Consider the following 57671-nt stretch of genomic DNA (forward strand, 5'->3'; position numbering starts at 1 on the left):
GCGCCTGCTCGACGGCCGGCAGGATGGCGGGCACCTTGGTGTGGCCGAGGTGGAGCAGGGCGGCGCCCACCAGACAGGCGAGGACCAGGACCTGTAGGAGCGAGTTCTCGGCGAACGCCCCGACGGCGCTCTCGGGCAGCGCGTGCAGGAGGAACTCGCCGGTCGACGGCAGTGACCCACCGCCGGTCTTCGCCTCGACCGCGCCCGCGTCGAGCTGGGCCGGATCGACGTTCATGCCGGCGCCGGGCCGCACCAGGTTTCCCGCGACCAGACCGAAGAGCAGGGCGAACGTCGTCGCCACCTCGAACCAGATGAGAGCCTTGAGGCCGATGCGGCCGAAGGCCCTCAGATTGCCGGCCTTGGCTATGCCGGTGACCACCACACAGAACACGAGCGGCGCGATGACCGCTTTGATGAGCCTCACGAAGCCGTCGCCCAACGGCTGAACGGCGGTACCCAATCCGGGCCACAGCCGTCCTACGACCACTCCGAGCACCAGGGCGCAGGCGACCTGTATGAACAGAGAGGTACGCAGTAGACGTGCGACGCGTCGCGCAAGGGACGGTTCGGACAGCGACACAGGCACTCCTTCGAGCCGGACTTTCGCTATACGGAAAAGATCTTCCGTAGCGTGCCCGCCACTATGGTCCACGTCACGACTCCACAGAAGAGTCCGGACTCGTACCGCCGAAATATTGGACGTTCGTCCAAGTACTCACCCGCCGACGGTCGGCGCCGGCGCTGACGCGCCAGCAGCCCGGGCAGGGCCCGTCCGGACCCGGACGAACTCTGCCCGGCCATCCGGTGACGAGCGTGTGTGGATGTTGTAGTCGCCGGTCATCCGATGGCGGCCTATCAACCCTTCGGTACGGATTCGATCCGCCGCCGCTTCCGGAGCAGGCTTGCGGCGATATCTGCGGTGCAGTAACTACGTGAACCATGAACCTGTTCACCCGCGGCGCCTCCTTCCGGCGCTCGGCACCCCCCACCGCTCCGCAACCCCCCGCCGGCTCCCCCGACTTCCCCGCCGCGGGCCTCCCGGATCCCGGTCTGGCGGCGCTGACCGGAGAGTGGATGATCGACCCGGCGCACAGCCGCATAGGTTTCTCCGTCCGGCACGCCCTGGTGACCACGGTGCGCGGCGCTTTCACGGAGTACGAGAGCCGGCTCTATTTCGACGGCCGCGACCCGGCCCGCTCGCGGGCCGACATCCTGCTGTCCACCGCGAGCGTCGACACCGGCGTGGACCAGCGCGACGCCCACCTGACCGGCCGTGACTTCCTGGACGCCCGGACCTATCCGCGGATACGTTTCACCAGTACCGCCGTACACCTCACGGGCGCCGACGTCTTCCGCATGACCGGCGATCTCACCATCAGGGAGACCACCCGCCCCGTCGTCCTGGACCTCACCTACCTGGGACATGTCACCGACCCGTTCGGCTATGAGCGGGCCGGCTTCGACGGCACCACCACCATCGACCGTTCCGAATGGGGACTGACGTACAACGCCAGGCTGGCCGAGGGCGGCGCCATGGTGAGTGAGAAGGTGCGTCTCCAATTCGACATCGCCGCGATCCGCACCCCCGTCGCCGGCTGACCGAAGGTCCCTCTCACGCCGTCGGCGGGGACGGCGGCGATGCCGCAGGGGCACGGTCTGTCTGTTCCGTACCCGGCACCGCCGCGCTGTCGGTGCCGGGTCGTAGGCTGATCAACGGGCCGCCCGGGTGCGGACGTTCGAACGAGGGGACAGCCTGGTGGGTACGGCGGAGGCGTTCGAGGTCCGGTTGTCCGTACCGGAGTTGCTCGTGGCGAACTCCTTACGCCAGGGCGACAAGCTCGCGTTCGCCGATGACCGGCGCGGGGTGAGCTGGACCGAACTGGAGCGCAGGACCGCCCGGTTGGCGACGCGTCTGGAGGTTCACCGGGGCGGCAGGGTGGCCTTCTGTCTGGACGCCTGCGTGGAGCTGGTCGAGGGGCTCCTCGCCACGGTGCGGGCCGCCGCGGTCGGCGTGCCGCTGAGTTCGCGCGGCACCGATGCCGAACTCGCCGAGCTGCTGACCGACTGCGATCCGGCCGTGCTGGTCACCGACCGGCGGAACCTGGCGCGCGTCGCCCGGCTGACGGCGGGCCGTTCGCTCCGGCTGGTCGTGACCGGCGAGGGCCCGCTGCCGGACGACGTCACACGCTTCGAGGCCCTCGCCGCCGAACCACCGCAGCCCGCGCCGACCTCGCCGCCCTCACCCCCCGACGACCTCGGCCTGGACGAACCCGCCTGGCTGCTCTACACGTCCGGCACCTCCGGCACCTCCAGGGCCGCGGTGTCCAGCCAGCGCTCCGCGCTCTGGTCCTCGGTCGCCTGTTACCGCCCGCGGCTCGGGCTGTCGGAGGCGGACCGTGTGCTGTGGCCGCTGCCGCTCTCGCACACCTACGCCCACTCGCTCTGCGTCCTGGGCACCACCGTGGCGGGGGCGAGCGCACGGATCACCGCGACGCCCGACCCGGCCGCGCTGGCACGCCTCGTCGGCGAGTTCGCGCCGACGGTCCTGGCCGGTGTGCCCCTGACCTACCGGCAGTTGCTCGACGCCGGTCTGGGCGCGGTGCCCTCGCTGCGGTTCTGCGTCACCGCCGGCGCGCCCAGCGAGCCGGCCCTGCGGGAACAGGTCGAGACACGGTTCGGCGCCCCGCTCCTCGACGGCTACGGCAGCACCGAGACCTGCGGCAAGATCGCCATGGAGTCGCCCACCGGGCCGAGGACGCGGGGCGGCAGCGGGCGGCCACTGCCCGGCATGGAGGTCCGCATCGTCGACCCGGAGACCGGACGGGACGTCCCCGTCCTCACCCCCGACGCAGACGCAGACGCAGACGCGGACGCGGACGCGGACCCGGATGCCGAGGGCGAGATCTGGGTACGCGGCCCCGGCCTCATGCTCGGCTACCACAATCGGCCCGAGGACACCGCCGACGCCGTGCGCGACGGCTGGTACCGCACGGGTGACCTGGGCCGACTCGGCGGGGACGGCTGTCTGACCGTCACCGGCCGGGTGAACGACCGGATCGTACGCGGCGGTGAGAACGTCGACCCGGCCGAGGTCGAGCAGGTGCTGCGCGGCCTGCCCGGGGTGCGGGACGCGGCCGTGGTGGCGCGAGCCCATCCGCTGCTCGGCGAGGTCCCGGTGGCGTTCGTGGTGCCCGCACGGCCGACACTCGACCCGGCCGGCCTGCTGCGGGCCTGTGCTTCGGTGCTCTCCGCGCACAAGGTGCCCGACGAGATCCTGTTCACCCCGGCCGTTCCGCGCACCACCGGGGGCAAGCCGCGTCGCGCCCTGCTGCGCGAGGCCCTCGCCGGGCGCCCGGTCGGGCCGACGCTCGCCCGGCCGGCCGGCCTGACGCCGGGCGAGCGGCGGGCCGCGCTGACCGACCTGGTGTGTACGGAGACCTCGGCGATCCGTGGGACGGCCGCCGATCCCGGCACCGCGTTCGCCGACCTCGGCCTGACCTCGATGGACGCGATGACCCTGTGGCACCGGCTCAGCCTGCGCACCGGTCTGCGGCTGCCGGCGACGCTGGTCTGGGACCATCCGACCCCGGCGGCGGTCGCCGCCCACCTGGACACCCGGCTGCACGGCACACCCGCGCCCACGTCCACGCCCGTACCCGTGCCCACGCCCGCGACGACTGCGCCGCCGCGCGGTCCGGAGGCCGAGCCGGTGGCGATCGTGGCCGTCGGCTGCCGTTACCCGGGCGGGGTGAGTTCGCCCGAGGATCTCTGGCGGGTGGCGGCCGGCGGAGTGGACGCCACCGGCGACTTCCCCACCGACCGGGGCTGGGACCTCGCCGCCCTCCACGACCCCGACCCCGACCGCCTCGGGACGACGTACACGCGGCGTGGCGGTTTCCTCGACGGCGTGGCGGACTTCGACCCGCTGTTCTTCGGCATGTCGCCCCGCGAGGCCCTGGCCACCGATCCCCAGCAGCGTCTGCTGCTGGAGGTCGCCTGGGAGACGCTGGAGCGCGCGGGCGTTCCCGCGCCGACCCTGCGCGGCAGCAGCACCGGGGTGTTCGTCGGGCTGATGCACTTCGGCTACGGCAGCGGAGTCTCGCCGCACGAGCTGGAGGCGCAGATCGGCATCGGATCGGCGGGCAGTGTGGCGTCCGGCCGCGTCGCCTACGTTCTCGGGCTGCGCGGCCCGGTGATGACGCTGGACACGGCCAGTTCGTCGTCGCTGGTCGCGATGGATCTGGCCGCCAAGTCGCTGCGGGCCGGGGAGTGCACGCTCGCGCTGGCGGGCGGGGTGACGGTGCTGTCGAGCCCGCAGCCGTTCATCGCGTTCAGCCGTCAGCGCGCGCTGTCGCCGGACGGCCGGTGCCGGTCGTTCGCCGCGGGCGCGGACGGCACCGCCTGGGCCGAGGGCGTCGGTCTCGTCCTGCTGGAGAAGCTGTCGGACGCGCGGCGAGGCGGCCATCCGGTGCTGGCCGTGCTGCGCGGGTCCGCGGTGAACTCGGACGGCGCGTCGAACGGCCTGACCGCCCCCAACGGCGAGGCGCAGCAGGACCTGATCCGGCTGGCGCTGGCCGACGCGGGACTGCGGTCCGCCGACGTCGACGCGGTGGAGGGCCACGGCACGGGCACCGCGCTCGGCGACCCGATCGAGGCCGGCGCCCTGCTGGCCACCTACGGGCAGCACCGCGACCCGGCCGACCCGGTGTGGCTGGGCTCGGTCAAGTCGAACCTCGGGCACACCCAGGCCGCGGCGGGGGTGGCGGGCGTGATCAAGATGATCGAGGCGATGCGCCACGACGAGCTGCCCGCCTCGCTGTACGCGGAGCGGCCGTCGCCGCACGTCGACTGGGACGCCGGCGCGGTACGGCTGCTCGACCGGGCGCGGCCCTGGCCACGCCGTGACCGCCCGCGCCGCGCGGCGATCTCGTCGTTCGGCATCGGCGGGACGAACGCCCACGTGATCATCGAGGAGCCGCAGCCGCCCCGGGCCGACGCGGATTCCGGCAGCAGGTCAAGGGGCCTGCCCGTCACCCCCTGGCTGGTCGGCGGCGGCGACGAGGCCGGGCTGCGCGCCCACGCCGGGAGGCTGGCGGCCGCGCTGGCCGACGTGAGCGGCGGATCCGCCGCGCTGGACGCCGGGTACTCGCTGGCGACGACCCGGGCACCGCTGTCCCGCCGGGCGGCCGTGCTGGCCGGCGACGCCGAGGGCCTGCTCGCCGGGCTGCGCGACCTGGCCGACGGTGTGGACGGTCCGGCGGTGCTGCGCGGCACCACGCGCACGCGTCCCAAGGTGGCGTTGCTCTGCCCGGGCCAGGGCGCCCAACGGCCCGGAATGGGCCGTGAACTGCGCGCGGCCTTCCCCGTGTTCGACACGGCGTTCACCGCGCTGTGCGAGGAGTTCACACCGTGGCTCGACGGCCCCCTGCTGGAGGTGATCGACGCCCCCGACGACGGCCTGCTGAACCGTACCGACTACGCGCAGCCCGCGCTGTTCGCCTTCGAGGTCGCCCTGCACACGCTCCTCGCCGAGTGGGGAGTGCGCCCGGACCGTCTGGTCGGTCACTCGATCGGCGAGCTGGCCGCCGCCCACATCGCCGGTGTGTTCTCCCGTGCCGACGCGGTACGACTGGTCGCCGCCCGTGGCCGGTTGATGGCGGCCCTGCCCGACGGCGGCGCGATGGTCGCCGTCCGCGCGCCGCTGGCCGAGGTGAAGCGGCAGTTGGACGCGGTGCCCGGCCGGGTGGCGGTCGCGGCGGTCAACGGTCCCGCGTCGGTCGTGCTCTCCGGTGAAGAGGACGCGGTGACGGCGCTGGTGGCCCGTATCGGACGGCCGTCCCACCGCCTGCGGGTGAGCCATGCCTTCCACTCGCCGCTGCTGGGCCCGATGCTCGCCGAGTACCGTGCGGTCGCCGAGTCGGTGACGTACCACCGGCCGTCCGTGCCCGTGGTGTCCACGCTGACCGGTCGTCCCGAGCCGGACGCCCTCGCCACCGCCGGCTACTGGGTACGGCAGGCGCGCGAGACGGTCCGTTTCGCCGACGCGGTCGGGTATCTGGCCGAGGACGGCGTCACGGCGTTCGTCGACGCCGGTCCTGCGGCCTCGCTCGGCACGGCCGCCGAGGAGTGCGTCGGGCCGGACGCGGATGCGGTGTTCACGTCCTGCGCCGACCCGCGTACGGCACTGGAGGCGCTGGCCGCGCTGCATGTGCACGGGGTGCCGGTGGACTGGCGGTCGGTGTACGCGGGCAGCGGCGCCCGGCGGCGCGCACTGCCCACGTATCCCTTCCAGCGACAGCGGTACTGGCTGAACGCCGTCCGGCACCGCCCTCCGGCCGGTCACCCCCTGATGGGGCAGCCGCAGCCGGATGCCGACGGGCCCGGCATCCGGCACAGCGCCGTGCTGTCCACGGCACGCCACCCCTGGCTCGCCGACCACGCGATCGGCGACCGGGTGGTGGTGCCCGCGACGCTCTTCGCCGAGCTGGCCTGCCGGGCCACCGGCGCCCCCGGCGCGGTCCGACTGGCCGAACTGGCCTTCCACGAGCCGCTCGTACTGCCGCCGAACGATCAGATGCAGGTGCAGGTGGTGGCCGGGGCGGCGGACGAGACGGGAGGCCGGCCGGTGACCGTCTGGGCCCGCCCGGCCGACGCCCCGGGACCGTGGCGGCGGCACGCCACGGCGACAACCGCCCCGGCCGAAGCACCGCCCGCCGATCCGCCCGGCGCGTGGCCGCCCCCGCGTGCCGAGCGGATCCCGGTCGACTATCCGCGCCTCGCGGCGTACGGCCACCGCTACGGGCCCGCCTTCCGAGGGGTGACCGCACTCTGGCGCCGGGACGGCGAACTCTTCGCCGAACTGGCGCTGCCGCCCGGGGAAGCGGCGACCGCGGCCTCGTACACCCTGCACCCCGCCCTGTTCGACGCGGCACTGCACGCCGCGCTGCTCGCCGAGACACCGGGCGAGGAAACGGGCGAGGCGCAGGACGACGAACGACCGCGTCAGCCACAGGCCCCCCTCGCCTGCACCGGTCTGACGGTGTACGCGCCCGGTGCCTCCGCCGCGCGGGCCGTCGTACGGCGGCTCGGCCCGGACGAGTTCCGGGTCACCCTCACCGACCGGGCCGGCCTGCCGCTCGCCGCCGTCGACTCCGTGGTCACCCGTGCGATCCCGACGCGGCCCACGGCCGCCGCCGAGACGTACCGCCTCACCTGGCGGCCCGCCACGCCGGTCGACGACGCGAGCCCGGAGCACGAGGTGCTCGACGTGGCCCGACTCGCCGCCACCGCCCTGCCCGAGGACGCCGCCCTGCCCGACCGTGTGCGCGGGCTCCTCACGGCCGTGCTGGAGCGGGTGCGCGACTGGACCTCCGATGTACGGCCGGGCCGACTGGCGGTGCTCACCGGCAACGCCGCGGGCGACGACCCGGACCTCGCCGAGGCGGCGGTCGCCGGATTCGTACGCAGCGCCCAGTCCGAGCACCCCGGCCGGATCGTGCTGGTCGACCGGCGTGGTGGTGGTCCGGCGACACCGGCACACCTGGACGCGGCGCTGCGGTGCGGCGAACCACAGGTCGCCCTGGGCCGTGACGGTGTCGTCCTGGTACCCCGGCTGGTCCAGGTGGATCCGCCGTCCACCGCTGAGCCACCCGCCCTGGACCCAGACGGGACGGTGATCGTCACCGGCGGCACCGGCGCGCTCGGAGCGAGCCTGGCCCGGTACCTGGTCGCCGAACGCGGCGTCCGGCACCTGCTGTTGACCGGTCGCGGCGGCCGGGTTCCGGACTGGGCGGGCGACCTGCCGGCCAAGGTGCGCGCGGTGGCGTGCGACGTGAGCGACCGCGCGGCCGTCGACGCCCTGATCGCGTCCTGCCGGCCGGCGCCGACCGCGGTCTTCCATCTCGCCGGGGTGGTGGACGACGGCGTGGTGGACACCATGACCGCCGAGCGGCTCGCGTCCGTGCTCGCGCCGAAGGCGGACGGTGCCTGGCACCTGCACGAGGCGACGAGGCACCTCGGCCTGTCCGCGTTCGTGCTGTACTCCTCGGCCGCCGGCGTGCTCGGCCGGCCGGGCCAGTCGAACTACGCGGCCGCCAACGGGTTCCTCGACGCGCTGGCCCGGCACCGGGTGGCTAGCGGTCTGCCCGCGCAGGCGCTGGCCTGGGGGCCGTGGTCCACGGAGGGCGACGAAGGGATGGCGGGCCGCGTCGCGCCCGACCGCCGCGCCGAGGACGGCGTCCTGCCCGTCACCGAGCACGAGGGCATCGGTCTCCTCGACGCGGCGCTGCGGATTCCGGAACCGGTGCTGGTGCCGATCCCGCTGGACCTCGCGGCCGCGGGCGGCCCGGCCGCGCCCTCGGTCCTCGCGGACCTGTTGCAGAGGCGGTCGCAAGTCCGCGCCGAGCAAGCCGAGCGACCCGCCACCGTCACGGCTGTCGCGGGGGTCGCGCCCGTCGGGCAGGCGCCCGGTGCCTGGCGTGAGCGGCTCACCGCCGTCTCCGCGCGTGAACGCCCGTCCGTACTGGCGGAGTTGATTCGCGTCGAGATCGCCGCGGTCCTGGGCTTCCCGGACCCGGCCGCACTCCCCGCCGAGCGGTCCTTCACCGAGCTCGGGTTCGACTCCCTGACGGCCGTACAACTCCGCAACCGGCTCAGCGCGTTCACGCGCGTGCGACTGGCGCCGGCCGTCGTGCTGGAGCACCCCACGCTGGCCGACCTGGCCGCGCACGTCCTCGCCGCCCTGGTCGACGCGGGCACGCTACCGCAGGGCGACACCGAAGCGGAGACGGAGAAGGAGGCAGAGACGGAGCCTGCCGACGCCGAGGCGGGGTCGTCGTACCGGTTCAGTGTCCTCTACCACCAAGTGCTGCGTGGGCAGGGGCCGTTGGAGGCGATGGGGCTGCGCTACCTCGCGTCCTACGCCCTGCCGGCCTTCGGCGACGGCGAACGCACCCGGTATGCCGTTCCGCCGGTCCGGCTCACCCGCGCCGACGCCACCGGCACACCGCTGGTGTTCATCCCGGACTACCTCTCGCCGTACTTCCGCGTCCCCTCCGCTCTGGCCGAGCGGTTCGACGGCGAACGTGACCTGTTCCTGCTGGAGCATCCCGGGTTCGGCGCGCGCCGGGCCGTCCCGGGCAGCGTCGCCGCGCTGGTGCGCGCGCACGCCGACACCGTGCGCTCGCTGCCCGTCGACGCGGCCCCCGTCCTCGTCGGCTACTGCGCGGGCGGCGCGGTCGCACACGCCGTGGCCCGCCATCTCGCGCGGACGGGACAACCGCCGGCCGGTGTGATCCTGCTCGACTCGCATGCCGGGCTGCTGCGTCGCGGCGATCCGCGCGGGCTGGCCCTGATGGCCGCCGGGACCGACCTGCCGGACGACGTCGTCGACGAGCTGGACGACTCGTTGCTGATCGTCGGGGGCGGCTACGCGCGCGTGCTGGAGGACTGGCGGCCCGAGCCGTCACCGGTCCCGACCCTGCTGTTGCGCGGCCGGCCCACCCCGCACATGCGGCGGATCGCCCCCGACCAGGACTGGCAGCCTGACTGGCCGCTGCCGCACGACAGCGCCGACCTCCCCGGCGACCACTACTCCATGCTCCACCGCGACGCCGACAGCACGGCCGCGGCCATGCGCGCCTGGCTGGCCAAGTGACCACGCCTGAGAAGAACAGGAGACCCCGGATGGCCTCGGACCCCTCGGCCCCCTCGTCCCTTTCGGACGCCTCGGACTACGACCTCGTCGTCGTGGGCGGCGGGCCGGCCGGCTCGACCGCCGCGACGGCCGTGGCCCTGCGCGGGCACCGGGTGCTCCTGCTGGAGCGGGAGACCTTCCCCAGGTACCAGATCGGCGAGTCGCTGCTGCCCGCCACCGTCCACGGCCTGTGCCGCCTCCTCGGAGTCGCCGACGAGGTCGCCCGGGCGGGCTTCACCCTCAAACGCGGCGGGACACTGCGCTGGGGCCGCGACCCGGAGCCCTGGCAGTTCTCCTTCTCCATGACACCCCGGCTGCCCGAGCCGACCGCGACCGCCTTCCAGGTGGAGCGCTCCCGGTTCGACGAGATCCTGCTGCGCAACGCCGAACGTGTCGGCGTCGAGGTCCGTGAGGGCAGCTCGGTACGCCGAGTGCTGGCCGACGAGGGCGAGCGGGTGCGCGGTGTCGAGTACACCGACCCGGACGGCAACGCCCGTACGGCGCACGCCCGGTTCGTCATCGACGCGTCCGGCAACACCAGCCGGATCCACGGCCGGGTCGGCGGGGCGCGCGTGTACTCCGACTTCTTCCGCAACCTCGCCGTCTTCGGCTACTACGCGGGCGGCCGGCGGCTCCCCGAGCCGAACAGCGGCAACATCTTCTGCGCCGCGTTCGACGCCGGCTGGCTCTGGTACATCCCGCTGCGCGACGATCTGACCAGCGTGGGCGCGGTGATCTCGCCCGAGCACTTCGCGGCCGTCCAGCACGACCCGCGCGCCGCCTGGCAGGACATGATCAAAGCGTGCCCGGAGGTCGACCGGCTGCTGACGGACGTACCGGTCGCGACCGAGTCGCCGTACGACCAGGTCCGCGTCCGCAAGGACTACTCGTACTGGAAGAAGTCGCTGTGGACGCCGGGCATGGCGCTGGTCGGCGACGCCGCGTGCTTCGTGGACCCGGTGCTCTCCTCGGGCGTCCATCTGGCCACGTACGGCGCCCTGTTGGCCGCCCGCGCGGTGAACTCCGCCCTGGACGGCAGTGTCCCCGAGGAGCGCGGCTTCGCCGAGTTCGAGGCACGCTACCGCCGCGAGTACGGCGTGTTCTACGAGTTCCTCATCGCGTTCTACGACATGGAGCGCAACGACCGGTCGTATTTCTGGTCGGCGAAGAAGGTCACCCGGGTGGACCTCGACGAGGCCGCCGCCTTCGCCGAGCTGGCCGGTGGAGTGGCGTCCGGCGACGCGGCGGTGGTCGCGTCCGGCGGGCTCGGCGCCCACTGGAGTTCCGCCGCGGCCGAACTGGACGGCGCGGTGGGCCGGTTGGCGACCGGCGAGGACCGCGTGAACCCGCTGCTGTCCGCGCGGATCGTCGCCGAGACCTTCCGCACCGGCAACGACCTCCGGGACCAGGCCCTGTACGGCGGCCCGCTCGACGACTCGGCCCCGTCCACGCCCGACGACGCCCTGACGGTCACGGCGGACGGCCTGTCCTGGGCGACGCCGTGAAGTCGGCGTCCCGGCGGCCGAGTTGTCCGGTGCGGCCGTCGGGACACGTGCGGTGGCGGGTGAACGCGGCGAAGCCGTAGGGGTGTTCGGTGGCCGGCGCCCTGGAGTCGGCTTCGCCGGCGGGCGGGTCACCCGTGGCGGACGCCTGCGTCCCGCATGACCCGCTCGGCGGCGCGGGGCCAGTTGCCGTCGCTGACGACGACCGTGCCGGTCACCGTGTTGCCGCGCTCTCCGGCGCGGAGGCTGATGGAGTCGTTGCTCGTCCAGTTGTCGGTCACCGTGAGCGCACCCGTGTTGTTGGTGGCGTTGGAGTTCTCGTGGTCCCAGTCACCGGTGTTGCTGAAGACGTTGTTGCTGTCGGTGTAGTCGCGTGATCCTTCGTCGTGGTAGATGCCGTAGTGGCCGTTGTTGTCGGCGCAGTAGTTCCGGTCGATACTGGTGCCCGGCGCGGCGGAGAGCGAGTAGATGCAGGCGCCGTCGTCCATCGTCCGCATCACGTCGTGCAGGTGGTTGCCCGTGACCTTGAGGTTCTTCAGGGTGGTGGGGGTGGTGTAGCGGGGCTGGAAGTCGTACAGCCCGCGGTTGACGTAGTCCTGGCTGCCGCCGGGGTCGTTGGTGCCCCAGCCGTAGCCGATCGCGATGCCGGTGTAGGGCATGTCGTAAATCTCGTTGTGGGAGACGGTGGCGTCGGTGGCGTAGGTGACCAGTGCGGCCGTCATGTCGCGGTAGTCCAGCGCGAGATCGTGCATCACGTTGTCGCTGACGGTGATGCGCCGGTTGGTCATGCGGCTGTCGCTCGGGTGGTGGGCGTCGGCCTGGACACCGCCGACCACGACACCGCCGCCCGCGCCCTGGGCGAAGACGTTGCCGGTCACGCTGACGGTGTCGGCGCCGAGTCCGACCCCTGTGGCGTGCGCGTTGGCGTCGTTGCCGATACCGAGGGCGACCTGGCCGAGCTGGGTGAACCGGTTGCCGGTGAAGCTGATGTGCGAGGCGGCCGACACCTGGACGGCGGCCGGCATCTGGTGCCAGTGGGGACGGGTCGCCTCGAACAGCCGGCAGCCGTACTGGCAGGAGTCCAGCGCGTCCGCCGGACGCGCCCAGTCACCGGCGACGAACGCGCCGGTCTGCTGGTCCGCGTACCCCTGGCCGGTGGACGGCTGCAGCCAGCTCGTGTGCGAGAACTGCAGCCCGGAGAAGGCGAGATGGGTCGCCGGGGCACGGTAGGTGCCGCCGACGGACAGCAGCGACTCCAGCTTCGGCATCTCCACGTCGGCGGAGGACATGTGCTGGCCGGGCAGCGGCTTGTAGTACAGGGTCCCGGTGCGGGTGTTCAGGTACCACTCCCCCGCCGTGTCGAGGAATTCGTACGCGTTCTCGATGTACAGCGGCCCCTTGCGGAAGGGGTTGCCGATGGTGTCGTAGCCGAACGTGTTGTTGTTCCAGGCCGGCTGTTCCATGGTCATGACGCCGTCGCGGATGCCCGCCACCGGCGAGTAGCGGTTGGTGAAGGAGCCGAGGGCGTCGATCTCGGTGCGGCCCGGATCGGCCAGGGTGTTGAGGTACTTCAGCGCACCGCTGGTGAAGGTGTAGCCGTTGGCGTCGGTGGTCAGGTCGGCGCGGTTCAGTTGGGTGCGGGCGCGGGTGGCCTGGACGCCGTCGACGTACAACTGCCGGATGTCGAAGCCGCGGCCGACCTCGGCCTTCCAGATGTTCTTCGCGGCGTCCTGGCGGGTCCAGCCGGTGGCCTTCCGCGCCCCCGATATGACGGGGCGGGCGCCCGGCGCGGCCTTCCAGGTGACGGTGTGTCCGTTGCTGCCGGAGTCAGCCCGGGTGAAGGTCAGCGGCGCGGCCAGCCGGTAGGTGCCGCCTGCGAGTTGGACGACGATATCGGCCCGCATGCGCGCGTTGACGGACCGCACCTTCGCCTTGGCCTGCCCGAGCGAACAGGGGTGGGCCGCCGAGCAGGCGGAACCGTGGCCGCCGGGTGACGCGTGGAGGGTCGTCGTCTGCGTCGCGAAGGCGGGCGTCGCCGCGCCCAGCGCCGTAGCGGTCACCGTGGCGAGAGCCGCGACCGCCGTCAGACAGGCTCTGCTCACCCGGTCCAGCGGTGAGGGGAATGAACGTGTGAACCGCACGTGGCACCTTCCAATGGCCGAAACTAAACGGCGGTTACATTAGTCGTCATATGAATTGCAGCAAGAGCTACTGCACAGTAACTTCACGCGGCCGGACGGGGCCCGGCGAGTTCCGCCCCCGGGCCCCGTCCGGTTGCGCCGGCTATGCCGTGGGCCGTCGCCCGGCCGGTGAGCGGCGGCGCTGCCAGGCGTCCTCGATGTGCGACGTCATGGCCTGCGCGGCCCCCTTGGAGTCCCGGGCGAGCAGCCGGTCCATCAGCTCCCGGTGCTCCACGTTGGCCAGTTCGCAGGCCCGGGTGTCGGGTGCGCCGCTGTACAGCGCGGTGGTGCGGGCCTGGGTGTGGACGCTGCGGACGATGGAGCTCGCGAGCCGGTTGCGCGACGCCTCCATGATCCGGCTGTGGAAGACGAGATCCGTCTCTATGAAGCGATGCGGGGCCGTGGTCTCCGCGTCCAGCCGCACAAGCAGCTCCTCCATGCCCCGGAGATCGTCCTCCGTCGCCAGGACCGCCGCCTGGGCGGCCATCTGGGACTCCAGCGCCGACCGTACGCCGACGAGCTGGTCGAGCACCACGAGCTGGTCGTCGTGCCGGAAGGTGGCCGCCAGCACGACGGGGTCCAGCAGGTTCCAGTCCTCCGGCGGGGTGACCGTGGTCCCGGACCCCTGCCGGGCGCGGACCAGCCCTTTGGCCTCCAGCGCCTTGACCGCCTCACGGACGGTGGTGCGGCTGACCGCGAAGGTCTCGCACAACTCGGGCTCGATGGGCAGCGCCGAGCCGGGCGGGATGTGGCCGGCCACGATCCGGTCGGCGAGCGCCTCCACGACGGCGTACGCCAGCCGGGCGGGCCGCCTGAGCCATGGTTGCAGCGGGGGCGGACCAGCGCCGTTGTCCGTGCCCGTCTCCGTCATGGCGACCGCCCTCCCACTCCCGTTGCCCTCACCCGATGCCCGCGCCCGACGCGGGCCCGCATTCTAACCGCCGATCCCGCCGATCCCTTGACGGGATTCGTATGACGAATTATGTTACCCGGGATTTTCGGCTTCTCCGTGATCGGCTTCTCCGTGATCGGCCTTCTCTGCGAGGTGGGACACCGTGCGCATCACCGATGTGGCGAGCCATCCGATCCGGGTGCCCGCCGCCGACCCGCCGTTCGTCTGGCGGGACGGCCTTCGGGGCAGCCCGCCGGAGGGCGAGGCGGCCGTGCTGCACATCCGCACCGACGACGGGGTCGAGGGGGTGGCGCTGAGCCCGCGGCGCGGCTCCGCCGTCCTGCTGGCGGACCTGCTGGACCGGGTGCTGCGCGAGGAGCTGATCGGCCAGGATCCGCTGCGGCGCGAATGGCTCTGGCACCGGATGTGGGAGCTGGACCGCACCGAGGAACTGCCGCTGTATCTGCTCGGTCTGGTCGACACGGCGTTGTGGGATCTGGCGGGACGGCTCGCCGGCCGGCCCACCTGGGAGGTGCTGGGCGGCTACCGCACCGCCATCCCCGCGTACGCCTCCACCGTCACCTACTCCTGCGTCGCCGAGTACCTGGACATCGCCGACCAGGCGCTGGAGCTCGGCTACCCGGCCGTCAAGCTGCACGCCTGGGGCGACGCGCGACGCGACGCCAAACTGTCCGTGGCACTGCGCGAGCATGTCGGCGACGACGTCCCGCTGATGTTCGACGGCTCCGCGGGCTTCGACCTGCCCGACGCCGTCCATCTCGGCCACGCCCTGTCCGACGCCGGATACCTCTGGTACGAGGAGCCGATGCGCGAGTTCAGCGTCACCGCCTACCGGCGCCTGGCGGACGCGGTGCGGGTGCCCCTGCTGGTCGCCGAAACCTCCGACGGGGCGCACATGAACTCCGCCGACTTCATCCAGGCGGGCGCCGCCACCTTCGGGGTCCGCGCCTCCACCCAACTGCGGGGCGGCTTCACCGGCGCCATGCGCACGGCCCACCTCGCCGACGCGTTCCGGCTGCGCGCCGAGGTGCACGGACCCGAGATCCCCAACCGGCACCTGTGCATGGCCATCTCCAACACCACGTACTACGAGTCCCTGGTGATGGGGAACCCCATCAGCCGGGAGAGCGGCATCGACGCCGACGGCATCGTCCACGCGCCCACCGGCCCCGGCGTCGCACTGCCCGCCGGCCTCGACTACCCGGCCGTCCTGCGGCCTTTCGTCGACGCGGAGACGGCCACCCCGCCCAAGGCATGACCACCGGTCCCGCCTGCCCACGTCCTTCATCCCGCACGATCATCCCGCGTCCAGCGCAAACGAGGTCAGCCATGAACAACGGTGTTCGGTATTCCTCTCGTCCACGTGTCACAGGCGCCGTCGCCGCTCTCGGTGTCATGTGTCTGCTCTCGCTGGCCGGGTGTGCCAGCGCGGATCCCACTCCCGCGGCGAGCGGGCCCGCCGGGAAGTTCTCCCCCGCGCCCCAGAAGACGGGCAGCGAGATCACGGTCTGGGCGGACGCCACCCGCGTACCGGGCGTGGAAGCCTACCAGAAGGCGCACCCGGACGTGAAGCTGAAGATCGTCACGTACAGCGGCGACGCCAACGGGGCCAACGACCTCCAGACCAAGGTGCAGCTCTTCGACCGCACCGGCAGCGGCTGGCCCGACGTCGCCTTCACCGCGAACGTCAACGACGGCACCTGGGCCTCCCAGGGCAGGACGCCCTACGCAGCCCCCGTCAGCCAGGACATCATCCCGAAGACCACCCTCGACGGCTTCGCCGACGGCGCCCTGGACCCGTGCGTCTTCAACGGCAGTACGTACTGCGTGCGCAACGACCTGGCCCAGAACGTCCTCTGGTACGACAAGAAGCTGATGGACTCCTTCGGGTACGCCGTCCCGACCACCTGGGAGGAGTACCAGGCCCTCGGGGAGAAGGTCGCCAAGGAACACCCGGGCTATCTCGTCGGCACCGCCGGTGACTCCTACGCCCCGGAGGTGTACTTCTGGGCGAGCCAGTGCCCCGCGAGCACGGTCTCCGGCGGCAAGAAGGTCACCGTGAACCTCGAAGACCCCAAGTGCACCCGGATGGCCAAGCTGCTGGACGGCCTGATCGCCAAGGGGTCGGTCTCCAAGGACACCGTGTTCAGCGCCGGCTTCGTGAAGAACCAGGCGAGCAAGGTGCTCATGCTGCCGGGCCCGTCCTGGTACGGCCAGGTGCTGTTCAACTCGACCTTCAAGACGCCCAAGGGCCGGATAGCGGCGGCCGCTCCCCTGAAGTTCGCCGGTGACACCAAGAACTACACCGGCAACGTCGGCGGCGGCCTGTGGTTCGTCTCCTCGCACAGCAAGAACCTCGAGGCGGCCTCCGACCTGGTGACCTGGATGACCACCTCCAACGACTACCAGGCCACCGCCGGCACCTACCCCGCCTACAAGACGGCCGCCACCGCCTGGCTCGCCAACCAGGCCACGACCGGCTACTTCGCCGGTGACATCGGCCCCGTCTTCCAGCAGGCCGCCGAGCTGGTGTGGCCGGGCTGGTCCGCGACCCAGTACAGCCAGGAAGCCATCTACGCCTCCACCGTCGTCCCCGCCCTCAACTCGGGGAAGTCGCTCACCGACACGCTCGGTACCTGGCAGACCGCCATCTCCGACAAGGCCAAGTCCCTCGGCTACACCGTCGGGCAGTGAGGTGACCCCATGACCGCCACCTCCGCCGCCTCCACCACCTCTCCCCTCCCCGCCGACCGGCCGAAGCGCGGCGACCGCAGCGCCCGCAACCCTCTCGGCCGCGCCGGATACCTCTTCGTCTCCGGTTACGTCGTCCTGCTGCTCGCGTTCGGGGTCCTGCCCACCGGGTACGCGGTCTGGCTGGCCCTGTCCAACTCCCGTGGCCAGTACGTCGGACTGGGCAACTTCACCCGTACCTTCGCCGACTACCGCTTCGGTCCGGCCTTCGCGCACATCGGGCTGTACCTGCTGGTCTGGCTGGTCGCGCTGATGATCTTCGTCGTGCTGCTCGCGTTGATGCTGCACGGCAGGATGCGCCGGACCTCCTCCGCCCTGCGCTTCCTCTTCTATCTGCCCGGGGCGCTCGCCGGGGTGGCGAGCGTGCTGCTGTGGCTCGTCCTCCTCGACCCGGCCTCCAGCCCGGTCGGATGGTTCCTCGAAGCCTTCGGCTGGCACACCTTCGCCCAGGTCATCGCCCCCGGCCATCTGCCGGTCCTCTTCACGGTCATCGCCTTCTGGACCGGGGCCGGCGGCTGGATCGTGATCATGTACGGGGCGCTCAACAACATCCCCGACGAGATCCTGGAGGCGGCCCGCATCGACGGTGCGAGCACGCTGCAGATCGCGCTGCGCATCCAGATCCCGATGCTCACCAAGTGGATCGCGTACATGCTGATCCTCGCCTTCGCGGCGGGCACCCAGCTCTTCGTCGAACCCCAACTGGTCTCCACCGCGAGCTGGGGCATGATCCCCGACAGCTGGTCCCCCAACCAGCTCTCCTACCAGTACGCCTTCCAGGCGGGCGACTTCAACGGCGCGGCGGCGCTCTCCGTCGACCTGCTCCTCCTCGGGCTCGGCTGCGCGGCACTCGTCGTCTTCCGGGCCGGGCTGTTCGACCGGGACTGAAAGGCCGCGCCATGACGCTCACCTCCTCCGCCGACCGGTCCCGGCGGCGCACGGCCACAGGGCCGCCCCGCACAGGGTCCGGCCGTCCCACCGCGCCGGGGCGGCGGACCCCTCCGAAGAGCCTGGCCGCCCGCGCCGCGTGGATCATCGTCCTGGGTTTCTTCCTGCTGTTCTTCGTGCTGCCGGTGGTCTGGCTGCTGCTCGCCCCGGCCAAGAGCGACGGCCAGATCCTGCGCGGCGCCCCGTTCTCCCTCGGCTCCCTGGACGGGCTCGCCGACACCTGGCACAACCTGTACGGCTTCCAGGACGGGGTCATCCTCGACTGGCTGAAGAACTCCGCCCTCTACACCTTCGGCGCGCTGGTCATCACCCTCGTCACCGGCATCCCCGCCGGATACGGGCTTGCGCTCACCCGGTTCATCGGCCGCCGGCTGCTGCTGACCATCACGCTGCTGGTGATGCTGATGCCGTCGGCCGCCCTGGTCCTGCCGCTGTACCTGGAGGTCAACGCCGTCCACCTGGACGGCACGATCTGGTCGGTGATCCTGCCCTTCTCGTTCTTCCCGTTCGGGGTCTACCTCACCTACATCTACTTCTCCTCCAACATCCCGGCCGATCTGCTGGCCGCCGCGCGGATCGACGGCTGCTCGGAGTGGCAGGTCTTCCGGCTCGTCGCGATGCCGCTGGCCAAGCCGGTCATCGCACTGGTCGGCTTCTTCAACTTCGTCGGCAACTGGAACAACTTCTTCCTGCCGTTCGTGATGCTGCCCGACAGTTCCCAGTACCCGGCGCAGGTGGGACTGAGCAACCTGCTCACCTCGTCGTCGGTCTTCAACACCTCCGCGGGCGTCGGCAACCAGATCATGCGCCCGGAACTGGCCCTCGCCGCCCTGATCACCGTCGTCCCCGTCCTCGTCGTCTTCCTCTTCTCCCAACGCGCCCTGGTCTCCGGCATGTTGGCGGGCGCGACGAAGGAGTGACGGGTCCGGGGTGCCCGAGGGGCGTCCGTCGGGCACCGGCAGTGACTTGAAGCGTGGGCAAGACCAGGCTGGCGCTGGAGGTGGCCGCGGCGTCCTGCGACCGGTTCGCGGACGGGGCGTGGGTGGTGGACCTGACCGCGGTCCGGGTGCCGTCGGCGGTCGCGGACGCGGTGGCGGTCGCCCTGGGGATGCCGGATCTGGGCACCCGGCCCGTCCTGGACCAGCTCGCGGGATATCTGGCCGGGCGGCACGCGCTGATCGTGCTGGACAACTGCGAGCATCTCGTCGACACCTGCGCCGAGCTGGCCAAGACGCTGCTGTCGGCCGCCGCCGAGCTGCGCGTGGCCGCCGAGGTGTACGGCCCCGAGCCCGCCGTACGCGACACCGAGCCGGTCGCCTGAAGCCGGCGGCAGCCTGGTGCCTGAACGCCGCCGGTCGTCGTCAGTGTTCCGTCGGCCGGTGTTCCGTCGGTCGTCCCCGGTGCGGGCTGCGGGGATCGGCGACGAGGGCGTCGATCTCGGCGAACCAGTGGGCGCGGACGTCCGCGCCGTCGCCGTCGGGGAACCAGGCGTGCTCCAGCGAACGCTTCGCGGCGGCGCCCAGTTGGTCGTTCGACCACTCGAGAGCGTTGGCCATGAGCGCGTAGTCCTGGGCGAGGTCGGTGTGGAACAGCTCCGGGTCGTCGGTGCCGATCACCAGCGGTACGCCGCTGTCGTCGAGGATGCGCCAGGCGTCGACGTACCGGGTCCGGGAGACCAGTCCGCCGAGTGCGTACGCGGTGGGCGTGAACGTCATCGGCGTACGGGCGGCCCGGAGGCGGCGCAGTGCCTCCGGGTCGTCGACACCCATCCAGCCGTGGTCGAGGCGGTCGAGACCGAGGTCGAGCGCGGCCGTGACGTCCTCGATCACGTCGACGTGGCCGGTGAGCCGGTAGCCCTCGCCCCGGGCCCGCTCGTAGGCCGGCGCCAGGGCCTCGAACGGGACGGTCTGGTGGTCGCCGTCGTTGCCGTAGCCGAGGATCGGCACACCCTTGTCGCGCAGTCCGGCGGTCTGCTCGACCATGTCGAGCGCGCCCTGCGGTCCGCCGAAGCGGTGCAGCTCGATGATGATGCCGCCGGTGAGCCCGAGTTCGCCGCCTGCGACCCGGAACGCCTCGCCGACCGCGCGCAGCAGCACGTCGGGTTCCATGCCGATCTCGTCCCGGTGCAGATCCGGGGTGCACAGCAGTTCCAGGTGGCGGACGCCGCGGTCGTAGGCGCCGGCGATCATGCGCAGCACGCCCTCGGTGATGAGCGCCTCGTCGCCCCAGAGCCGGACCGCCTTGTCCAGGTCGTCGAAGAACTTCCCCAGGCTGCGCAGGTCGTAGGCGGCGTCCGCCTCGGCCCGGGACAGGCCGGCACCGGTGCTCTGCCTGTGCAGCCGGGCCAGTTCGGCCGGAGCGAGCGAGCCCACCTGGTGCATGTGCAGCTCCGCCTTGGGCAGCCGCCGGGCCAGCACCACCCGCTCCTCCTCGCGGGCCATCGGCGGGAACTCGTCGGTGGCGTTCGGGTCGCCGGATGAGGGCATGGTCGTACCTCCTGGGCCGAAGCGCGCCGGCCGGCAGCGCAAGGGGACCGGTCCCGTCGGCGGGCATGCGCCGACGGGACCGGTCTCGGCTACAGCGGGTCGCGCCTCAGCCGGCGGCGGCGGTGACCCTGGCCGCCTCACGCGGGGCGTGGGGGTTCTTACGGCCGGCCCGGGAGCCCTTCAGCTTCGCCAGGATGTGGTCCTTGACCGTGATCGGCTCGTAGAACGCCTCCTCCCCCTCGGCGACGAAGGCCGGCAGGGGCGCGACGACGGCGTCCGCGTTCCCGTCGTGGAAGAACGCGGCCGACCTGCGGCGCTTGATGGTTCCGTTCACGACGGGCGGCGTGACCCGGTGCAGCGTGGACATCCACGTGTCGTTCGTCAGCCGGGCCGCCACGTCGCCGAGGTTGACCAGGAACGCGCCGTCGGCGGGCTGGACGTCGTGCCACGCGTTGTCGCTGCCGAGCACCTGAAGGCCTTCGACCTGGTCGGCCCACAGGACGGTCAGCAGACCGAAGTCGGTGTGCTCGCTCATGCCGGTGAGTTCGGCGCCGAGCTCGATCTCACCGGGCGGCAGGGCGTAGTTGTTCATGCGGAGCACGTCGATCGAGTGGTCGGTGAGACCCTCAATGAAGGACCGCTCCACGCCGAGGGCGTCCGCGATGACCTGGGTGAGGGTGCGGGCGACGCGCCGGGCCTCGGCGTAGTAGGCCTCGACCTGCCCCTGGAACGACGACGGCGCGGTGGGCCACACCGAGGCCGGGTAGTCCTCGTCGGACACGTCGGCGTCCGGGTACTCGGCGGCTGAGGTCCCGACGTTGAACGCCTCGAAGAAGTCGTTCATGCGGGTCACCGGGTCGAGGCCGACGCTGTAGCTGAGCGACTCGCTCTTGGGCGGGCTGTAGCCGCGGTTCTCGCCCGACGGGCGGACCCACTGCTTCTTCGACTCCAGGGGAAGCGCGAAGAACCCGTCGATCGCGTCGCCGAGTCCGTCGAGGATCTCGTCCGCGACTCCGTGGCCGACGACCTGGATGAATCCCACGGTGCGGCAGGCGTGGTCGAGTCGGCGCGCGACCTCTGCCCTGTCGGCGTCGGACCCGTCACGCACGTACGGGCTGATGTCGATGGCGGGGACGCTGAACTCGGATGGCATGGAGACCCCTTGGACTGTTGAGGCGGAGCGGCATCCGGCAACTCCGTTGGTACAGGGACAAGACGGCGGGCTCCGTCCGATCACGTGCGGCGATCGGACGGGCGGGCAGGACCCTCGGCCTTCCGGGCGGACGAACGCACTCGGCCGTCCGCCGGCACCGGGAGTCTCGAAGGGTGGATCGGCGCTCGCCGGCCAACAGCCGGTGATCAGGCGGCAGTCGCCGGCCGCGCCCCGCTGTGGGTGAGTTCGGCGAGCAGGGTTCGCTCGTTGTGGGTGAAGAGCTCGGTCTCCATGAACTCCAGGGTGCGCGGACGCGGTTCGGGCTGATCGAGCACCATGCGCACCTGGGCGGGCCGGTTCGACAGAACGTAGACACGGTCCGACAGCATGAGCGCCTCGGGGACGTCATGGGTGATGAGGATGGTCGACTGGCCGAGCTCGGCGCAGATCTGCGAGAGCCAGAGCTGCAGTTCCGTGCGGGTGAGGTAGTCGAGTGCGCCGAAGGGCTCGTCGAGCAGCAGGACCGGCCGTTCCAGGACCATGGTCCGCAGCAGCGCGACGCGTTGCCGCATACCGCCCGACAGCTCGAAGGGGTAGGCGTCGGCGTATCCGTCGAGCCGGAACGTCCCCAGCAGGTCGGAGACCTTCTTGCGGGCGTCGGCCTTCGACATCCCGCCGAGCGTCAGACCGAGTGCCGCGTTGTCCTGAGCGGTCAGCCACGGCAGGAGCAGGTCCTTCTGCGGCATGTACGCCGAGTACGGTCCCCGGGTCACGTCGCCGTGGTAGGTGACGGAACCCTCGTCCGGGCGCAGGAGTCCGGCGAGTATCTGGAACAGCGTGGACTTGCCGCATCCGCTGGGGCCGATGACCGACACGAACTCACCGGGCGCGAGGTCCAGGGAGACGTCGTGGATCACGGGGTTGCGGGTCTTGCGGGGGCCGGGGAAGGTCTTGGTCACGTTCTGGACCGAGAGCAGGGGGCTGGTTGTCATTCGGACCTCATCGCCTTGCGACGGCGCTCCCACGGCATCGCGAGAGTCTCGAGCAGGTAGGTGAAAGCGAACAGCAGGAGGCTCACGACGATGCTGACGATGGCCGCGGCCAGCACCAGATCGGTCCGGAGCATGTTCTTCTGCGTCGCCATGTAGATGCCGAGCCCCTTCACCGCTCCGACCGTCTCGGCGAAGATGGCCGCGAGGACGGCGAAGCTGGCGACGACCCGCAGACCGGTGAAGAAGTAGGGCAGCGAGGAGGGGACCTGAAGGCGCAGGAACACCTTGACGCGGTTGGCTCCCAGCGACTTCATGAGGGTGGCCGCGTCAGGGTCCGCCGAGAGGAATCCCTGGAGGAGGGAGATCGTCATGGGCAGCGCCGTGGTGATCACGATGAGCCCGATCTTCGGGCCCAGTCCGAATCCGAACCAGATGACGAACAGCGGAGCCAGCACGATGATGGGGATGGACTGCGCGACGATCAGCAGGGGAAGCGTCGCGTTGCGCAGCAGGGGCACGAAACTGAGAAGCGTTGCCAGGGCAGCCGCGATGGTGACCGACACCAGCAGTCCGATGGCCGTCACCTGAAGGGTCGGGATCGTGTTCGCCCAAAGTTCCGCACGATCCGCCCAGGCCGACTCCGCGACGCGCGCCGGTGAGGGCAGGACCGTGGGGGCGAAGTTCCCGGCCTCCGTGATGACCTGCCACGCCGCGACCGCCAGGACCACAGCCAGGGTCGGCGTAAGTATTCGGAAGAGGGGCGATTCTCCCCACTCCCGACGAGCGCGCTTCGCCTTGCGCGCAGAAGTGGCGCTCACGGTCGGTGACTGCCGAACAGCTGGACCGTTGCGTCCACTTGCCTGGATCTCCGTCATCGCAGGATGTCCTTACTCAAAGGGGACCATATCAACCGCGCCCCAGCCGTGCATCTCTCCGATGCCGGCGCTGGTGGAGTGGGTGGAGTTGGCTCGTGCTTCATGCCTCGGGACCCGAGACTCCTTGCGTTTTCTTTCGCCAGCGCTGAGTGATGACATAAAACACCACCGTCGGCCATCTTGGCGAGAGTCTTGCGTTTCGAGCTTGTAAGGATTCCGACACGTTCGCCTGCCAGGGTGCGCGGCGACGGTGGGCGCGGGATGGGTGCGGGAGCGATTCAATGCGCGGGCCGACCCTGTTCGGGCGGCGGTGCGGCGACGGACCCGGTACCGATACGAGGAATCAGTGCGATGGGTACGTGACAGAGTACGAATGTACGTGTAATGGTACCCAAATGCGAATGGTACTGGAGACCGACGTCCCGATGAACACCCGGGACGGAGTCGTGCTGCGCGCCGACATCCACCGTCCCGACGACGCCGCCCGACGCCCCGCGCTGCTGGTGAGGACGCCGTACGACAAGTCGTCGCCCTACCAGTCGGTGTACCTCGATCCGCGGGTCGCCGTGAGCCGAGGTTACGTCGTGGTCGTCCAGGACGTGCGCGGCCGCGGTACCTCCGACGGCGAATGGCTGCCCTGGAACCACGAGACCGAGGACGGCTTCGACAGCGTCGACTGGCTCGCCGGGCAGGACTTCTGCGACGGCCGTGTCGTCATGTGCGGCGCCAGCTACGTCGGCAACACCCAGTGGCGGGCAGCCGCCTCCGGGGTTCCCGCACTGCATGCCATCGCGCCGGGCCTGACCTGGTCGGATCCGCTGGACGGCATTCTGCGCCGCGGCGGCGTCCCGGAGCACGGGCTGAACGTGGTCTGGTCGCTCATGACGGGCATGAGCGAGCTGCTGCGCCGCGGCAAGGCCGAGGAGGCGATGGAGGCGGCGCGCCGCTACGACGGACTGGGCCGGGGCGAGTACCTGAGCTATCCGGCGGGGCGCATCCCGTGGCTGGAGGAGCTGGACGTACCCGACATCGGTCTGCGCCGGGCCGACGCCGACCCCAAGACGGTGGCGGAGCTCGACGTCGGCTCCTTCCTCGACGGCATCCGCACTCCCGCCCTGCACGTGGGGGGCTGGTACGACATCTTCTCGCAGGGGACGCTCGACAACTTCACGCGGCAGCGTGAGCTCGGCGTCGCCAGCCATCTGATCATCGGACCGTGGACGCACAGCTCGGACTTCGGCTCGATGGTGGGAGAGGTGAACTTCGGGCTCGCCGCCGGCGGACAGTCCCTGGGCCTCACCTCGTCCCTGGCGGCGGAGCACCTCGACTTCTTCGACGCGGTCCTCGGCGACCGGCCTCTCGACCGGGCGCCGGTCAGGCTGTTCGTCATGGGGCGCGACGAGTGGCGCGACGAGGAGAGCTGGCCGCTTGCCCGGGCCGTGACCACCCGGCTGGAGCTGGGAGCCGCCGAGCGCGCGGTCCTGCGCGACCCGCACGGGGCATCCCCGTCCGAGACGGATCCGGCCCCCTCCCCGGACAGCGCAGCGCCGACGACCGTGGCGCTCGCCTTCGACGCGGCCGACCCGGTGCCGACGGTGGGCGGCGGTCTCGCCATGCACGACAGCTTCCCCTGGGGTGCGTGGAACCAGCGCGACGTCGAGCGTCGGGACGACGTGCTCGTGTTCACCACCGACCCGCTGGACGCGCCCCTGGAGATCACCGGCCGGGTCCGGGCCCACCTCCGGGTACGGCCGGGAGCGGCGGTCTCGGACTGGGTGGTCCGCGTGTGCGACGTCCGCCCCGACGGCAAGTCGATCAACGTGGTCGACGGGGTGTGCCGGGTGGAGTCCGCCGACGGCCTGGCCGACGCGTCGGGCGAGCGGACCGTGACCGTCGACCTGTGGTCGACCAGCATCGAGCTCGCGGCCGGACACCGACTGCGCGTGCACGTGGCGCACAGCAACTTCCCGCGCTGGGGCCTGAGCCAGCAGGACGGCTCGTTCGTCAGCGACGTCCTGCTAGGTGACGGCGACAGCTGGATCGAACTCCCGGTGATCCCGCCGTCGGCGTGACACGCCGACGGTGGACCTGCCGGTCGTCGGACCGGCACACGGCGTGGAGGTGCCCCTCGTGTTCGGCGACCACGACGACAGCGGCAACCCGCTGGCGCCGCCTACCGGCAGTGGCCGGGCTCGGCGGCACTCGGGCGGCGGATGACGGCCGCCTGGAGCGCCTTCGCCCGCACCGGTGACCCGGGCTGGGCCCCGCACACGCCCGGCAGCGCCGACGTCCGGGTGCTCGGCGCCCACGGCCCCGTCGCCGAACCGCCCGCCGCCACCGCCGCGTGCTGGCAGCTCGCCGCGCATCCGCCGACCGTCCCCGGACAGCGGGCACCCGGTGCCGCGCACGGTACGGATCGCTGAGGGACTACGTCACCTGGGATCGATCCCGTCGACCGTGGCGTCGGAGGCGATGGCGTCCGCGGTCAGTTGTCTCGCGGCGGCGGGAACGGCCTGCTCCAGCTCTTCGCGCTTACGGAGGAAGAGCGAACGCGGGGCCGTGACCGACAGGGCCGCCAGAGCCCGGCCCTTCGAGTCGAGGACCGGGGCGGCAAGGCAGCAGACCTCTTCGAGGATCTCGCCCAGGTCGAGGGCGAAGCCGTCCGTGCGCACGCTCTCGATCTGCTGGCGCAGGGCGCCGAAGTCGGTCGTCGTGTACTGCGTGTAGGCGACCGGGACCACCGTCCGCAGGTACTGCTCGACCTCGTCGGCGTCCCGGTAGGCCAGGACGGCCTTGCCCAGGGCCGTGCAGTAGGCGGGCAGGGTGGTGCCGGGCTTGGCCTCTATCCGGAACATCTGCCGCGACGGCACCGTCTCGGCGTAGACGACGTTGCCGTTCGACAGCACACCCAGGTGCACGGTCTCGTGGAACCGGTCGTTGAGGTCGAGCAGGTACGGCCGGGCGATCTCGGGCAGCTTCGTGCGCGGCCGGATCCCGTTGGCGATGGCGATGAACCGGATGGACAGCCGGTAGCGCCGCGACTCGGCGTTCTGTTCCACGAAGCCGCTGTCCAGCAGGGTGACCAGCAGCCGATCGACCGCGGGCTTGGAGACGCCGAGCTCACGCGACAGTTCCGACACGCCCGCCTCGCCGAGTGTGTCGAGCTTCTCGATGAGTCGCATGGCGTTGGCGACCGAGGCGATCTTGCGCTCTTCCCGTGATTCGGACGGCGCCTGGAAGGCGGCCCAGCCCTCGATCGATCGTGCCGACTGCTCCGACGCCACTGGACCCTCACTTGCCGCATCGCGGTTCACCGATTCACAACCCGAACCATCGTACGGGCGCACAGGGGCAGCCGAGGCCGCCCCTGCACGCCGGCGGACATCCTCGGGCCCCGTCAGACGGACGCTTCCGACGGCGGGCCGGCCGGGGCCGTTCCGGCGTTCGGGCGGACGTGGGCGAGCGCGATGCCGGCGAGCGGTGTCACGACCAGGACGACGGCCGCGATGACGCCCAGGCGGTCGGAACCGCCCATGAGCAGCGGCAGGTTCTGGACCATGACCACCATGACGATGCCGAGACCGGCCACGCCCAGGGCGGGTGCGAGCAGGGTCTGCCAGACCCGGGTGTCGACCTTGTTGCGCCGGAAGAAGACGAGTACCGCGCAGCAGGTGAGCAGCATGAGCATGACGATCCCGACCGCCATGATGCCCGTGAACCAGGTGGCGATCTGGACGACCGGGTCGAGGCCCGCCAGAGCACAGATCGTGATGGCGACGGCGCAGATCACGCTCTGCAGGAGGGAGGCCGTGCTGGGCGACCCGAGCCGGTGGTGCGGCTTTCCGAGCCGGGCGGGCATGACCTGGGTGTTGCCGAGGTTGAAGTAGTAACGCGCCAGGACGTTGTGCAGACTGAGCGCGCAGGCGAGGAGGCTGGTGACGATGAGGACGTTGATGACGTCGGCCGCGACCGTTCCGAGGTAGTTCTGCGCGGTGTCGGCCAGCAGGGTGCTGGGGTCCTTGGCCGCGCGTCCCACCACCTCGCCGTCGCCCCACGCGGTGACGAGCAGCCATCCGGTGACCGCGTAGAAGCCGCCGACGAGTGCCAGCGCCAGATAGGTGGCACGCGGCACGGTGCGCTGCGGGTCACGGGCCTCGTCGCGGTAGATGGCGGTGGCCTCGAAGCCGACGAACCCGCCGATGGCGAACATCAGCCCCAGGGCGGGCGAGCCGGAGACGATGGCGCCGGGGTCCACGATCCCGGTCGAGTAGCCGTGGGGGCCACCCTTGAAGAAGATCGCGAGGTCGAGCACGACGACGATGGCGACCTCGGCGACGAGCAGCAGCCCGAGCACCTTGCCGGACAGGTCGATCCGCTGGTGGCCGAGTACGCCGACGAGCGCGATGACGACCGCGGTCCACAGCCACCACGGTCCGGCCGACATCCCGTACCGGTCGAGCACGTTGGTGATCGCCAGACCGATGAAGCCCAGGACGCCGACGAGGTTGGCCGTGTACGTCAGCAGCGCCAGGAGTCCGGCGCCGACGCCGACGCGCCGGCCCAGGCCGCGGGTGACGTAGGAGTAGAACGCGCCGGCTTCGCGTACGTGCGGGGTCATCGCGACGAATCCCACCGCGAAGAACGCGAGGATGACCGCGGCGGCTATGTAGGCGAACGGATACCCGGACCCGTTGCCGACCAGGATGCCGAGGGGCGTGCTCACGGCCGCGACGGTGAGCGGTGCCGCGCCCGCCAGAACCATGAAGACCAGCGAACCGACGCCGATCGAACCGGAGAGCTTCCGGTCGCCGTCGGCTTCCCGGCTCGGCTGGACGGTCGGTCTTGGGGATGTGGCCATTGCGACTCCTGGGACTCTGTGGGACTAGCGAGATGGCAGAGATGTCACCTGAACTGGTGTGGGGGGGGTAATGGGGACGGGCCGGCAACCGGTCTGTCGAATGCCGGACGCGCGAAGGAGGGACGCCGCCGACGATGGACTGCGCGTCGCGGGTGGGCATGTTGCGGGAAGCAGGGACTACCGGCGCGTCCGTGCCGGGGCGCGCTCCCGCTCGGTCATCGACCGGTCGCGATCGCCTCGATCTCGAAGAGGATTCCGCTCACCAGCGTGGCGCCCAGCGTGGTGCGTGCCGGGTAGGGCTGCGGGAACCTGCGTGCGTAGATGGCCTCGAAAGCTGCGAACTCGGACGGATCAGCCAGGTAGCAGGTGGTCTTGAGAACACGGTCCAGTCCGCTTCCCGACCTCAGCAGGACGCTCTCCAGGTTGTCGATGGCCTGCTCCACCTGGGCTTCGAAGCCCTCGACCAGACGCCCTGCCGTCGGGTCCAGACCCACCTGGCCCGCGGTGAAGACGGTCGGCGCCCCGACCGCCGCGGCGGAGAGGGAGACGGGCAGGGCGGGTTCGTTCGCGACGAAGACGTTGGCGCGATCGTTCATGGTGCGGTTCCTCACGTGGGCGGTCGGTGATCGGTGGTCGGCGGTCGGTGGTCGGTTGCGTTCGCGGGTCGCCCGGTCACCGCAACCGGGTCGGCGAGAGCTCACTCAACGTGTCCCCCAGGGAGGCCAGTTCCTCGGGCTCCGCGATGCCGAGCAGGTCGGCCGCCGCCAGTTGCGACATGGCCGGAGCGAGCTGCATTCCGTACCCGCCCTGTGCGGCGTACCAGAAGAACGACTCGTCGGCGCTGTCCGCGCCGACGACCGGAAGTCCGTCGGCGACGAAGGTGCGCAGGCCCGCCCAGGGGGACGAGATGCCGCGGATCTTCAGCACGGTGGCTTCGTTCAGGTCGTCGATCACTCGCGCGATCTCCAGTTCGTCCGGCTTGGCGTCGGACGGCGGCTGCAACGTCTCCTCGGCGGGTGAGCACGCGAACATCTCGCCCTGGGGCATGAAGTGCCAGGAGTGGTCGAGACTTCCGGTGAGCGGGATGCCACGGGCCTGAACCCCCGCGGGCGCCTTGACCATGAAGGCGGACCGGCGCAGCGGCCTGATCCCGACCGGGCTCACCCCGAAGACGGCCGCGACCTCGTCGGCCCAGGCACCGGCGGCGTTGACGACGGACTTGGCGGTGTACGTCGTTCCGGATGCATCGGTGACGACCCACGCTCCGGCCTCGCTCCGCGCGTCCACCACCTTGGCGCTCTTGTGGATCGTGCCGCCGTTCGCCCTGAGGCCTCGGATGTAGCCCTGCTGGAGCTCGTGGACGTCGATCTCCGTGGTCGCGGGATCGAACATGCCGAGCTCGGAGTGGCCCGGCGCCAGCACCGGGTTGATCTCAAGCATCTCCGCCGCCGGGACGAGCCGGGCCTGGGGGGCGTTGTCGAGCACGGACGCGTGGAAGCCGACGAGGTCGGTTTCCTCTCCCTGGCCGGCGACCATGAGCAGTCCCAGGGGGCTGAACAGCGGGGAGTCCACGCGCGTCGGCGGATCCTCGAAGAAGGGCCGGCTCGCCTGCGTCAGGGCGCGTACGGCCGCGGGGCCGTAGCTCTCCACGAAGGTCGCCAGTGAGCGACCCGACGTGTGGTAGGCCAGCGCCGACTCCATCTCCAGCAGCATCACCGGCACATGTCGCGAGAGCTCGTAGGCGATGGACACTCCGGAGATGCCCCCGCCTATGACGAGGACGGCTGCGCGGTTCACTGGACCTCCGAGGATGCGAACGAGGGCGGGCGGACGGGCTGGGTGTCGGGTACGGCGTCGTCAGTCATCGGAGCTGCCCGCCTTCGTCGCCAGCTCGCGCAGGCCCGCCGGGACCGAGTAGGCGATCCCCGCCTCGGCGGCGAGTCGCTCGACGGACCGGAAGTAGTCGCTCAGATGACGGACCTTGACGAACTCGTAGCCGCGTACGAGGTCGGGGGTGTCGGCCAGTTCCCGGACGCCGGCGGCGTTGTGTTCCGAGAGCGACGCCATGGCCAGGCCCATCATCTCGACGTACTCGTCGACGAGTGCGCGCTCGATGCGGCGGACCTTCGCCGGTCCGAAGGGGTCGAGCGGCGTACCGCGCAGACCGCGCATCGACCGCAGCAGGACGAACGCCGGGGTGAACCAGGGGCCGAGTTTCAGCTTCCGCTTCATTCCCAGCGCGCGCAGGAACGGCGGGTGGAGGTTCCAGGAGACCTTGGCGCCGGTGCCGAACTCGGCTGTCACGGCCTGCCTGGCCGAGTCGAGCAGCAGCAGTCGCGCCACCTCGTACTCGTCCTTGTAGGCCATCAGCTTGTACAGACCCCGCGCATAGCGCGGCGTGACCGTCGTCGGACCGGGTCCGGTCGACGAGCGCTCGGCCTGGAACACCTCGGCGACCAGGGTCAGGTAGCGCTGGGCGTAGGCGAGGTTCTGGTAGCCGCGCAGGTCCTCCGCACGGCCGAGGACCAGATCGCGCAGCGCCGGTTCGTCCGTGAACGGCGTCAGCATCGGCGTCAGCGCGGGATCGTCGACTCCCCCGCCCGTGGGGCGCGGCGCGAGACCGAGGTCGGCGATCAGTGCGGGGCGGGCCACCGCGACCCGGCCCCAGCCGAACGCCTTGAGGTTGTCCTGCACCGCGACACCGCTGTCCCGGAACGCCTGCAGCAGGGACTTCTCGGTGAACGGCAGGGCGCCCGCCTGGTACGCGGCGCCGATGAGCAGCGCGTTGGCGCTGCGCTGGTGTCCGAAGACCGCGTCGCAGGTCGCGGCGACGTCGATGAACGCGCCGGCGTCGGAACGGGAGAGGGACCTGAGCCGGTCGATGAGGAGCTCTTTCGGCGGCAGCGGGATCGACGGGTCGACGGCCATGTCACCGGTGGGTTCCAGCGAGCTCGACGCGACGACGACCGTCCGGTCGGCGCCGAGCGGATCCAGCAGTCCTGGAGCCATCGCGCCCAGCATGTCGAAGCCCAGGAACAGGTCCGCCTCGCCGGGGCCGACGACCGCCGCGGGTTGCGGTGAGCCGTGGGCGTAGACCTGGATCTGGGAGACGACCCGGCCCGCCTTGATGCTGGGTCCTGGCAGGTCGAGGCTGCGCACCTCGAAGCCGTCGGAGGCCGCGGCCCGGGCCAGGATGGCGTTCGCCGACACCACTCCGGTGCCGCCGATGCCGGTCATGTGGGCGGTGAAGCCGTCGCGCGGCACGAGTACCGAGGGGCTGGGCACGTCCGGGGGCTGGGGCGAGGTGCGTTTCGCCTTCTTCGCCTTCTTGACGTCGACCGTCAGGAACGAGGGGCAGTCGCCCTTGGCGCAGGTGAAGTCGAGGTTGCACGACGACTGGTGGATCCGGGTCTTGCGGCCGTACTCGGTCTCCACGGGCTGCACGCTCAGGCACTGGGACTTGGCGTTGCAGTCGCCGCAGCCCTCGCAGACCCGCTCGCTCACCATGATCCGCCGGGTGGGCTTGGGCAGTTCGCCCTGGCTCCAGCGGCGCCGGCGTTCGGCGGCGCACTCCTGGTCGTGGATCAGCACCGTCACGCCGCTGATCGTGGCCAGCTTCTCCTGTGCCTCGATCAGGCGGTCCCGGTGCCACACCTCGGTGCCTCGGGCGAGGTCCCGCCTGCGGTGCCGCCTCGGTTCGTCGGTCGTGACGATGATCTTGCGGACGCCCTCGGCGCGCAGGGAGTGGGTGAGTGCGGGGACGCCCATGCTGCCCTTGACGGCCTGCCCGCCCGTCATCCCCACGGCGCTGTTGTAGAGGATCTTGAAAGTGATGTTGACGTCGCTGGCCGTGGCGAGGCGCAGCGCCAGGCTCCCGGAGTGGTGGTAGGTGCCGTCGCCGACGTTCTGCAGGATGTGCCGCACGCCCGTGAAGGGCGCCTGGCCGACCCACTGGGCGCCCTCTCCGCCCATCTGGGTGAAGCCGGTCTGGTTGCCGTACTCCTCCCGGTTCACCAGGAGGCTCATGATGTGGCAGCCGATGCCCGCGCCCACGACAGCGCCCTCGGGAGCCCGGAGCGAGACGTTGTGCGGGCAGCCGGAGCAGAAGAACGGGGCGCGCGCGGTCTCCAGCGGCAGCACGGGCAGCAGGCCGTTGAGGGTCGGGCGGGTGGCGGGCGCCTTGACGACACCGTGCTTCGCCAGCTGGCCGCCCAGGATCCTCGTGATGAGGTCGGGCCCGAACTCGCCGTAGACCGGGAAGAGTTCGGTGCCGTCCGCATCGGTCTTGCCCAGCACGGCGGGCGCGTCAAGCCGCCCGTACAGCGTGTCTTTCAGGGCAAGTTCGAGCAGGGGGCGTTTCTCCTCGATCACGACGATCCGGTCGAGGCCGTCCGTGAAGCGCAGCCACTCGTCCCGGCCGATGGGGTAGAGCGCAGAGACCTTCTTGATCCGCAGTGGGGCCGTCGCCAGGGTGTCGTCGTCGAGTCCGAGGTTCCTCAGCGCCCGGCGGAGGTCGTAGTAGGTCTTGCCGGGGGCCACGATGCCGATGCGGGCGTCGGTCCCCTCGACCACGATCGGGTTGAGGTCGTTGATGTCGATGTACTGCTCGGCGAGTTGCCTGCGCCCGCCCAGCATGTCCTTCTCGGCCTCCCGCATCGGCGGGCCCGGATCGTTGGCGCGCAGCACCGGGCGGAAGGGCTTGCCGCCGATGGACACGGCGGGCTCGCGGAAGGTCAGCCGGGCCGGGTCCGTGTCCACGGTCCCCGAGCCGTCCGCGATCGCGGTGACCATCTTGAAGCCGACCCAGAGCCCGGCCGCGCGGGACAGGGCGTAGCCGTGGTGGCCGAGGTCCAGGATCTCCTGCACGGTTCCCGGGTAGAGGACCGGCATCCCGAACGCCTGGAAGAGGAAGTTGCTGTCGGACGGGTAGTTGGTGGCGTTGGCGTTGGGGTCGTCGCCGGCCAGGACCAGGACGCCGCCGTGCGGGTGCGCCCCCCGGATGTTGCCGTGCCGCAGGGCGTCCGCGGCCCGGTCCACGCCCGGGGCCTTGCCGTACCAGAGGCCGAAGACGCCGTCGACCTTCGCGTCGGGGAGGGTCGGGACCGTCTGGGCACCCCACACGGCGGTCGCGGCGAGTTCCTCGTTCAGGCCCGGCGCCTGGTGGACCCCGGCCTTTTCGAGCCGGCCCGCGTTGCGCTCCAGCAGACTCTGCAGTCCGCCCACGGGGGACCCCGGGTATCCGGTCGCGAATCCTCCGGTCCGCAGGCCACGCCGGCGATCGAGCTCGGCCTGGTCGACGAGGAGCCGGACGACGGCCTCCATCGCCGTGAGTCTCTGCAGCGGGCGATCGTTGATCGGGTCCTGGCGCTCGGGCGCGGCTACGGCTGTATCCGTGTCGAAGGTCATGGCCACCTGTTCGAACCTTTCCGACGGACGGACGGAACATCACGTCTCGGTATTCGGGTCATAGCTTCACCAACCGAGACGGACCATAGGCCCAGGTCTCCTACGTGGCAAGCGATCACGGTCAAGTCGTCGACTCTCCTCGGGGGCAGGCGATCCGGCGACGCCACCTCATGAACACATTGCCGGACCACCCCTTGACTCGACGGGGCACGGCCGCCACCATACGCCCATTGGTCTATTTTTCAGAGCAATAGACCAATGGACTTTCTCCGGCTACGAGGCTGAGGACGAACGGAAGCCCATGACATTGCTGACCAGCGAGCACGAGCCGGGCGACCCCGCACGGAACCAGGCCGACGAGGTGACGTCGGAAGCCGGTCCGCCGTGGACGCCGCTGGTGGGCGTCACCGGTCGCCGTTACGCGGGACCCACGTTGTTCCCGCAGTACCCGGAGCTGTGGGAAGGCGCGTTCGTCGACGTGTGCGTGCAGATGTACGCCAAGCAGATCGCGGCGGCCGGGGGCATGACCGTCTTCCTGCCCCGGGACTCGTCGGCCGAAGCCCTGGTGCAGCGGCTCGACGCCGTCGTACTGTCCGGCGGGGCCGACGTGGACCCGCGCTTCTACGGTGGCCGGGTCACCGAGGACACCACCCCGCTCGACGCGGAGCAGGACGAGTTCGACCTGGCGGTCGCCCGGGCCGCGATCGCACGCGGCATCCCGGTGCTCGGGACGTGCCGGGGGCACGAGGTACTGAACGTCGCCCTGGGCGGGACCCTGTACGACCACCACCTGCCGGGACACGAGCGGCGCGACCAGCCGGCCGGGCTCCCCGCGCACCGGGTGAACTTCGTCGAGGGCACCACCCTGTGCGCCCTCTACGGGGAACAGGCCCAGGTGAACAGCATCCACCACATGGCGGTCGACGTCGTCGCGCCGGGCCTGCGGGTCGCCGCACGCTCCGACGACGGCCTGGTCGAGGCCGTCGAGGCCGTCGAGGCCGACGTCCTCGGCGTCCAGTGGCACCCCGAGGCCCACGCGGCGCCCGACCCCGCCTTCCGCTGGCTCGTGGACACCGCCCGCGCCCGAGCAGCCGCGTCGCACGAGTTGTCAGGAACGAGATGACGGAGCACCCAGCATGAGTGAGCAATCAGAGCAGAAGCCGGCCGCCCGGACCGAACTCGAACGGTTCGGCGACGTGACGCGTGTGCGGCTCGAGACGCCGGACCTGAGCGGTGCGCTGCGCGGGAAGTACCTGTCGGCCGACAAGGTGCGATCCGGCAGCGCTCTGCCGTTCCCCGAGGTGTACCTGGCCGCGACCGTGGACGACGACATCTTCGAGGCCTCCATCTCCGCGGAGGACACCGGATTCGGCGACATGCTCCTCGCTCCGGACTGGTCGACGGCGCGTGCCATGCCCGGCGAGCCGGGCGTGGTCGCGGTCCTGGGCGACGGCCTGACCAAGGACGGCGAGCGGCACCCGATGCACCCGCGCAGCGTCCTGCGCCATGTCGTCGACCGGGCGGCGTCCCACGGCTACGAAGGCGTCTTCGGCGTCGAGTACGAGTTCTCGATCTTCCGCAGCGACGAGGTGTCGGACGAGGCGCGACGCACCGGGAACCTGTCCGCCATGACCCGTATCTCGCGCAGCAACCAGGGATACAGCCTGTCGCGATGGGCCGACTTCGGCGACTTCGCCGCGGACCTGGACGCCTCGGCGCGCGCCTACGGGGTCGCGATCGAGATGGTCATGACCGAGGTCGGCAACCACCACCTGGAAGCGGCCCTGGCCCCCGCTCCCGCGCTCCAGGCCGCCGACATGGCCGCCCGTTTCAAGATCCTGCTCCGGGATGTCGCGCGGCGCCACGGCTTCATCGTCTCGTTCATGGCCAAGGTGAACATGGCGGAACAGGGCACGTCGGGCCACCTGCACCAGAGTCTCTGGCAGGACGGCAAGAACGTGTTCTGGGGCGGCAGGCCCGGCACACTGAGCGAAGCCGGCCGGCAGTACGCCGCCGGCGCGCTCCGCGCGGCGCACGAATGTACGGCGTTCTTCGCGCCCTACCCGAACTCGTACCGCCGCTACACCCCCGGCTATTTCGCGCCGGTCACCCTCGACTGGGGCTGGGACAACCGGATCGGCGCCCTCAGGGCCATCACCCTGTCCGAGTCGTCGGCACGCTTCGAGAACCGTCGGGGCGGGAGCGACTTCCAGCCGTATCTCGCGATCGCCGCGTCCCTGGCGGGCGGCGTCGACGGCATCCTCACCTCCGCCGAGCTCAACGAACCGGGCACCCCCGTGCCGGGCCGGGAGCTGCCGCAGGACCTCGGTACGGCCGCGGCCCTCCTGCGCGAGTCGGAGTTCGCGCGCGACTGGCTCGGCGCCGACCTGGTCGAGCTCTTCGCCCAGTCCCGGGAGCACGAGGTCCGGGCGTACGCCGACCTCGCGGCCGCGAACATCCCGGCCTGGGAGATCCTCCGCTACTTCGAGAACGTCTGAGAAAGGGCCACCACATGGCTACGTCCGAGCAACTCGTCCTCGCCGGCACCCGCACGCCGTCCGCCGACGGGAAGACCTTCACCGTCTACGAGCCGGCGACCGGAGCGGAGCTCGCGGAGGTGGCGTACGCCTCCGTCGAGGACGTCGACCGGGCCGTGGCGGCGGCGGTGACGGCCCAGGAGTCGTGGGCCGACCAGGCGCCCTCGGCCCGCGCGGCCGTGCTCCACCGCTGGGCCGACCTCGTCGAGGCACGCGCGGAGGAACTCGCCGTCCTGCAGACCCGGGAGAACGGCCTGACGATCCGGGAGTCCCGGGGCATGCTCTGGGCCACCTCGGCGCTGCTGCGCTACAGCGCCGACGCGGTCGACAAGATCGTCGGCGAGACCATCCCCAACGACGCCGGCGGTCTGCTGATGACGCAGCGTGAGCCGCTCGGCGTCGTGGCCGCGATCACGGCGTGGAACGCGCCGATCGCCATGGCGGCGCAGAAGGCCGGCCCCGCGCTCGTCACGGGCAACACGGTCGTCCTCAAGCCCTCCGAACTGGCCCCGCTCACCTCGCTGATCTTCGGCGACCTCGCCAGTGAGGCCGGGCTCCCCGAGGGGTGTCTCAGCATCCTCCCCGGCGACGGCTCGGTGGGCCGGGCCCTGGTCGAGAACCGCGCGGTGGCGCGCGTGACCTTCACCGGCTCGACGGCGACGGGTCAGGACATCGCACTGCGCGCCGCGAGCACGTTCAAGCGCCTGACACTGGAACTCGGCGGCAAGTCCGCGGCCATCGTCTTCGCCGACGCCGACCTCGACCGGGTCTGCGCGGTCGCGCCGGAGGCGATGTTCGGCCTCGCGGGCCAGGACTGCTGCGCGCGGTCCCGTCTGCTGATCCACGAGAGCGTCTACGACCAGGTCATCGAGGGGTACGCGCGGACCTCGGCGCGGCTGAAGGTGGGCGACCCCCTGGACGAGACCACGGACCTCGGTCCGCTGATCTCGGTCGCCCAGCGCGACCGCGTGCACGGATTCGTCGAGGAGAGCGTCGCCGACGGGGCCGTGGTCGTCACCGGCGGCGCCAAGCCCGCCGGTCTTCCCGAGGGGGGCGGTTGGTACGTCCCCACCGTGCTCACGGGGGTGCGCCCGGACATGCGGGTCGCCCAGGAAGAGGTGTTCGGCCCGGTCGTCAGCGTGATCCCGTTCGCCACCGAGGAAGAGGCGATCCGGCTCGCGAACGACACGCAGTACGGCCTGTCGGGGTCGATCTGGACCGGGAACATCGCACGGGCCATCCGCGTCTCGCGCAAGGTGAAGAGCGGCGTCCTGGCGGTCAACTCGAACACGTCCAACTACCTCCAGGCGCCGTTCGGCGGGGTCAAGCAGTCGGGCATCGGCCGGGCGAACGGCCTGGCCGGACTCGAGGCGAACACCGAGCTCAAGACCTTGTTCATGGACGGCACGTGACCTCGCGTTACTCTGATCGGGTGCCAACCGACGACAGCACGGTGTCCGCGGGTCTGCGACCGGTGGACATCGCTCCGGCCCACAGTGTGGTGGTGCGCCATCTGAGGCGCGCCATCCACCTGTACGAGTTCCCGGCCGGCTCGAAGCTGCCGTCGGAGCGAGACCTGGCCGCCCAGCTCGGCGTGTCCCGCGCCACCCTCCGCGAGGCCCTGAGGACCTTGGAGGGTGCGGGCTACGTCGAGGTCCGGCGCGGCGCGGCGGGCGGCAACTTCGTGCTCGACCGCACCGCGTCGATCGACGAGGTACGGCGGTGGTTCGCCGACCAGGGCGACGACATCGAAGCGATCTTCGACTTCCGGGCGACCGTGGAGTCGCTCGCCGCCCGCCGGGCCGCGGCCCGTGCGGACTCGACGCTCGTCGCCGAACTGCGCGAGCTGAACGACCGGATGAGCCGGACGACGGACGTCGGCGAGTTCCGGCAGGCCGATCAGCGTTTCCACATGCGGATCGCCGAGGCCGCCGAGGCCGAGTTGCTGCGCAACGCGGTCGAGGAGGCCCGAGCGGCCCTGTTCCTGCCGTACAAACTCCTCGACCTCCAGACCATGCGGAGTCGCTCGGTGCCCGAACACCACGCCATCGTCGATGCGTTGGCGAAACACGCGCCGGCCGACGCGGCGCATCTGATGGACCAGCACGTTCGGGGAACCGCCGAAAAAGCGGGCGTGCCCTCGGCACACTAGGGGTCGTACGCGCAGGCCCGTGGCCCCCGGCTCCGTCCTCGCCGGCAATCGGCCGCTGGCCCACCGGGTGCCTGCCGACACGTCAAGGGGCCCGTCCGCCGATCGGCGGACGGGCCCCTTGACGATGACCGGCGACCCGAGGCCGCCGATCGGTTCGTCAGTTCGCCCCGGGGCGGAACGACGCGCCCACGTGGCTCTCGGGAAGGGTCACGTTGCCGTCGCCGAACAGGTGCTCACGGAGGGTGGAGCTCTCGTACGCCGTCTTCGCCAGACCCCGCTTGCGCAGGGCGGGCATGATCCGGTCGACGAACTCGTCGTAGGTCCCGGGCGTGACGAAGGGCTCGATGAGGAACCCGTCCACGCCCGTGCGGTCCACGAACTCCTCGACCTCGGCGGCGATCTGCTCGGGAGTACCGACGAAACCCAGGCCGGTCGGCCCGTTGCGCCGCAGGTGCTCCAGCATCTCGCCGATCGTCTGCGGCTGCTGCTCGGCGCCCTTGCCGCTCGCGTACTTCTCGGCCAGCGACTTGGAGGCCTCCTGCGCCGTCTGCCGGCCGCCGGGGATGGGCTTGTCCATGTCGGCGTCGGTCAGCTGGATGCCCGTGTGGTACTCGTACTCCAGCTTGGCGGACTCCAGCGTCGAGTAGCCGGCCATCTCCTCACGCCGCCGCCTGGCTTCCTCCGCGGTGTCGGCGGTGATGAACAGCGCGCCGCAGACGAACTTGATGGAGTCGGCGTCGCGCCCGAACTCCTCCTGCGCCAGGGTGCGGATCGCCGCGATGTCGGCCACCGCCTTCTCCGGGTGGCTGCCCGGGATGAAGACGGCTTCGGCGTACTTGGCCGCGAACCGGCGGCCGGAGGCCGACGTGCCCGCCTGGAAGAGCAGCGGTGTGCGCTGCGGGGAGGGCGGCACAGGAAGTGCGCCCTCGGAGCGGAAGTAGGGCCCTTCGTGCTTGATCTCATGGACCTTCGCGGGGTCGGCGTAGATCCGGTCGACCTTGTTGTAGACGACGGCGTCGTCCTCCCAGCAGCCCTCCCACAGCTTGAGGGTCAGCTCCAGGAAGTCGTCCGCGATCGCGTACCGCTCGGCGTGCGGCCGTACGGCGGTGCCGAACAGCCGCGTGGTGGACGCCTGGTTGGCGCCCGTCACGATGTTCCAGCCGATCCGCCCCCCGCTCAGGCTGTCCAGCGTCGAGAGCCGGCGGGCGACGTGCGGAGGCGGCTCGGTCATGGTGGAGATCGTCGCCACCAGTCCGAGCCGGGAGGTCGCGCCCGCGATGGCGGACAGGACGACGAGCGGGTCGCCCATGGGGAAGGAGACGGCGTCCTCGACCGCGCGTGCCGCCATCGTGCCGTTCTTCAACGGATAGGCGAACTGGTCGGCGAGGAACAGGAAGTCGATGCCCCCCTCCTCCAGCTTGCGGCCCAGCTTCGTCCAGTAGTCCAGCGTGAGGAAGTCACCCGACTGGTTGTCCGGGTGAGCCCAGATGCCGGTGACCATGCCCGACATGCTCAGGCCCTGGATGACTCCGAAACTGAGTGGCTTTCGCTCAGTACTCATACCCACTACCTCCGACTGTCGCTGTTTCGGTCAATTATGGCAGGAATCGCATTCGAGCGGAAGCGGTCACGGACGGCCCCCGAGGGGGAAACCGACTACCGCCGAGTAGCCGGACACCCCGACCCGAACCATCGGAAGATCCGCCCCGGCCGACCGCCACAGGCCGAGCAAATGGCCTTGGACCTGCCGCTATTCCCTGGCGCGTCATTGCCGGCCCGCCCGGGGCGGCAAAGCGGTCCGACTCCTCGATTCACGCCCAGGGGCCCTGGTTCGCGAAGCGAGATCCTCGACCAGCCCGACTGTCCAAGGCCCGTGCTTTCTGCCACGCACGGTGGATCTATTTCACCGCACCATCGCCCGCGCGGCTCGGATCCGGGTCCACCAGGTCCACCAGGTCCACCAGGTCCACCAGGTGCGCGAACGACCGGAATTCGGGGAACTCCACGTCGACGCCCGCATCCGAGGCGATCCGGCCCGTCCGCGAGGCCGCGTAACCGATGAAGCACTTGCCACAGGCGGGTCGGGCAGGCCGGCGCGCCGGGGCGGGAAACCGTCCGCAGCCGGCGAGCAGCCGCATCGATCGCGGGAAGCCGGGCGTGGGCGACTCCTCAGCGGTTGTCGAACCGGACCCCGGCCGCACTCCGGCTCGGGGCGAGAGGCGTGCGGCGAATCTCCCCAGGCAAGCCCTTGCGGTTTCGTTCACCAGATCAATAGCACGACATAAAACACCACCCAGGTCACACTGGCGAGCGTCCCTGCGTTTCGAGCATGTAAGAACTGCGACACATCACCCCGCGGACCGCCGCCCACCGCCTCGATCGGGACGTACGACACCCCGGGAAGCCCTCAATGCGTAGATTCACCCGATCGCAGGGCGCTCGCCGAAGGGCGCCCGTCAGGCCGGATTCTCCGCCGCGGACGCGTCAGGCGTGCTGTGCAGCCGCTGCTGCAGCTGACGTCGCAGAAGGCGGATCCGCTGCACACGGGCGCTGATGAGATCGGGATGCGAGGAGATGTCGCCGACGAGCTCGCCGAGTTGTGCCGTGTCGCGGGCCGCGACGTCGACCGCCAGCGCCGAGGCCCCACTCATCCGCGAGACCGAGACGACGCCGGGACGGCGGACGAGGCGTTCGACCGTAGCCATGACGCTCTTGGGGCTGACGGTGAGGTCGAGCGCGGCCCGCGCCAGGTCGCGATCGGCCGCCTGGACAGTCGTCCAGATCCGGATCGTGCCGGAGTCGACGAGGTGCAGCACCCGGCGCCTGGCCTGGGAGAGCGACAGACCCGCCGAGCGGGCGAGCGCCGTGTAACTGGCGCGGCCGTCGACCTGGAGGGAGCGGATGAGCTGGCGGTCCTGGGCGTCGAGCCTCGTCTCCGCCCTGGCCGGCCACAGCCCCGCCTCGCCGCCCGTCTCCTCGGGCGTTCCCGCACCCGTGTAGATCGCCAGCACCGGGTCCGTCGTGACCATGGACACGAAGGGCAGTCGGGCGATGTCGTCGGTCAGCCTGGCGGCATGGCTCAGTGACGCCACGTCGAACGTGGCGATCACCTCGGGTTCTCCGATGATCTCCGCAAGCCAGTAGGAGCCGCCGAGGATCGAGTCGGCGATCTGCGACGCCCAGCCCGAGGACATCCGGACCCGGATGAACAGCGTGATCTCGCTGGGATCGACGGAGGGGTGAAGGACAGCGATGACGCTGACCCGGCCCGAGTCCAGCAGGCTGTTCACCCGGGCCCGGGTGGTGGTCTCCGGCAGCCCCACCAGCTTCGAGATCGACCGGACGGTCGCCCGCCCGTCGCTTCTCAGCGCAGCAATGATCAGGTCGTCAACGGCGTCGGACACATCGGCCTCCCCTTGGTGGCGTCCCGGGGATCTTAGACGGTCCCGCCCGTCTGACCTCGGGTGCGCTCGAACCGAAAGAACCCTCTTCCCCAGGCTCGCGGTTTCTGTCATAGTACTGCCACTTCGGCAGGTTTAGCGGACTGGGACAAGTAGGAGAGATCGTGAACGGACCGGGCAAGCCGCATGCGTTCGAGGTCGCGGGCATGAGCGTGCGGGAACTCTCCCAAGCACTGCCGAAGGTCGACGTGCACTGTCACCTGACCGGCTCGATCGATCGCGACACCGCTGTCGAGCTGGCGAGGCGCAACAGGTCGAGTGCCAGCCGGTCGGCGATCGAGGCCGCGTTCGACCTGCGGCAGCACAGCGGTGACACGCGGGAGCAGGCCTTCTTCGACGCGCTGGAACTGCTGGGGGCGCTCGTGCGGACGCCCCGTGATCTCAGCGACGCCGTCTACGGGATCGTGGCTCACGACGTACGCGCCTCGAACCTGCGGTATCTCGAGCTCTTCGTGAATCCGACCGCGCTCACCCGCACCGGTATGTCCTTCACCCAGATCCAGGACGGGCTGATCGACGGTGCGAAATCCGCCGAGGCCGATTTCGGGGTGCGGACCAATTTCATCGCGTGCATCATGCGCGACGAGCCGGTCTCGTACGCCGAGGAGATGCTCGACGATCTGATCGCACACCGGCGTGAGGAATTCATCGGCATCGGCCTTGACGGACCCGAGTTCCTCGACGAACATCGCCCCATCCACTTCGCCGACGTCTACCGTCGAGCGAGCAGGCACGGTTTCAAGCGTACCGCGCATTACGTGCGATACGGAGCCGCCGAGTACTCTGCCTACACAGATCTCCTGGCCTGTGACCGGATAGACCACGGCTACCCCGTCATCGAGGACGAACCCGTCCTGCGACGGGCCGCGGAGTCGGGTATCCCGTTCACCGTCTGCCCCACCATCACGCAGTTGGTCGCCGGAGACGCCCTCCCCGAATACAGTCGGCCCGAGACTCATCCGATCGGCACGATGCTGCGCAACGGCGTCTGGCTCGTCCCCGGGACCGACGACAAATCGATGATCCACACGGACATCGGAACCGAATACGGTCTCATCGCCGACTGGTACGGAATAAGCGCCGCCGATCTCGTGCAATCGTCGCTCGACGCCATCTCGGCGACCTGGCTCGACGAGAGCGACAAGGCATCGCTTCGGCGGGAGTTCGACAATGAGATCAGCCGGCTGACGGCCCGAGCGGTGCAGACAGCACCGGCAGACGGGCCCTACAAGAATCCCTCATGAAACGGGTGCCCCCCTCTCCCGGAACAGCCAGAAGGAAGTGCTCAGCATGGCCAGAAACACACGGGTAGGCGCACCGGTTTCGCGTCGCTCCGCTCTTCGCCTCGGATCGGCTCTCGCCGTCGGCGCATTCGTGCTGACGGCGTGTTCCGGCAGCGGCTCCGACGACGCCGAATCCGCCACCGGCTCCCACCTCACCACCGTCACGTTCGCGCTGGACTACCTGCCCGGCGCCGCGCACAACGGCCTGGCGTACGCGATACAGAAGGGCCTGTTCGAGAAGGAAGGGATCAAGGTCAAGATCCTTCCCATCGGCTCGTCGGCCGCCGACACCCTCATCGCGTCGGGTCAGGCGCAGGTCGGCTTCACCGGCAGCATCGGATCGGCCGTGACGGACTTCGCCTCCGGGGCCCCCGTGAAGTCGATCTTCATGGTGATGCCTGGTGATCCGTCCGGTCTGACGGTCCTCAAATCGTCCGGCATCACCTCGCCGGGCAAGCTGGCCGGCAAGGTCTACGGCGGGTACGGCAGCCCTGCCGAACTCGCCTTGGTCAACGCGATGATCAAGAATGACGGAGGAAAGAGCAAGGCCAAGCAGGTGGTGCTGAGCGTCGGCTCCACCGAGGCGCTCAAAGCCCGGAAGGTGGACGTGGCAGCCACCTGGCCCGAGCAGGAATACGAGTTCACACAGAGCGGCGTGAAGTTCACGAAGTTCGAGCCGACCGACTACGGCGTCGCAGCGGCCTCCGGACTCCTCCTGCTGGCCAACAACAGCTTCCTCGAGAAGAGCCCGGACGTCGCACGCGGCCTCACCAAGGCCCTGCGCGAGGGATACCAGGCCGCGATCGCCGATCCCAAGGCCGCGAACGCGGCGCTCGCCGCCCAGTTCTCGGACATCAACCCGAAGCTGGTCGACTACGTCACGGCCAGCGAGACCAAGGACATGGTCAACCCCGACGGTCCGGTCGGCACCCAGTCGGTCCAGAAGTCGCAGGCCTACTCCGACTGGATGATCGAGCAGGGCGTCCTGGCGGGAGCCGACGGCAAGCTCCTCAAGAGCTTCGACGTGAAGCCCTACGTCACCAACGACTACCTGCCCAAGTAACAGCCTGCGCGTCGTCCACCGACACAGAGTGCCGTCCGCCCCCACCCGTGATCCGTATCGGGTGGGGGCCCGGGGACCCAGCCGAGCCGCTTCGACAAGGACAAACACATGTTCCGCCAGTCTTTCAATCGCGGCTGGACCGCAGGTTCCGCCGCGACGAGCTTCGCCAGCGCCGTGGCGGGCGAGGGCGATCAGGAAGTCCTCCTCCCGCACGACTCCGTGCGGGATCTGGCGCGCGGCGCGTCGGTGTCCGAAGGCGCCCACACAGGCTATTTCCCGGGCGGCTACTTCCACTATTCCAAGCGCTTCGACGTGCCCGAGACCTACCGTGGCAAGAGCGTCTTCCTCGAGTTCGAGGGCGTCTACCGGGACGCGGTCGTGTACATCAACGAGGAGTTCGTCGCGCAGCGGCCGAACGGTTACAGCCGGTTCCACGTCCAGTGCGACCCGTATCTGCGCTACGGGCAGCCGAACTCGATCCGGGTGGAGGCGCGTGCCCACCTGGACTCCCGGTGGTATTCGGGCGCCGGAATCCACCGCGACACGCATCTGATCGTCGCGGACCCGGTCCACATCGCCCTCGACGGCGTCCGCGTCACCACCCCGCAGGTCGACGACGAACTCGCCGTGGTCGTCGTCGCGGTGACCGTGGTGAACGAGGAGCGCTTCACCAGGACGATGCGGGTGTCCACGACCATCGCCGGCGCCGACGGAACCACGGTCGCCGAAGGCACCGCACCCGTCACGCTGCTGCCGGGCACGAGCGCGACGGCGCGGCTGCGTCTGCACGTCCCGCGGCCGGCCCTGTGGGACGTCGACTCGCCGAACCTGTACCTGGCCCGCACCACCTTGAGCGACGGCGACAGCGACGAAGCCGTGGACGAGGAGCACACCGCCTTCGGCATCCGCACCCTCCAGCTCGACCCGGCACGGGGTCTGCGGATCAACGGCCGGTCGGTGAAGCTGCGCGGCGCGTGCATCCACCACGACTCGGGTCTGCTGGGCGCGGCTGCCATCGCGCGGGCGGAGGAGCGCCGGATCGAGATCCTCAAGGCGGCGGGCTTCAACGCGGTGCGCAGCTCCCACAATCCGCTGAGCGTCGCGGCGCTGGACGCCTGTGACCGGCTGGGGATGCTGGTCCTGGACGAGGCGTTCGACGTCTGGACCAAGCCGAAGCAGCCGTTCGACTACGCGCTGGCGTTTCCGGAGTGGTGGGAGCGCGACGTGGAATCGATGGTCACGAAGGACTTCAACCACCCGAGCGTGATCATGTACTCCATCGGCAACGAGATCTTCGAGGTGGGCAGCCCGGTCGGTTCGACGTGGGGGCGCCGACTCGCCGACAAGGTACGGGAGTTGGACGGCACACGGTTCGTCACCAACGCGGTGAACGGCCTGGTCGCCGTACCGGACGAGCTGCCCTCCCTGGTCGTCGGTTCGACCGAGGGCCCCACCGACATCAACTCCCTGATCTCCGCGCTGGGCGAGAAGATCAACGAGTTCAGCGCGTCGCAACTGGTCAGCGAGCGGACCGAGGAGTCCCACGCCGTACTCGACGTCTCCGGCATCAACTACGGCGACGCCCGGTACGTACCCGACGCCATCGCCTTCCCGAACCGGCTGGTCCTCGGCACGGAGACCTTCCCGGGTCACATCGACGAGCTGTGGCGGCTGGTGACGGAGAACAGTCATGTGCTGGGCGACTTCACCTGGACCGGCTGGGACTACCTCGGGGAGGCGGGGGTCGGCCGGACCGACTACCTGGACGACGGCCCCAAGGAGGAGATGTACGGCGGCGTGCACGACGTGTTCCCCGCGCTGACCGCCGGCTGCGCCGACATCGACATCACCGGTCACCGGCGTCCCATGTCGTACTACCGGGAGACCGTGTTCGGGCTGCGCGAGCAGCCGTACACCGTCGTGCACCGGCCGCAGTTCCACGGCCGTGCGATGTTCCAGACCCCGTGGTCGTGGGCGGACGCGGTGGCCAGTTGGAGCTGGGACGTCGAGGCGGGCTCGCCGGTCACCATCGACGTCTACAGCTCCGCCGACGAAGTGGAACTGCTTCTCGACGGCGCGCCGTTGGAGCGGGTTCCGGTCGGCGGGCACAAGGCCTGTATCGCACGGTTCGAATCGGCCTACCGGCCGGGCGAGTTGACGGCGGTCGCCTACCGGGCGGGCGTCGAGTCGGGTCGGTGCGTGCTGCGCAGTGCCGGTGCCGACCTGCGGCTGGCGGTCGCGTCGGACCGGCCCGAGATCCGCGCGGACGACAAGGATCTCGCCTACGTGTCGGTCGAGTTGCGCGACGACGAGGGAAACCCGGCCGGTCACCGGGACCGTCAGGTCCGCGTGGAGGTGACCGGGCCGGGTGTGCTGGCGGGGCTGGGCACCGGGCGGACGCACACCGAGGAGCGGTTCGACGCCGACGCCTGCACCACCTTCGACGGCCGCGCCATGGCCGTCGTCCGGCCCACCGGTCCCGGAGCCATCCACATCCGCGTCCGCGCCGAGGGCTGCCCGGAGGCCACTGCCACCGTGCACGCCGTCGACCACTGACCGGCCGAGTCCCGTCAGCACACGAGGCAACCAAGGAGTCTCATGCCACTCGATCCGTATCTCGCCGACAAGGTGGCCCTGGTCGCCGACGTCACCCGGGAGGAGGCCCTCAACGCGGACGAGGCTCTCTGGGACAGATTCAACAAGGTGTTCAACGACAACCGTCCCTACGCGCAGCCCGAAGTGAACATCCGCGAGGAGTCCGTCGAAGGCTTCGACGGACTGCGCGTGCGGGTGTACACGCCCTCGACCGGCGTCCGCCCCGGGCGGCAGGCGTTCGTCTGGGCCCACGGCGGCGGTTTCGTCGCGGGCACTCTGGACGACCACGAGGCCGACACCGTCAGCCGGGATCTGTGCGCCCGCGCCGACGTGGTCGTCGTGTCGGTCGACTACCCCCTCGCCAACGGCTCGACCGTCCGCTACCCCACGCTCCACCGCGCCCTGGCCGAGGCGTTCCGGTGGACCCTGCGCAACGCGGCCGAACTCGGCGTCGACGCGGACACCGTCGTCCTCGGCGGCGCCTCCGCCGGCGGGAACCTGACGGTCGCGGCCACCATGGAACTCAGGGACAACGGCGAACGCGTGCCGGCCCGGCTGATCCTCGTCTACCCGGCCCTCAGCGCGACGTTCACGACCGACGAGCAGCACGAGAAGCTGATGGCGGGCGTCCCCCCGCTCTTCCGCTTCGAACAGGAAGCCATCGGCAGCATCTTCCACACCTACGCCGCCGGCGAGACCGACACCCCGTACCTCTCGTTCGAGAACATGGCGTCCCTGGGCGAACTCCCGCCGATGCTCGTGATCCTCAGCGAGTACGACGACCTGCGCCCCCCGGCGGAAGCCGTCCTGGCCCGGGCCGAGCAGGACGGTCTGCGGATCGAACGGTATCTCGCGCACGGCGTCCTGCACGGCCACCTCAGCATGCTTCCGCTCCTGCCCGAAACACGCTCCACGCTGGACCGTATGACCGACTACCTGCGCCGGTGAACGCCGACGTGCGACCGGCTCCAGCTCCTGCTCGCCCCAAGGAGAGACATACATGAACCCACTGATCTTCACGCAGACGACGCACTGCGGGGTGGCAGTCGACAGCAGGACGGCACTCAAGGACCGGGGGATCAGCCGTGTCGTTTCTTCATGAGCCCTCCGATACGAAGCTGCTGCGGCGGACGTTCGGCGCGTACCCCTCGGGGGTCGCGGCGCTGGCCGCGACCGTCGACGGCGAACCCACGGTGCTCGTCGCGTCCTCCTTCACGGTCGGCGTGAGTCTGGATCCGCCGATGTGCCTGTTCGCGGTGCAGAACACCTCGACGACCTGGCCGGTGCTGGCCCGCGCCGAGCGCCTGGGGGTGTCCGTCCTGGGGATCGACCACAGTGCGCGGGTTCACCAACTGGCCGGCAAGGACAAGGCCGCACGGTTCAGCGGGATCGAGGTCACCGAACTCGACTCCGGCGCCCTGCTGATCGACGGATCGCCCGTGCTCCTGGAGTGCCGGGTGGTCCACGACTACGCGGCCGGCGACCACCGCGTCATCGTCCTCGAGGTGCTCGCCACGAACACGAACCCCGAGCAACTGCCGCTGGTCTTCCACAACTCACAGTTCCACGCCCCCGTGGCCGTCTGACCACATCAGCACAGCAGCCGCATCAGCACAGCACATGGCACCGAGTGCCATGCATTTTGAGTCGCGCAGGGAGATGCCAACGTGTTCGAGTCAGGATTCGGGATCGCGGCGGGAGTGCTCGACTCCGACACGTCAGAGAACGACACCACCGCTTCACCCCGAAGCAGGTCCATCACCCGGGCCGGCGCACCGGCCGAGGAGTCCCTCTTCTTCCAGCGGTGCCGCTGGTGCAGCACCACCATGTACCACCGGTTGATCTGCCCGGCCTGCGCGTCGAGCGATCTGCGGACCGAGCGCAGCGTGGGCACAGGCGTCGTACGCCATTCCACCGTCGCCCTCCGGGGCACCCCCGCCGCCCGCAACGTGTCCCTCGTCGAGATGGCCGAGGGTTTCACCGTGCGCGGCCGGGTCAAGGGCCCACTCGCCTCCATCCGGCCCGGCTGCCTCGTACGCCTCTGCGTCATCGAGGACCCGGTGCGCGGGGAGCCGGTGTTCGAACTCTGCGACAGCCCGTACGGAGGCCGGTACCGATGACCGCGACGAACAACAGCACGGTGAGCAGGGTCGGTGTCGTCGGCTGCGGTCTCATGGGCTCGGGCATCGCCGAGGTGTGCGCCCGCGCGGGCCTCGACGTCCTGGTCGGCGAGGTCGGCCCGGACGCCGTCGCGGCGGGACGGGCCAGGGTCACCGCTTCGCTGGAGCGCGGTGTGCGCAGCGGCAAGCTCACCGAGCAGGACCGTGACGCGGCCGTTGCCCGGCTGCGCTTCACCCACGACCTGGGCGACTTCGCCGACCGGGAACTGGTCGTCGAGGCGGTGGCCGAACGGCGCGAGGTCAAGACGGCGACCTTCGCCGCGCTCGACAAGTACCTGGACAGCCCGGACGCGATCATCGCGACGAACACCTCGTCCCTCCCGGTCATCGACCTCGCGGTGACCACCGGCCGCGCCACGCACGTGGTCGGCATGCACTTCTTCAACCCGGTGCCGGTGCAGCGGCTCGTCGAGGTCATCCCCACCCAGCTGTCCTCGGCCGCCACCGTCGAGCGTGCGTCGGCCTTCGCCTCGGACACGCTCGGCAAGACCGTGGTCCGGGCGCCCGACCGCTCCGGTTTCGTCGTCAACGCGCTCCTGGTGCCCTATCTGCTGTCCGCGATCCGCATGCTGGAGTCGGGCGTCGCCTCCGCCGAGGACATCGACAACGGCATGGTCCTCGGCTGCGCCCACCCCATGGGGCCGCTGCGGCTGCTGGACCTGATCGGCCTCGACACCGCGCAGTCGGTGGCGGAGTCGCTGTACGAGGAGTTCAAGGAGCCGCTGTACGCGGCGCCGCCGCTGCTGCGGCGCATGGTCGCCGCCGGCACCCTCGGGCGCAAGACGGGACGCGGCTTCTACCCGTACGGCACCTGAACCACCCGACGCGGTACGACCGCGGGGCGGGCCCTGATGTCAGGGCCCGCCCCGCGGTCGTACCGTGTCCGGCGCCGGACAGGTGAGCAGGTGGGTACAGGGGCCGTCCCCCGGACCGCCGAACTGCTCGCGGGACGGGGGACGGAGACGGAGGACGGTGTGGGGAGGACTACGCGAAGATCTCCCGCGCCGCGGCCTTGGCGAGCAGCAGCGCGGGCGGCTCGAAGCGGGGGCCGTAGCGGTCGGCGAGTACGCGGGCCCGGGCCGCGAAGCCGGGCAGGCCGCCCTCGTAGCCGTTGATGTACTGGAGTACCCCGCCCGTCCAGGCCGGGAAGCCGATGCCCAGGAGCGAGCCGACGTTGGCGTCCGGGACGCTGCGCAGCACGCCGTCCTCGACGCATCGGACCGACTCCAGGGCCTCGGCGAACAGCATGCGCTCCTTGAGGTCCTCGAAGCGGACGTCCTGCGCGCACTCGCCGCCCCGCCCGAAGTGCTCGGTGAGGCCGGGCCACAGGCGGGTGCGTCGGCCGTCGGCGTCGTACTCGTAGAAGCCGCCGCCCGTGGACCGTCCGGCGCGGTCGAACTCGCCGACCAGGCGGTCGACGACCGCCTCACTGCCGTGCGCCTCCCACGTCCCGCCCTCGGCGAGGACGGCCGCCCTGGTCTCCTCGCGGATCCTCCGCAGCAGGGTGAGCGTCAGCTCGTCCCACAGTTGGAGCGGCGCGGCCGGGTAGCCGGCCTGGAGGCCCGCCTGTTCGACGGTGGCCGGGGCGATGCCCTCGCCGATCATGGCGGCGGCCTCGTCGAGGAAGGTGAGGATGACGCGGGTGGTGAAGAAGCCGCGTCCGTCGCCCACGACGACGGGCGTCCTGCCGATCTGCCGGGTGAAGTCGACGGCCCGTGCGAGGGCCGCGTCGCCCGTCTTCTCCCCCACGACGATCTCGACGAGCTGCATCCGGTCGACCGGCGAGAAGAAGTGCAGCCCGATGAAGTCCGCCGGGCGGTCCACCCCTTGGGCCAGGTCCGTGATGGGGAGGGTGGAGGTGTTGGAGGCGAGGAGTGCGTCGGGGGCGACGACGTGTTCGATCTCGCCGAAGATCTTCTTCTTCAGCGCCGGGTCCTCGAAGACGGCTTCGACGACGAGGTCGGCGCCGGCGGCGCCGGAGGTGTCCGCAGTGGGGTGGATGCGCGCCAGCAGCCGGTCGGCTTCGCCGCGGCTCGTGCGTCCGCGCGCCACCTCCTTGTCCAGCAGCCGCTGCGCGTGGGCCTTGCCCTTGGCGGCGGCCTCGGCGGTGACGTCCTTGAGGACCACCTCGATCCCCGCCCGGGCGCACGCGTACGCGATGCCGGCGCCCATCATGCCCGCGCCGACGACCACGGCTTTGCGGACCGTGGCACGCGGGTGGCCGTCGGGGCGGCTGCCGCCGGCCTTGATGTGCTGCGTGTCGAAGAAGAAGCCCTTGATCATGTTCTTCGACACCTGGCCGGTGACCAGTTCCGTCAGGTACCGCGACTCGATCGTGAGCGCCGTGTCGATGTCGACCTGGGCGCCCTCGACGGCGGCGGCGAGGATGGCACGGGGCGCGGGCAGGTTCGCGCCCCGTACCTTCGCGCGCAGGGTGGCGGGCAGTGAGGGGAGTACGGCGGCGAGGGGCCCGGCGGCCGGGGTTCCGCCGGGCAGCTTGAAGCCCTTGCCGTCCCAGGGCTGTACGGCATCGGGGTGCGCGGTGATCCAGGTACGGGCTGCGGCCAGCAACTCCTCGTGCGTCGCGGCGAGTTCGTCCACGAGGCCGGCCTCGACGGCTGCGGCGGGGGTGAAGGTGCGGCCGTCCAGCAGGATGCTGTCCAGAGCCCGCGTCACACCCAGCATCCTTACGGTGCGGGTGACGCCGCCCGCGCCGGGCAGCAGCCCCAGGGTGGCCTCGGGCAGGCCGATCCTCGAGCCCTTCGTGTCGAGGGCCACGCGATGGTGGCAGGCCAGTGCGATCTCCAGGCCGCCGCCGAGCGCGGCGCCGTTGATCGCCGCGACCACCGGCCGGCCCAGCGTCTCCAGGCGGCGCAGGTCGGCCTTGACGCCTTCGATGAACGCGAAGAACGCGGCGGCCTGTCCGGGCCCGGTGGCCAGCATGTCGTTGAGGTCACCGCCCGCGAAGAAGGTCTTCTTGGCGGAGGTGACGATGACGCCGCGCACGCTCTCGCGCTCGGCTTCGAGGCGGTCGACGGCGTCGCGCATCGACGCCGCGTAGGCCTCGGTCATGGTGTTGGCGGACTGCTCCGGGTGGTCCAGGGTCAGTACGACGACGCCGTCGGCGTCCTGCTCCCAGCGGATGGTGCTGTTCATCAACTGCCCTTTCACACACGCTCGATGAGGGTGGCCACGCCCATGCCGCCGCCGATGCACAGGGTCACCACGGCGCGGCGGGCGCCACGGCGCTCCAGCTCGTCGACCATGGTTCCGGTGATCATGGCGCCGGTGGCTCCGAGGGGGTGGCCCATGGCGATCGCGCCGCCGTTGACGTTCAGCTTCTCGTCGGGGATGCCCATGTCCTTGGCGTACTTGAGCGCCACGGACGCGAACGCCTCGTTGATCTCGAACAGGTCGATGTCGTCGACCGACAGACCGGTGTGCGCGAGCAGTTTGCGGGTCGCGGGGGTCGGACCGGTGAGCATGATCGTCGGGTCCGCGCCCGAGGTGGCCGTCGCGACGATCCGGGCCCGTGGGGTCAACCCCAGCTCGAGGCCCGCCCGTTCGCTGCCAATGAGGACCAGGGCGGCGCCGTCCACGATCCCGGAGGAGTTGCCGCCGTGGTGGACGTGGTCGATCTTCTCGATCCAGTGGAACTTCTGCAGCGCGACGGCGTCGAAGCCGCCCAGGTCGCCGAGGGTGGCGAAGGAGGGCTTCAGCTTGCCGAGCGCCTCCACCGTCGTGCCGGGCCGCATGTGTTCGTCCCGGTCGAGGACGAGGATCCCGTTCTGGTCGGTGACCGCGACGACGGACTTGGCGAAGTACCCGCCGGACCAGGCAGCCGCGGCGCGCTCCTGGGAACGTACGGCGAACGCGTCGACGTCCTCGCGGCTGAAGCCCTCGATGGTGGCGATCAGGTCGGCGCCGATGCCCTGCGGCGCGTAGTACGTGTCGTAGCTGGTCGCCGGGTCGTTGTACCAGGCTCCGCCGTCCGAGCCCATCGCCACCCGGGACATGGACTCCACGCCGCCCGCGAGCACGAGCTGTTCCCAGCCCGAACGGACCTTCTGGGCCGCCACGTTGACCGCCTCCAGCCCGGAGGCGCAGAACCGGTTGAGCTGTACGCCGGCCACTGTGTCCGGCAGCCCGGCCGCCAGCGCGGCGGTGCGGGCGATGTCGGAGCCCTGGTCGCCGACGGGGGACACGACACCCAGCACGATGTCCTCGATACGGCCCGGGTCGAGGTCGGGGTGGCGGGCGCGCAGGGCGTCGATCAGGCCGGTGACGAGTGAGATGGGTTTGGTGCCGTGCAGGGCCCCGTTCCGCTTGCCGCGACCGCGCGGGGTGCGGATCGCGTCGTATATATAGGCCTCGGTGCTCATCGTCTTCGCTCTCCTCGGACGTTGCGTCGGTACTGGCCGCCGACCTCGAGGAAGGCCTCGGTGATCTGCTGCGGGCGGCGGGCCTTCCCGTCGCCGACGTTCACGGCACCTGTCACTGACCTAGCGATCGCTAAGTCAACAGCGCGATAGTACTCACCGATGCCGCATTAGTGGATACCCTCACGCAATCCCGTCATGGACCGGCGGCGATCGTCGCCCTAGACTGGTTAGCGAGCGATAGGTAAACCCGTAGTGGATCCGCGGCCATGAGGCCCTCCGAGGAACGGCAGCACATGAGCGACGGCACCAGCACGCCCGGCGGCATCGGCATCCTCCGAGACGGCGCCGTGCTCCGTCTCACCCTCGCCCGCCCGGACCGGCTCAACGCCCTGGGCACCACCGGCTTCGCCGACCTCGCCGACGCCGTCGACGAGGCGGACGCGGACGACGGCATCCGCGTCGTCGTGCTGACCGGCAAGGGGCGGGCGTTCTGCGCCGGCGCCGACCTCGGCACCGTCGTGGACGCGCACACGGTGGAGGCCGCCGCCCGTGCGGTGCTCGCCGTGCGCCGTACCGGCAAACCGGTCCTCGCCGCGGTCAACGGGGCCGCGGCGGGCGCCGGCTGTTCACTCGCCCTCGCCTGCGACCTGGTGATCGCCCGCCGCTCCGCCTACTTCCTGCTCGCCTTCGCGGGGGTGGGGCTGATGCCGGACGCGGGCGCGACCGCCTTCGTCCCGGCTGCGATCGGCCGGGCCCGCGCGATGCGGATGGCCCTGCTCGGGGAGCGGATCCCGGCGCCCACGGCGGCGGAGTGGGGCCTCATCGGGGAGGTGGTGGACGACGCGGACTTCGACGAGGCGGTGGCCGCCATGACCGCCCGGCTCGCGTCGGGACCACCGCTCGCGTACGCCCGGATCAAGAGGGCGGTCAACGAAGCGGCGCTGCCGGAGCTGACGCGCGCCCTGGAGAACGAACGGGAAGGGCAGGCCGCGCTGCTGCGCAGCGGCGACTTCGCGGAGGGCGTCGCCGCGTTCCGCGACCGCCGGGACCCGAAGTTCACGGGGAGGTAGGGGCTCCTCCACCTCGAAGTGACCTTGTGCCGTCGGGCTGTCCGCGCTCAGCGCCGTGGGTGTTCCGGGCGGTGGCCCACGGTGAAGAGCGCGATGGTGACGTAGCGCTCCGCGATCTCCGGTGGGGTCAGCGGGCCGTCGGGGCGGTACCACTGGGCCACCGCCTGGCACATCGCGAGAACGGCGCGGCCGGCGTCCACCGGCACCGGGACGGTGAAGACCCCGGCCTCCGCGCCGTCGCGCACGGCGTCGCGCACCAGCCCTTCGAGTTCGTCGCGCAGGTCCACGTACTGTTCCCGGTTGCCGGGCTCCAGGCTGCGCGTCTCGGTGTCGAGGAAGGCGAGCGGGGCCCGGTGGGTCATGAACAGCACGATGCACTCGACGAGCGCGCAGAAGCGGTCGACGGGGTCCTCGCCCGCCTCCTCGGCCGCCGAGTGACAGCGGCCGAGGACGGACCTCAGGGAACCGAGCAGCAGTTCCACGAGGATGGCCTGCTTGTTGGCGTAGTGATAGTAGAGAGCCGGGACGGTGACACCCACCCGGCGGGCGAGGTCACGGACGGTGGTGGCGTGGTAGCCCTGCTCCACGATGGCGTCGAGGGCGTGCGCGAGGATCGGCGGCAGGTCCAGCGTCCCGTAGGCCCGCCAGTCCGTGTGCCCGTCCGCGCGCAGGTCCGCGACCGTCTCCGCCATGGCTGCCCGGCTCCCCGTGATCGACTGAACCAACGCTCACTAAGTCGTCCACGAGTCTACGGGTTGCCGTCCTACCTGAGCGCGGGCAGTTCCACGTACGTCTTGCCGCCGAGGTGCACGGTGACGTTGCCGGCGGGGTTGGTGGGGACGATACGGGGGCTGTCGCCGCCGCCGATCGTGACGCGCAGCTTCTCACCCGGCTTGAACTGCCAGTGGGTCTGGCCGAGTTGGACCGTGTACTGCGTCGCCGCACCGGGCGTGACGGGCTTGGCCCTCTCCAGGCCGTCGCGCAACTGCGCCCGCAGGTATCCCGTTTCGATCGGCAGGACGCGGCCGTCCGGCAGGACGGTCTCCAGCTTGCTGACGAAGTAGGTGTCCTGGGCGTCGATCGACGCGTTCAGGTGGAGCGTGACCGGGCCGGCGAGGGTGGTGTTCGCGGTGAACGCCGGGAGGGTGAAGGTGGTGCGGCTGCTCGTGTAGCGGCCGTTGGGCAGGACGCTGTTCTGTTCGGCCGTGGCCTGGTTCTGGCTCGGCTCGTAGGGCAGGGTCCCGATGACGTCGGCCGACGGGCCGTCGATCGGGTTGACCTGGTAGCTCAGCCCGGAGCGCGCGGGAGCCCGGTCGGCGAGCGCGCCGTCGGCCGTCGGGTAGAGGCGCGTGTCCGACGCCGCCGCCGTGGGCCACCGGTCGTAGCCGTGCCAGCTGCCCGACGCCTTGGCGGACGTCGACGCGTAACTGATCACGCGGTCCGGCGGCAACTGCGCCCCGGGAAGCTTGGCCAGCCAGTGGTCGAACCACTGCAGGACGACGGAGAACGAGATCGCGTTCGCGGAGTCGACTCCTTGGTACAGCGGGTCCAGCCCCGGGACCTGGAGGAATCCGCCGTGGATCCACGGTCCGTTCAGCAGCCAGGTCTGCCGGGGCCGCTGCTCGAGGGCGTCGAAGCCGCCGTTCTTGAAGATGTCGAAGTAGCCGCCGATGTGCAGCGCCGGGACCTCGACGTCACGAAGCTTGTCGGTGGTGACCGCCTGCTTCCAGTACCCGTCGTAGAGCGGGTGCTGCTGGAAGCTGCGCAGTGTGCTGGTGTGGTCGGCGGGGCTGAGGACCGGGCCGCCGTTGGCCCACCAGGTGCCGTTGGTCGACTGCACTCCGCCGGGATACACCCACTCCGAGTAGATGTTCGTCGGGGAGACGATGGGGATGATGGCGCGCAGGTGCGGCGGCTTGAGCGCGGCGGCGCGGTAGGACGTGATGGAGCCGTAGCTCTGGCCCACCTGGCCCACGTCACCGGTCGCGCCGGGCTGCCGTGCCAGCCACTCGATCAGGTCGTGGTTGTCGGTGGCCTCCTTGGGCTGGAACCAGGAGGGGAAGGTGCCGGTCGAGCCGCCCGACCCACGGACGTCGCAGGTCAGGACGTTGTAGCCGCGCTCGGCGAGGTAGACGTTCGCCGGGTTGGCGCGGTACTTCTGGTAGGGCGTGAAGTCGATCAGAAGGCTCGGGTGCTCGGCGCTGTCGACCTTGCCGTCGTGTCCCGGCCGGTAGAGGTAGCAGGCGAGGCGGACGCCGTCGCGCATCGGGACCTTCACCTCGGAGTCGATGCTCTCGTACTGCGCGGGCCGGTCGTAGCCGAGCCAGTCGTGGACCGCCGCGGGGGCGGGCGAGTCGAGCAGTCCGGGCCTGGTCTCTTGGGCTGTGGCCGAGCCGGTGGCGCCGGTCACGTCGGCGGAGTTCGCCGGGGCCGAGGCGAATCCGGTCAGCGCCAGCATGGTCGCCAGAGCGGCGGCAAGCAGTCCGCTGCGCCTTCGACGGGGCCAACGTGTCACAGCGCCACTCCCTCGGGACAAGCTGTGGGTACGGAACTGTGTACGTTAGTACTGTGTTACGAACCGGTCAACGGTCGAGTCGACCGGGAACGCGACCGGCTTCGACGCCGAACGTCCCTAGGAGGCACCCTCGGAAGACTGCCCGTCGGCCGACAGAAGGATGAGGTCGAAGAAACGGTAGAGCGGCGTGATGATGTCGAGATCCTGGTTGAGCAGCCACTGCATCTGCAGGCCGTGCAGTACGGCCAGGAACAGAGCGGCCGCACTGTCCGGATCGAGGCCTTCCGGCAGCCGCCCCTCCGCCGCACGTTCCCGCATGGCCTCGGAGGTGCGGGAACGCACGCGGGCGTTGCGTTCGACGAAGGACGTGTGGGCGGGATGGTCGGGGCGTGAGGCGGAGGCGGCGAGCTCCGCCCACAGACGCATCAGCTCGGGCGTCTTCTGGTGCTGGCGCAGCGTCTCGGCGAGATACCGCTGCGGCGAGCCCTGGCCCTCGACCTCGCCGAAGCTTCGCTCCCACTCCTCGTCGTCGCGGTGTGCGAGGACGGCGGTGAGCAGTTCGTCCTTGTTCTGGAAGTGGTGCAGCAGACCTGCGTGGGTGATGCCGGCCCGTTTGGCGATGTCACGCAGGGAAGCCCCGGCATACCCGTGTTCGGCGAAGCTGTCGCGCGCCGC

General features: G+C 70.8%; 42 protein-coding genes (2 of these 42 cut by a window edge). 22 read left to right on the forward strand and 20 right to left on the reverse strand.

Features of this window, described 5'->3' with window-relative positions:
- Window positions 1-580: the start of a cation:dicarboxylate symporter family transporter gene (locus OG352_RS02385; RefSeq protein WP_329213788.1), read on the reverse strand. It extends 959 nt beyond the left edge of the window; the window shows 580 of its 1539 coding nt (coding positions 1-580); the start codon lies at window positions 578-580; its stop codon lies beyond the left edge, outside the window.
- 359 nt (window positions 581-939) lie between these two features.
- On the opposite strand from OG352_RS02385, the gene OG352_RS02390 reads away from it, so the two are divergent.
- The 3 genes from OG352_RS02390 (at window position 940) to OG352_RS02400 (ending at window position 11199) form a co-directional block, all read left to right on the forward strand.
- The gene (locus tag OG352_RS02390) at window positions 940-1599 is read left to right on the forward strand and encodes a YceI family protein (protein ID WP_329213790.1); all 660 of its coding nucleotides are present in this window, start codon (window positions 940-942) and stop codon (window positions 1597-1599) included.
- 157 nt (window positions 1600-1756) lie between these two features.
- Window positions 1757-9655, forward strand: coding sequence for a type I polyketide synthase (locus OG352_RS02395; protein WP_329213792.1), 7899 nt, complete (start codon window positions 1757-1759; stop codon window positions 9653-9655).
- A 29-nt stretch (window positions 9656-9684) separates the two neighbouring features.
- Entirely contained in the window at window positions 9685-11199 is a 1515-nt protein-coding gene (locus OG352_RS02400; RefSeq protein WP_329213794.1) for a tryptophan 7-halogenase, read from the forward strand.
- 128 nt (window positions 11200-11327) lie between these two features.
- Here the strand turns inward: OG352_RS02400 and OG352_RS02405 are convergent, their stop codons facing one another.
- Together OG352_RS02405 and OG352_RS02410 are read right to left on the reverse strand one after the other, a co-directional pair.
- The gene (locus tag OG352_RS02405) at window positions 11328-13337 is read right to left on the reverse strand and encodes a right-handed parallel beta-helix repeat-containing protein (protein ID WP_329213796.1); all 2010 of its coding nucleotides are present in this window, start codon (window positions 13335-13337) and stop codon (window positions 11328-11330) included.
- Between the two features lie 142 nt (window positions 13338-13479).
- Window positions 13480-14247, reverse strand: a complete 768-nt coding sequence (locus OG352_RS02410) for a FadR/GntR family transcriptional regulator (protein WP_329213798.1) — start codon at window positions 14245-14247, stop codon at window positions 13480-13482.
- A 184-nt stretch (window positions 14248-14431) separates the two neighbouring features.
- On the opposite strand from OG352_RS02410, the gene OG352_RS02415 reads away from it, so the two are divergent.
- The 5 genes from OG352_RS02415 (at window position 14432) to OG352_RS02435 (ending at window position 19309) form a co-directional block, all read left to right on the forward strand.
- Entirely contained in the window at window positions 14432-15547 is a 1116-nt protein-coding gene (locus OG352_RS02415) for an enolase C-terminal domain-like protein (RefSeq protein WP_329213801.1), read from the forward strand.
- A 137-nt stretch (window positions 15548-15684) separates the two neighbouring features.
- Window positions 15685-16983 (forward strand): ABC transporter substrate-binding protein, encoded by a 1299-nt coding sequence (locus OG352_RS02420; RefSeq protein ID WP_329213803.1) that lies wholly within the window; start codon window positions 15685-15687, stop codon window positions 16981-16983.
- 9 nt (window positions 16984-16992) lie between these two features.
- Complete coding sequence (locus OG352_RS02425; protein ID WP_329213805.1) at window positions 16993-17928, forward strand: carbohydrate ABC transporter permease; 936 nt, start codon at window positions 16993-16995, stop codon at window positions 17926-17928.
- Between the two features lie 11 nt (window positions 17929-17939).
- On the forward strand, window positions 17940-18908 hold the full coding sequence (locus OG352_RS02430) for a carbohydrate ABC transporter permease (protein WP_329213807.1): 969 nt from the start codon (window positions 17940-17942) through the stop codon (window positions 18906-18908).
- Window positions 18909-18961: 53 nt separating this feature from the next.
- Window positions 18962-19309 (forward strand): hypothetical protein, encoded by a 348-nt coding sequence (locus OG352_RS02435; protein WP_329213809.1) that lies wholly within the window; start codon window positions 18962-18964, stop codon window positions 19307-19309.
- Between the two features lie 40 nt (window positions 19310-19349).
- Here OG352_RS02435 and OG352_RS02440 read toward each other — a convergent pair whose 3' ends face one another.
- The 4 genes from OG352_RS02440 to OG352_RS02455 all read right to left on the reverse strand — a co-directional run bounded on the left by OG352_RS02440 (window position 19350) and on the right by OG352_RS02455 (window position 23494).
- A complete protein-coding gene (locus OG352_RS02440; RefSeq protein ID WP_329213811.1) occupies window positions 19350-20474 on the reverse strand; it encodes an adenosine deaminase family protein in 1125 nt (374 codons plus the stop codon).
- Window positions 20475-20580: 106 nt separating this feature from the next.
- On the reverse strand, window positions 20581-21627 hold the full coding sequence (locus OG352_RS02445) for an isopenicillin N synthase family dioxygenase (protein WP_329213813.1): 1047 nt from the start codon (window positions 21625-21627) through the stop codon (window positions 20581-20583).
- A gap of 206 nt (window positions 21628-21833) precedes the next feature.
- The gene (locus OG352_RS02450) at window positions 21834-22619 is read right to left on the reverse strand and encodes an ABC transporter ATP-binding protein (RefSeq protein ID WP_329213816.1); all 786 of its coding nucleotides are present in this window, start codon (window positions 22617-22619) and stop codon (window positions 21834-21836) included.
- Window positions 22616-23494, reverse strand: a complete 879-nt coding sequence (locus OG352_RS02455; protein WP_329213818.1) for an ABC transporter permease — start codon at window positions 23492-23494, stop codon at window positions 22616-22618. Before OG352_RS02455 ends, OG352_RS02450 begins: the two co-directional genes overlap by 4 nt.
- 395 nt (window positions 23495-23889) lie before the next feature.
- On the opposite strand from OG352_RS02455, the gene OG352_RS02460 reads away from it, so the two are divergent.
- Window positions 23890-25566 (forward strand): CocE/NonD family hydrolase, encoded by a 1677-nt coding sequence (locus tag OG352_RS02460; protein ID WP_329213820.1) that lies wholly within the window; start codon window positions 23890-23892, stop codon window positions 25564-25566.
- A gap of 141 nt (window positions 25567-25707) precedes the next feature.
- Window positions 25708-25917, forward strand: coding sequence for a hypothetical protein (locus tag OG352_RS02465; protein ID WP_329213822.1), 210 nt, complete (start codon window positions 25708-25710; stop codon window positions 25915-25917).
- Window positions 25918-25926: 9 nt separating this feature from the next.
- Here the strand turns inward: OG352_RS02465 and OG352_RS02470 are convergent, their stop codons facing one another.
- The 5 genes from OG352_RS02470 to OG352_RS02490 form a co-directional block, all read right to left on the reverse strand.
- A complete protein-coding gene (locus tag OG352_RS02470; protein ID WP_329213824.1) occupies window positions 25927-26778 on the reverse strand; it encodes an IclR family transcriptional regulator in 852 nt (283 codons plus the stop codon).
- Window positions 26779-26891: 113 nt separating this feature from the next.
- The gene (locus tag OG352_RS02475) at window positions 26892-28352 is read right to left on the reverse strand and encodes an APC family permease (RefSeq protein ID WP_329213826.1); all 1461 of its coding nucleotides are present in this window, start codon (window positions 28350-28352) and stop codon (window positions 26892-26894) included.
- Window positions 28353-28567: 215 nt separating this feature from the next.
- Window positions 28568-28948, reverse strand: a complete 381-nt coding sequence (locus OG352_RS02480) for a RidA family protein (RefSeq protein WP_329213828.1) — start codon at window positions 28946-28948, stop codon at window positions 28568-28570.
- Between the two features lie 76 nt (window positions 28949-29024).
- Window positions 29025-30149: an NAD(P)/FAD-dependent oxidoreductase gene (locus OG352_RS02485; protein ID WP_329213830.1), complete on the reverse strand. Its 1125-nt coding sequence runs from the start codon at window positions 30147-30149 to the stop codon at window positions 29025-29027.
- Between the two features lie 60 nt (window positions 30150-30209).
- Window positions 30210-33758, reverse strand: coding sequence for an indolepyruvate ferredoxin oxidoreductase family protein (locus tag OG352_RS02490; RefSeq protein ID WP_329213832.1), 3549 nt, complete (start codon window positions 33756-33758; stop codon window positions 30210-30212).
- A 301-nt stretch (window positions 33759-34059) separates the two neighbouring features.
- Between OG352_RS02490 and OG352_RS02495 the strand changes: the two genes are divergently transcribed.
- Genes OG352_RS02495 through OG352_RS02510 form a run of 4 tightly spaced genes read left to right on the forward strand, consistent with a single transcriptional unit; the run spans window position 34060 to window position 38447 of the window.
- Entirely contained in the window at window positions 34060-34881 is an 822-nt protein-coding gene (locus OG352_RS02495; protein WP_329213834.1) for a gamma-glutamyl-gamma-aminobutyrate hydrolase family protein, read from the forward strand.
- Between the two features lie 13 nt (window positions 34882-34894).
- Window positions 34895-36256 carry a glutamine synthetase family protein gene (locus OG352_RS02500; protein WP_329213836.1) on the forward strand — a complete coding sequence of 454 codons (1362 nt, stop codon included), beginning with the start codon at window positions 34895-34897 and terminating at the stop codon, window positions 36254-36256.
- A gap of 14 nt (window positions 36257-36270) precedes the next feature.
- The gene (locus tag OG352_RS02505) at window positions 36271-37707 is read left to right on the forward strand and encodes an aldehyde dehydrogenase family protein (RefSeq protein ID WP_329213838.1); all 1437 of its coding nucleotides are present in this window, start codon (window positions 36271-36273) and stop codon (window positions 37705-37707) included.
- A 20-nt stretch (window positions 37708-37727) separates the two neighbouring features.
- Window positions 37728-38447, forward strand: coding sequence for a FadR/GntR family transcriptional regulator (locus tag OG352_RS02510; protein WP_329213840.1), 720 nt, complete (start codon window positions 37728-37730; stop codon window positions 38445-38447).
- Window positions 38448-38604: 157 nt separating this feature from the next.
- On the opposite strand, the gene OG352_RS02515 is transcribed toward OG352_RS02510, so the two are convergent.
- From OG352_RS02515 to OG352_RS02525, 3 genes are all read right to left on the reverse strand, one after another.
- Window positions 38605-40008 (reverse strand): NtaA/DmoA family FMN-dependent monooxygenase, encoded by a 1404-nt coding sequence (locus OG352_RS02515; protein ID WP_329213842.1) that lies wholly within the window; start codon window positions 40006-40008, stop codon window positions 38605-38607.
- Window positions 40009-40345: 337 nt separating this feature from the next.
- The gene (locus tag OG352_RS02520; protein WP_329213843.1) at window positions 40346-40585 is read right to left on the reverse strand and encodes a hypothetical protein; all 240 of its coding nucleotides are present in this window, start codon (window positions 40583-40585) and stop codon (window positions 40346-40348) included.
- A gap of 318 nt (window positions 40586-40903) precedes the next feature.
- Window positions 40904-41851 (reverse strand): Lrp/AsnC family transcriptional regulator, encoded by a 948-nt coding sequence (locus OG352_RS02525; protein ID WP_329213844.1) that lies wholly within the window; start codon window positions 41849-41851, stop codon window positions 40904-40906.
- Window positions 41852-42012: 161 nt separating this feature from the next.
- On the opposite strand from OG352_RS02525, the gene OG352_RS02530 reads away from it, so the two are divergent.
- From OG352_RS02530 to OG352_RS02560, 7 genes are all read left to right on the forward strand, one after another.
- Window positions 42013-43152 (forward strand): adenosine deaminase family protein, encoded by a 1140-nt coding sequence (locus OG352_RS02530; RefSeq protein ID WP_329213846.1) that lies wholly within the window; start codon window positions 42013-42015, stop codon window positions 43150-43152.
- A 46-nt stretch (window positions 43153-43198) separates the two neighbouring features.
- On the forward strand, window positions 43199-44254 hold the full coding sequence (locus OG352_RS02535) for an ABC transporter substrate-binding protein (protein ID WP_329213848.1): 1056 nt from the start codon (window positions 43199-43201) through the stop codon (window positions 44252-44254).
- 108 nt (window positions 44255-44362) lie between these two features.
- Window positions 44363-46810, forward strand: a complete 2448-nt coding sequence (locus tag OG352_RS02540; RefSeq protein WP_329213850.1) for a glycoside hydrolase family 2 TIM barrel-domain containing protein — start codon at window positions 44363-44365, stop codon at window positions 46808-46810.
- Between the two features lie 42 nt (window positions 46811-46852).
- Window positions 46853-47797, forward strand: a complete 945-nt coding sequence (locus tag OG352_RS02545) for an alpha/beta hydrolase (protein WP_329213852.1) — start codon at window positions 46853-46855, stop codon at window positions 47795-47797.
- Between the two features lie 137 nt (window positions 47798-47934).
- Window positions 47935-48435, forward strand: a complete 501-nt coding sequence (locus OG352_RS02550; RefSeq protein ID WP_329213854.1) for a flavin reductase family protein — start codon at window positions 47935-47937, stop codon at window positions 48433-48435.
- 171 nt (window positions 48436-48606) lie between these two features.
- Window positions 48607-48969, forward strand: coding sequence for a Zn-ribbon domain-containing OB-fold protein (locus tag OG352_RS02555; RefSeq protein ID WP_329223677.1), 363 nt, complete (start codon window positions 48607-48609; stop codon window positions 48967-48969).
- Window positions 48966-49844: a 3-hydroxybutyryl-CoA dehydrogenase gene (locus OG352_RS02560; RefSeq protein ID WP_329213856.1), complete on the forward strand. Its 879-nt coding sequence runs from the start codon at window positions 48966-48968 to the stop codon at window positions 49842-49844. The genes OG352_RS02555 and OG352_RS02560 overlap by 4 nt, the downstream gene beginning before the upstream one ends.
- A gap of 169 nt (window positions 49845-50013) precedes the next feature.
- Here the strand turns inward: OG352_RS02560 and OG352_RS02565 are convergent, their stop codons facing one another.
- A complete protein-coding gene (locus OG352_RS02565; RefSeq protein WP_329213858.1) occupies window positions 50014-52185 on the reverse strand; it encodes a 3-hydroxyacyl-CoA dehydrogenase NAD-binding domain-containing protein in 2172 nt (723 codons plus the stop codon).
- Window positions 52186-52196: 11 nt separating this feature from the next.
- Window positions 52197-53411, reverse strand: coding sequence for an acetyl-CoA C-acetyltransferase (locus OG352_RS02570; RefSeq protein WP_329213860.1), 1215 nt, complete (start codon window positions 53409-53411; stop codon window positions 52197-52199).
- A gap of 293 nt (window positions 53412-53704) precedes the next feature.
- Here OG352_RS02570 and OG352_RS02575 point away from each other — a divergent pair, with 293 nt between their 5' ends.
- A complete protein-coding gene (locus tag OG352_RS02575; RefSeq protein WP_329213862.1) occupies window positions 53705-54481 on the forward strand; it encodes an enoyl-CoA hydratase-related protein in 777 nt (258 codons plus the stop codon).
- Window positions 54482-54528: 47 nt separating this feature from the next.
- On the opposite strand, the gene OG352_RS02580 is transcribed toward OG352_RS02575, so the two are convergent.
- The 3 genes from OG352_RS02580 to OG352_RS02590 all read right to left on the reverse strand — a co-directional run.
- Window positions 54529-55173 carry a TetR/AcrR family transcriptional regulator gene (locus OG352_RS02580; protein ID WP_329213864.1) on the reverse strand — a complete coding sequence of 215 codons (645 nt, stop codon included), beginning with the start codon at window positions 55171-55173 and terminating at the stop codon, window positions 54529-54531.
- A gap of 71 nt (window positions 55174-55244) precedes the next feature.
- Window positions 55245-56996 carry a CocE/NonD family hydrolase gene (locus OG352_RS02585; protein WP_329213866.1) on the reverse strand — a complete coding sequence of 584 codons (1752 nt, stop codon included), beginning with the start codon at window positions 56994-56996 and terminating at the stop codon, window positions 55245-55247.
- Window positions 56997-57113: 117 nt separating this feature from the next.
- Window positions 57114-57671: the 3' portion of a TetR/AcrR family transcriptional regulator gene (locus OG352_RS02590; protein WP_329213868.1), read on the reverse strand. The gene runs 66 nt beyond the window's last position; the window shows 558 of its 624 coding nt (coding positions 67-624); its start codon lies beyond the right edge, outside the window; it ends in the stop codon at window positions 57114-57116.

The organism is Streptomyces sp. NBC_01485, from assembly GCF_036227125.1.
GTDB lineage: Bacteria > Actinomycetota > Actinomycetes > Streptomycetales > Streptomycetaceae > Streptomyces.

What these genes read in the sequence shown, in the direction of transcription:
- OG352_RS02390 (WP_329213790.1), top strand. Translation starts at nt 940, where the DNA reads ATGAACCTGTTCACCCGCGGCGCCTCCTTCCGGCGCTCGGCACCCCCC.
- OG352_RS02400 (WP_329213794.1), top strand. Translation starts at nt 9,685, where the DNA reads ATGGCCTCGGACCCCTCGGCCCCCTCGTCCCTTTCGGACGCCTCGGAC.
- OG352_RS02410 (WP_329213798.1), bottom strand. Translation starts at nt 14,247, where the DNA reads ATGACGGAGACGGGCACGGACAACGGCGCTGGTCCGCCCCCGCTGCAA.
- OG352_RS02420 (WP_329213803.1), top strand. Translation starts at nt 15,685, where the DNA reads ATGTGTCTGCTCTCGCTGGCCGGGTGTGCCAGCGCGGATCCCACTCCC.
- OG352_RS02425 (WP_329213805.1), top strand. Translation starts at nt 16,993, where the DNA reads ATGACCGCCACCTCCGCCGCCTCCACCACCTCTCCCCTCCCCGCCGAC.
- OG352_RS02430 (WP_329213807.1), top strand. Translation starts at nt 17,940, where the DNA reads ATGACGCTCACCTCCTCCGCCGACCGGTCCCGGCGGCGCACGGCCACA.
- OG352_RS02440 (WP_329213811.1), bottom strand. Translation starts at nt 20,474, where the DNA reads ATGCCCTCATCCGGCGACCCGAACGCCACCGACGAGTTCCCGCCGATG.
- OG352_RS02445 (WP_329213813.1), bottom strand. Translation starts at nt 21,627, where the DNA reads ATGCCATCCGAGTTCAGCGTCCCCGCCATCGACATCAGCCCGTACGTG.
- OG352_RS02450 (WP_329213816.1), bottom strand. Translation starts at nt 22,619, where the DNA reads ATGACAACCAGCCCCCTGCTCTCGGTCCAGAACGTGACCAAGACCTTC.
- OG352_RS02455 (WP_329213818.1), bottom strand. Translation starts at nt 23,494, where the DNA reads ATGACGGAGATCCAGGCAAGTGGACGCAACGGTCCAGCTGTTCGGCAG.
- OG352_RS02460 (WP_329213820.1), top strand. Translation starts at nt 23,890, where the DNA reads ATGCGAATGGTACTGGAGACCGACGTCCCGATGAACACCCGGGACGGA.
- OG352_RS02465 (WP_329213822.1), top strand. Translation starts at nt 25,708, where the DNA reads ATGACGGCCGCCTGGAGCGCCTTCGCCCGCACCGGTGACCCGGGCTGG.
- OG352_RS02475 (WP_329213826.1), bottom strand. Translation starts at nt 28,352, where the DNA reads ATGGCCACATCCCCAAGACCGACCGTCCAGCCGAGCCGGGAAGCCGAC.
- OG352_RS02480 (WP_329213828.1), bottom strand. Translation starts at nt 28,948, where the DNA reads ATGAACGATCGCGCCAACGTCTTCGTCGCGAACGAACCCGCCCTGCCC.
- OG352_RS02490 (WP_329213832.1), bottom strand. Translation starts at nt 33,758, where the DNA reads ATGACCTTCGACACGGATACAGCCGTAGCCGCGCCCGAGCGCCAGGAC.
- OG352_RS02495 (WP_329213834.1), top strand. Translation starts at nt 34,060, where the DNA reads ATGACATTGCTGACCAGCGAGCACGAGCCGGGCGACCCCGCACGGAAC.
- OG352_RS02500 (WP_329213836.1), top strand. Translation starts at nt 34,895, where the DNA reads ATGAGTGAGCAATCAGAGCAGAAGCCGGCCGCCCGGACCGAACTCGAA.
- OG352_RS02505 (WP_329213838.1), top strand. Translation starts at nt 36,271, where the DNA reads ATGGCTACGTCCGAGCAACTCGTCCTCGCCGGCACCCGCACGCCGTCC.
- OG352_RS02515 (WP_329213842.1), bottom strand. Translation starts at nt 40,008, where the DNA reads ATGAGTACTGAGCGAAAGCCACTCAGTTTCGGAGTCATCCAGGGCCTG.
- OG352_RS02520 (WP_329213843.1), bottom strand. Translation starts at nt 40,585, where the DNA reads ATGCGGCTGCTCGCCGGCTGCGGACGGTTTCCCGCCCCGGCGCGCCGG.
- OG352_RS02535 (WP_329213848.1), top strand. Translation starts at nt 43,199, where the DNA reads ATGGCCAGAAACACACGGGTAGGCGCACCGGTTTCGCGTCGCTCCGCT.
- OG352_RS02540 (WP_329213850.1), top strand. Translation starts at nt 44,363, where the DNA reads ATGTTCCGCCAGTCTTTCAATCGCGGCTGGACCGCAGGTTCCGCCGCG.
- OG352_RS02545 (WP_329213852.1), top strand. Translation starts at nt 46,853, where the DNA reads ATGCCACTCGATCCGTATCTCGCCGACAAGGTGGCCCTGGTCGCCGAC.
- OG352_RS02560 (WP_329213856.1), top strand. Translation starts at nt 48,966, where the DNA reads ATGACCGCGACGAACAACAGCACGGTGAGCAGGGTCGGTGTCGTCGGC.
- OG352_RS02565 (WP_329213858.1), bottom strand. Translation starts at nt 52,185, where the DNA reads ATGAACAGCACCATCCGCTGGGAGCAGGACGCCGACGGCGTCGTCGTA.
- OG352_RS02570 (WP_329213860.1), bottom strand. Translation starts at nt 53,411, where the DNA reads ATGAGCACCGAGGCCTATATATACGACGCGATCCGCACCCCGCGCGGT.
- OG352_RS02575 (WP_329213862.1), top strand. Translation starts at nt 53,705, where the DNA reads ATGAGCGACGGCACCAGCACGCCCGGCGGCATCGGCATCCTCCGAGAC.
- OG352_RS02580 (WP_329213864.1), bottom strand. Translation starts at nt 55,173, where the DNA reads ATGGCGGAGACGGTCGCGGACCTGCGCGCGGACGGGCACACGGACTGG.